Origin of the sequence: Dactylosporangium sp. NPDC049525, assembly GCF_040676755.1 — a bacterium.
Lineage (GTDB): Bacteria > Actinomycetota > Actinomycetes > Mycobacteriales > Micromonosporaceae > Dactylosporangium.
The window spans coordinates 136,629-193,182 of the sequence record NZ_JBFAPO010000017.1 but is presented as its reverse complement, the minus strand read 5'-3'; the positions used below and the strand labels follow the sequence as shown (position 1 = coordinate 193,182).

The window sequence follows — 56,554 nt, the reverse complement described above, 5'->3', positions numbered from 1 at the left end:
CGACGGCGTGGTCGACGGTTGCTGCGGGCGCTGCTGTGGCAGCGGATGCGGCGATGGGCGCGGCGGCTGCGGGTGCGGCGGTGGGCGACGCGGCGGTGGCAGGCAGTGCAGCGGTCGGGTTCGCAGTCGGCGTGGCTGTCGCGGTCGTGGCCGCGGCGGATCCGGCGGCAGCAGACCTGGCTCTAGCGGCCCTGGCTGCGAGTGGTTGCGTCGCAACGGTCTGCGGTGCGACGTCGGCGGTGGTGCCGCGACGGTAGTGGCGCCGACAGCGACGGTGGCTGCGGGCGTAGCGGTGGGAGCCGTGGCAGCGGGGTGACGCGGCGGTAGGCAGTGCAGCGGTCGGGTTCGCGGTCGGCGTGGCTGCCTCGGTCGTGGCTGCGGCGGATTCGGCGGCAGCGGACCTGGCTCTAGCACCCCTGGCTGCGCCAAGCTGCGTTGCAACGGTCTGAACTGTGCCGTCGCCGGTGGCCGTGACGGTGGTAGTGCCGACAGCGACGCCGTGGTCGACGGTTGCTGCGGGCACCGCTGTGGCAGCGGATGCGGCGATGGGCGCGGCGGCTGCGAATGCGGCGATGGGCGACGCGGCGGTGACAGGCAGTGCAGCGGTCGGGTTGTAGTAGGCGTGGCTGCCTCGGCCGTGGCCGCAGCGGACCTGGCTCTAGCGCCCCTGGCTGCGGGCGATTGCGTCGCAATGGTCTGAGTTGTGGCCGCGACGGTGGTGGCGCCGACAGCGACGGTTGCTGCGGGCGTATCGGTGGGCGCCGTGGCAGCGGAGTGACGCGGCGGTAGGCAGTGCAGCGGTCGGGTTCGCAGTCGGCGTGGCTGTCGCGGTCGTGGCTGCGGCGGATTCGGCGGCAGCGGACCTGGCTCTAGCACCCTGGCTCTAGCACCCTGGCTTCGGCAAGTTGCGTTGGAACGGTCTGAGTTGTGGCGTCGACGATGGTGACCGCGACGGTGGTGGCGCCGACAGCGACGGTGGTGGTGGCGACGGTGGCTGCGGGCGTAGCGGTAGGCGCCGTGGAAGCAGGCGTGGCGGCGGTTGGCAGTGCAGTGGTCGGGTTTGCGGTCGGCGTGGCTGCCTAAGCCTCGGCCACAGCGGACCTGGCCATAGCGCCCCTTGCAGCGGCCAGGTTGCGTCGCAACGGTCTGAGCTGCGGCGTCGCGGTGGTCGCGATGGTGGTGGTGCCGACGGCGACGGCGTGGTCGACGGTTGCTGCGGGCACCGCTGTGGCAGCGGATGCGGCGATGGGCGCGCCGTCTGCGAGTGCGGTGGTGGGCGACGCGGCGGTAGTGGGCGACGCGGCGGTGGTGGCCGTGACAGTTACGGCGGGGGCAACGGCGGCGCCGGTTGTTGCGTGCGCGGCGGCAGCGGGCGTGGCGGCGGTGGGCAGTGCAGCGGTCGGGTTTGCAGTCGACGTGGCTGCCTAGGCCTCGGCCACAGCGGACCTGGCCGTAGTGCCCCTGGCTGCGGCAGGTTGCGTCGCAACAGTCTGCATTGTGGCGTCGACAGCGGTGGCCGCGACGGTGACGGCGGGGGCAACGGCGGCGACGGTGGCTGCGGGCGTAGCGGTGGGCGCCGTGGCGGCGGGCGACGCGGCGCCGGGCAGGGCAGCGGCGGCGACGGTGGCTGCGGGCATAGCGGTGGGCGCCGTAGAAGCAGGCGACGCGGCGGTGGGCAGTGCAACGGTCGGGTTCGCGGTCGGTGTGGCTGCCTCGGTCACGGCCACAGCGGACCTCCTGGCAGCAGGGACCCCGACCGCGGCAGGCTGCATCGCAACGGTCTGAGTTGTGCCCGCGATGGTGGTGGCGGCGACAGCGGTTGTGACGGCGCCAGTTGCGGTGGCGGGGCCGGCAGCGGTGGCAGCGGCGACGGAGGTAGGCGCGACCGCGACCGCGGCTGCGGTGGCGTTGGCGGGTGTGGCTGCGGTGGCAACTGCGGTGTCGGTGGCGGCGACGGCTGCAGTGGCGGGCGTTGTGATGAGGTCGAGGGCCGTGGTGGCGGCGAGGGTGTTGGTTGGGTCGAGGGGAGTGCTGCCGCGGCGCAGGACGAGGAGGACGGCGGTGATGAGGAGGCCGACGGCGCCGACGGCGGCGAAGCCCCAGCCCGGTGAGCCGTGGTCGATCGCCCAGCCGGCGAGCGGGGAGCCGATCGCCAGGCCGACCGTCAGGGAAGAGCCGTGCCAGCCCATGGCCTCGCCGCGGGCCGGGGACGGGACCAGGCGGCTCACGAGGTCGGCGCTGGCGCTGAGGGTGGGGGCGCACAGGGCGCCGGCCGGCAGCAGGGCGATGAAGAGCAGCCACCAGCGGTCGCCCACGAGGCCGACGGGGAGGGTGAAGAGGCTGAGGCCGCCGATGAGGGCGACGAGCGGCACCGCGCGGGTCAGGGCGCCATACACGAAGCCGCCGATTAGCGAGTAGACGCCCCAGGCGGCGAGCACGCCGCCAATGAGCTGGACCTTGCCGGCCTCGCGGAGCATCGCGACGATGCCGAGGTCGGTGCCGGCGAGGACCATCGTGGTGGCGGACGCGGCGGCGCAGACGGCGAGGAAGCGCGGGGTGAGCCAGTCGCGGCGGCGGACGGGTGCGGCGGTGTCCGCGGGCTGGGTGGGGTCGGCGGGGGCGTGGACGGGCGGGTTGGTCACGAACAGCGCGATGCCGGCCAGCACGAGGCAGCCGCCGATCGACCACATGGTGACCCGGCCCGACAGGCTGCTCATGAGCAGGACGGCGAGCGGCGGCCCGGCCATGAACGACAGCTCGACCGACATCGAGTCCAGCGCGTAGGCCTGGCGGCGCTGCTCGGTGGGGACGAGCGCGGCGAGGGACTGGCGCACCACGGAGAACACCGGCAGCGAGAACACGCCGGCGACCACGGCGCCGACCAGCAGGGCCGGATAGGACAGCGACGGCGCCACGGCCCAGAAGAGCGCCTCGCAGACGGTGGTGACGATCAGCATGGGGCGCAGCCCCTTACGATCGACGAAGCGGCCGTTGAGCGGGCCGCCGATGGCGGTGCCGACGGTCAGTGCGGCGCCGACCAGACCCGCGGCGCCCCAGCCGCGGTGGAGATCCTGCGCCACGTGCAGCGTCATCGTGACCCCGATGGCGGTGATCGGGATGCGGGCCAGGAGCGCCAGCACCATGAGCGATCGCACGCCGGGGAGGGCGAGGACGTGACGGTACGGGTCGAGGCGCATGGGGCAATCATGTCGTGGGGGTACGACAAGAACCGAGCGAGTTATCGGCCCCGAAGGCACCAACGTAACGAAGAACACGTCACGGGGAACCCGACGAACGACCGAGCAGTCCAAGAGAGATGGAGACACCTTCGATGAAGTCGAGGACCCCGATCGCCGTCACCGCCCTGCTCGCGCTGGCCCTCGCCGGCTGTGCGGACGGCACGACGGACAGCACCGCGGGCGCCAGCGGGGCACCGTCGAGCAGCGCCACCGCGCAGGCCCCGGCCAGCCCGGGCGCCAGCGCCAGCACCAGCGGCGGAGCGAGCCAGAACGTCGGTGACACGCTGCTGGTCTTCACCCGGACCGGTGGCCTGGCGGGCACCAACGACCGGCTCGTGGTGCGTCCGGACGGTGCGTGGACGCTGACGACGAAGAGCGGCACGAAGGAAGGCAAGCTCACCGCCGCCGAGCTCGCCGCCCTCAAGAGCACCCTGGAGCAGGTCGGGTTCTCGAAGCTGCCCAAGGTCAACAGCAACGGCAACGTCGCGGACGGGTACAAGTACAGCGTCAGCTACGGCGGCGACGAGGTCGTGGCGGAGGACGGCGCGGTGCCGGCCGCCCTCCAGCCTGTGATCACGACCTTGAACGGCCTGTTGAGCAAGTAACGCTAAGCGGCGGTCAGCAGCGAATCGATGCGGGTCAGCTCGTCCGCGGTCAGCGGAGCGGCGGACAACGCGCCGAGGTTCTGCTCCAGCTGCGCCACCGAGCTCGCCCCGATGATCAGCGAGGTGACCCGCGGGTCGCGCAACGCCCACGCCAGGGCGAGCTGCGCGAGGCTCTGCCCCCGCCCGCGGGCCACCTCGTTCAGCGCCTCGATGGTGGCCAGGCGGGACTCGCTCAGGTCACTCTCGTTGAGGAAACGGCTGGTGCGCACCCGCGAGTCGTCCGGGATACCGGAAAGGTAGCGGTCGGTCAGCAGCCCCTGCGCCAGGGGCGAGAACGGGATGCACCCGACGCCCTCGGCCGCGAGGACGTCCAGCAGCTCGTCCTCGATCCAGCGGTCGAACATCGAGTACCGCGGCTGGTGGATGAGCAACGGCGTGCCCAGCTCCCGCAGGATGCGTGCGGCCTCGGCCGTCTGGGCAGGGGTGTAGTTGGAGATACCCGCGTAGAGCGCCTTGCCGGCCCGCACGGCCCGGTCCAGCGCGCCCATCGTCTCCTCGAGCGGGGTGTCCGGGTCGGGGCGGTGGGAGTAGAAGATGTCGACGTACTCCAGGCCCATCCGCGCCAGCGACTGGTCCAGCGACGCCGTCAGGTACTTGCGGGAGCCCCACTCGCCGTAAGGTCCGGCCCACATGTCGTAGCCGGCCTTCGTGGAGATGATCAGCTCGTCGCGGTACGGGCGCAGGTCCTCGGCGAGGATCCGGCCGAAGTTGAGCTCGGCGGAGCCCGGCGGGGGCCCGTAGTTGTTGGCCAGGTCGAAGTGCGTGACCCCGAGGTCGAAGGCACGGCGGACGATCGCCTGCTGGGTCTCATATGTCCGGGCGTGCCCGAAGTTGTGCCACAGGCCGAGCGAGATCGCCGGCAGCTTCAGCCCGCTGCGACCGCTGCGCCGGTATTGCATGTCCTGGTATCGGCTTGAAGCCGCCTCATACGCCACGACCAGGATCTTAAGCTGGCGTCATGGAGGAGGATGCGGAAGCGCCCGGCGCGACGGTACTGGTGGCCGAGGACGACCCTGACATCCGTGACCTGTTCACCATGGTGCTGGAGTCCGCGGGCGCCACGGTCGTCGCCGTGAACAGCGGCGGAGAGGCCCTGGCGGCCCTGCAGGACGGCGGATTCGACCTGGTGGTCACCGACATGTGGATGCCGAACGTGTCGGGCCTGGACCTGTGCAAGGCGCTGCGGGCCGACCCGGCGACGGCGAAGCTGCCGATCCTGATGCTCAGCGCCTACGGGCGGATGCGGGGCCGGGAGGAGGCGATGCTGGTCGGTGCCACGGAGTACCTGACGAAACCGATCCGGCCGGGCGTCCTGGTGAGCAAGGTCGACGCCCTGCTCGGCGGCGGCCGCCTGGCGCCCCGCGGCACGTAGCCGCGCCCCACGAACACGGCAGAACGCGCCGTCCGGTGGCACGCAGAGCGCGCCACCGGACGGACAACGAACTAGCGGTGGTCCCACCAAGGCTTGGCGGTCACGGCCGCGTAGGCGTCGACGATGCCGAAGCCGTAGAAGCCGTTGAACTGCTCGTCACCCTCACAGAGGGCGTTGAACTCCGCGTCGCGACCTTCCTGGAGGTAGGTCTGCAGCCGCGGCGTCGGGCAGGCGTGCTCGGCGGCCGAGCTGTACAGGATGTACTCGACCTTCCACGGCTCGAGACCGAAGTCCTTGCCGTGCTTGTCGCCGTGTGCGCTCACGATGAGCGCCGCGACGCCGGCCGCGTGCGGCGAGGCCATCGAGGTGCCCTGCAGCCAGGTGTAGTAGCCACACTTGCCTGCGGCGGTGCACTCCTTGTAGACCAGGCCTTCGGCTTCCGGCACAACATTGCCGTCCGCGTCGACCGAGCCCTCCTCCTGCAGCACCTTCTTCGGGTACGTGGAGAGGATCATGTTTTCGTTGGTGCGGTAGGTGTCCGTGCCGAAGCCGTCACGGAACCAGCCGCCGGGTGCGGCGACGCCGATGCGCTCCAGACCGTAGTCGGAGAAGTCCGACTTCTTCAGCGACGGGCCGAGGGAGGAGACACCGATGACGAACGGTCCCTCGACGGGCAGGTCCCAGCAGGAACTGTTGTCGATGGGCCGGTCGTAGGCGGTGTCCACCGGGTAGTCCGGGCTGGAGATGTCGGTGCGGGGCTTGCCCTTGTCCTCGTGGTTGTTGCCGAGCGCACCGACCAGCGTGACGCCCTTGAAGTGGGCGTACGTCAGGGCCCGGAACATGCCGCGGATGATGGTGCGCTGCTCAGCCTGCGCGGCCGCGGAGTCGGCCGGGTTGGCGGTGCAGTTGAACAGCCACGGGTCCACGTAGAACGACATGTTGACCACGTCGATGCCCGACTGGCCCGCGTGGACCAGCGCGTTGACGACGGGCTCGAGGAAGAAGTACCCCGAGTCCTGGCCGCCCTTGAGCTCGACCAGCGACACGTTCGGCGCGACACCGGAGATGCCGAAGCCGTTCGCCGCCGCACCGATCGTGCCGGCAACGTGCGTGCCGTGGCCGCCGTCGTCGGTGCCGACCGGGTCGAGACAGCTGGCGACCTCGCACGGGCCGTCGATGTCGGTCTTGTCCGGCGCGAAGTTCTTCGACAGCGCCCAGTTGAAGTTCGGGGCGATGTCGGGCTGCGACGCGTCGACGCCGGTGTCCAGGATGCCGACGGTGACACGCTTGTCACCGGCGTTGACCTTGCGGGCCTTGTCCGACTTGACCGTGGTGAGACCCCACAGCTTGTCGTCCAGCGGGTCCATGCCGGCGGTTGCGGGCTTCTTGCCGCCGGGCTTCTTCGCTGCCGCTGCCGCGGCCTGTGCTTCCTTCTCGACGTCGCCCGGCTGCACCTTCTTGGGTGCCTTGCCGATGGCGGTGCGGTGTGCGGCACCGACGAGCTTCGAGGAGGCTGCCGCCTTCTCGACGAATCCGCTCTGCGGTGCCAGGACCGTGAACATCCCGACCGTGTCGTTGGTTGCGACGACCTTGCCGCCGGCCTTGGCGATGGCTGCGGCCGCGTCACTGGTCGAGACATTGTCCGCGGCCACCACGGTGTACTCCGTGTTGGCGACGGTCTCGGCGCTTGCCGGGGCAGACAAGCCTGCCGCGGTCACGGTCAACGCCGCGGTGATGACCGCAGCGCCCGTGAACCTCTTGTTGAATCCCACATGTCCTCCCGGTTCGAGGGGATGGGAATATGAGATCGAAAAACATTCGGCTGCGGAAGGCATTCAGCCAAGATTTTCAAATACTTCGAGCGATTCGCTCCACAGTTTCCTTGGCGTCCGCCAGACCGGCACCCGTCGCCTGGCGGTAGAGCTTGATCGCGGTGATGAGATCCTGGCGCCGCAACGCGGCGGTGAACTCCGGCGGCAGGCCGTCCACGGCTCCGAAGACGTCGGCGAGCGCGGGGTCAAGTCCGAAATGACGATAGAGAAATGCGACCTGACGCTCCAGTCGGGCCAGGCGAATGCTTTCGGCGGAGTTCATGGCGCAGACCGTAACAACGTCGGGGAGCCACTACTGGCGGCTCCCCGACGCAATTCGTCCGGTTATGCGATCGGCTCCGCGAACGGGTCCGTCGAGGCGGCCACCGGGATCTCCGCGGCGGCGGCCCGGGCGGCCTGCGCACCCTTGCCCGAGCGCTCCTCGTCCGTGATCGGGAAGTGGCAGGCGACCGTCTGGCCCGGCTGCAGCTCGCGCAGCGGTGGCTCCTCCTGGGCGCAGACGTCCTGGGCCTTCCAGCACCGGGTCCGGAAGCGGCAGCCCGACGGCGGGTCGATCGGGCTGGGCACGTCACCGGTCAGCAGGACCCGCTCCCGCTGCGCCTTGTCGCGCCGGTCCGGGTCCGGCACCGGCACCGCGGACAGCAGCGCGAACGTGTACGGGTGCAGCGGCGTGGCGTACAACCCGTCGCGGTGCCCGACCTCCACGACCTTGCCCAGGTACATGACGGCGACCCGGTCGGAGATGTGCTTGACCACCGACAGGTCGTGCGCGATGAACACGTAGGTCAGGTTGAACTCGCGCTGCAGGTCGTCGAGCAGGTTGACGACCTGCGCCTGGATCGACACGTCGAGCGCGGAGACCGGCTCGTCGGCGATGATGAGCTTCGGCTGCAGGGCCAGGGCCCGGGCGATGCCGATGCGCTGACGCTGGCCGCCGGAGAACTCGTGCGGGTAGCGGTTGTAGTGCTCGGGGTTGAGCCCGACCAGCTCCAGCAGCCGCTGGACCTCACGCTTCTGCCCGTGCGCCGTCTTGATGTTCTGCACCTGCAGCGGGGCGCCGACGATCGAGCCGACGGTGTGCCGCGGGTTCAGCGACGAGTACGGGTCCTGGAAGATCATCTGGATCTCGCGCCGCAGCGGGCGCATCTGGCCGACCCCGAGGTGCGAGATGTCGCGCCCCTCCAGGATGACCTTGCCGCCGGTCGGCTCCAGCAGCCGGGTCATGAGCCGGCCGGTGGTGGACTTGCCACAGCCGGACTCGCCCACCAGGCCGAGCGTCTCGCCGGCCTTGACGGCGAGGTCGATGCCGTCGACGGCGCGCACGGCGCCGACCTTGCGCTTGAAGAACGCACCCCGAAGGATCGGGAAGTGCTTCTCCAGGCCGTGGACCTCGAGGAGGTTGTCGCCGCCCCGCTGAGGAGCCGCGGCGGGCTGGGATTGGGTGCTCGTCGACACTGTCGTGCTCCTCAGAGGGATGGGGCGATGTCCGACTTGAAGATGGCCAGCCGTTCCGCGGGCGGGATGTGGCACGCGACGCCGTGATCGTGCGTGCCCTCCGCCAACGTCGGCTCGACCGTCTTGCAAGGGATGCCGTTGCGCTCGACGTACGGGCAGCGAGGGTGGAACGAGCAGCCGCTCGGCAGGTTGATCAGCGACGGCGGGTTGCCCTTGATCGGGACCAGCCGGTCGCGCACCTCCCGGTCGACGCGTGGCATCGAGGACAGCAGGCCCCAGGCGTACGGGTGCTCCGGCCGCCGGAAGATGTTCTGTGCGGTGGCGTGCTCGACGCACTTGCCGCCGTACATGACCAGGATGTCGTCGGCGACCTCGGCGACCACACCCAGGTCGTGGGTGATGATGATGACCGCGGAGTTGAACTCGGCCTGCAGGTCGCGGATCAGGTCCAGGATCTGCGCCTGCACCGTCACGTCCAGCGCGGTGGTCGGCTCGTCGGCGATGAGCAGCTGCGGGTTGTTGACCAGCGACATCGCGATCATCGCGCGCTGCCGCATACCGCCGGAGAACTGGTGCGGGTAGTCGTCGACCCGCTTCTGCGGCTGGGGGATGCCGACCCGGTCGAGCATCTCCACGGCGCGCCGCTTGGCGTCGGCCTTGCTCACCTTGTGGTGCACCCGGTAGGCCTCGATGATCTGCTTGCCGACCGTGTAGTACGGGTGCATCGCGGTCAGCGGGTCCTGGAAGATCATCGACATCTTCGCGCCGCGCAGCTCGCGGACCCGCTCCGGCGACGCCCCGATGAGCTCCTCGCCGTCCAGCCAGACCTCGCCGCTGATCTTCGCCGAGCCCCGCCGGTGCAGGCCGAGAATGCCGAGGCTGGTGACGCTCTTGCCGGAGCCGGACTCACCCACGATGCCGAGGGTCTCGCCGCGCTCCAGCTGGAACGTCAGGCCGTCCACGGCCTTGACGATGCCGTCGTCGGTCTTGAAGTGGATCCGCAGGTCGCGCACGTCGAGGAAGGACTGTGCGGACGTGCCGGCGCCGACGGGGGTCGGGTCGCCGTCCTTGAGCAGACTGGTGGACATGCTCACTCCTTTCCAGGGGTGCCGGGTCGAGCGGAACGGGGCAGCGACAGGGTCACGAGAGCCGCACCCGTGGGTCGATCACGGCGTAGAGCAGGTCCACGAGCAGGTTGGCCATGACGATGAAGAACGCGCCGAACAGCGTCACGCCGAGGATGATCGGCAGGTCCTTGACGGTCACCGCGTCGATGCTGAGCCGGCCGATGCCGGGGAGGCTGAAGACGCTCTCGGTGAGGATCGCGCCGCCGAGGAGGCCACCCAGGTCGAGCCCGAAGATCGTCACGATCGGGGTGAGCACGGAGCGCATCGCGTGCTTGCCGACGACCACGCGCTCCTTGAGGCCCTTGGCGCGCGCGGTGCGGACGTAGTCCTCGCTCATCGTCTCGAGCATCTGGGCGCGGGTGAGCCGGGTGTACTGGGCGGCGAAGAGCAGCGCGAGGGTGACCCAGGCCAGGAACAGCTTGTTGGCCCAGCCGGCGGGGTCGTCCTTGAAGTTGACGTATTCGCCACCTTCGAAGATGTGCCAGGTGTGGACGAACAGCTGCTGGGCGACCAGGCCGGTGAAGTAGATGGGCAGTGAGACGCCGGCGAGCGCGATGATCATGGCGGTGCGGTCCGCGATCGAGCCGCGTTTCAATGCCGATATGACGCCGCCGGCGACGCCGAAGAGCAGCCAGATGACGGCGGCGCCGAGGGCGAGGGAGACGGTGACCGGGAGCCGGTCGATCAGCAGCGGCCACACCTCGCGGTCGGTGCGGAAGGAGTAGCCGAAGCACGGGGCGGAGCAGTGGGTGACGCTCGGGCCGTTGTTGTAGTCCCGGCCGGCGACGATCCCCTTCAGGAAGCGTCCGTACTGGACGTAGATCGGCTTGTCGAGGCCCAGCTTGACCCGGGTCGCCTCGACGTCGCGCGGGGTCGCCGACTTACCGACGTACATCTGGGCGGGATCAGCGCCGGCGGCCTTCGGGATCGCGAAGAAGATCAGGAAGGTGACGGCCGAAACGGCCACGAGCAGCGCGACTGCCGTGACCAGGCGGCGCAGGATGTAATTGATCACGTGTGCGGCCTGACGCCGGCCGGTTCGACGGGGTTCCCGTCTCACCGGCCGGCGCCGTGGCCTTCACCTGCCTTCGTTTCCTCGGAAGGGCGGGTTACCGGCTTACTGGCATTGCGCGGTCAGGTGCGACCAGGTCAGCTGGAGACACCCAGGCTGGCGAAGTCGTACATGCCGTAGTACTCCGTGACGAACACGTTCGTCAGTCGGGGGTTGCGGTAGTTCAGGGCCTTGTCGTACGTGAACGGCACCATGACGGCCTCGTCCATGACGATCTTGTTGATCTGGCCCCAGATGTCCGCGGCGGCCTTCGGGTCGGTCGCGGCCTTCGCCTTGTCGATGAGGCTGTTGACCTCAGCGTTGTTGAGCTCGGCGTAGTTGTTGTTACCCGACTGGGAGATCGTACGGCCGTCGACAAGGATCGACAGGAAGCCGTAACCGGTCGGGAAGTCCGCGCCCCAGCCGGCCATCATCAGGCCGTAGCCCTTGGCGGCCACGTTGGACGGCGCGCCGATGGTCGAGCGGAAGTACAGCGAGGCGTCGGTCGGGTCGAGCCGGGCGTTGATGCCGACGTTCTTCAGCGCGGCCTGCAGCGCCTCAGCGGTCTTCGGCTCCTTGCCGGCGTTACGGGTGGCGATGACCGTGTCGAAGCCGTTCGGCTGGCCACACGCGGCCAGTTCTTCCTTGGCCTTGTCGATCTGCGGCTTGCCGGACTTCGTGTTGTACGGGTCCAGCGCCGGGTCGTGACCCGCGATGTTCGGCGGCAGCATGTTGGTGGCGATGTCGCCACCGGCCTCGGCGCCACCACGTGCGGTCTGCATCGTGATCTTGTCCGTGGCGTACTGCACGGCCTTGCGGCAGTGGATGTTGTCGAACGGCTTGACCTTGGTGCTGATCGAGAAGTAGCGGATGAAGCCGGTGGTCGGCGTGTCCGCGTTGGCCTTCTTGCTCGCGTCGAGCAGGATCTTCGGCTGCGCACCCTGCTGGACACCGGTCTGCGCGGTGTCGACGTCGACGTCGCCGGCCAGCAGCTGGTTGTCGATCTCCTCGACGGCCGTGCCGATGGTCAGGTCGATCTGGTCCGGCAGCGCCTTACGGATGGTGTCCGTCTTCGGGTCCCAGTTCTCGTTGCGGACCAGGACGGCCTTCTTGCCCGGGTCGAACGACTGGAACTTGTACGGGCCGGTCGAGACGGGCTTGTCACCGTACTTGTCGCCGGTGTCCTTGGCCTTCTGGACGGGGCCGGCACCGGGCATGGCGAGCAGGTAGCTGAAGTCCGAGAGCGGTTCCTTCAGCTTGAAGACGATCGTGGTGTCGTCCGGGGTCTCGACGGACTTGAGGCCCAGACCGTTGGGGTCGGTGTCCTTGTACGGGCCGGGGTACTTCTGACCCTGGTCCAGCACGTCGACGATGTAGGTGGGGCCACCGGACAGGATGTCCTGCGCGAAGACGCGCTCGATGCCGTACTTGACGTCCTTCGAGGTGATCGGCGAGCCGTCCTCGAACTTGACGCCGGCCTTCAGCTTGAAGGTGTAGGTCTTGCCGCCGTCGGTGATCTCCGGCAGCTTCTCGGCCAGGTCGGGCTCGAGCTTCAGGCCGTCCTCGCCGGGCTTCGACGCGTTGGTGAGGAGGGTCCGGACGTAGTAACCCTTCTGGAAGTTCCACACCCACGCGTAGTAGGCACGGACCGGGTCCCACGAGTCCGCGTCAGAGTGGTTGACGAGCTTGAGCGTGCCACCCTTCTTCTCGGAAGGGTTGACGACGCCCTTGGTGGCGGCGTTGAAGCCGGACACACCTGAGGTGCTCCCGCCGGTGGTGGGCGTCTTGTCGTCGCCGCCCGACCCACAGGCGGACAACACCAGGGCGACAGCAGCCGAACCGGCCACCAATGCCCCTGTCCTCATTCTCACTAGGTTTCCCTCCTTGTTTGGCACGGTCCGCCGAGGGACGGGCCGTCCGAGCTGTGCTGCTGTGCGAGCGGAGATCGGGGTGGCACGGGACGGATCCCTGGCGTGGGATGCGGTCCGGGCCGGGGTGGCGGCGCGCCGGTGACGGGTTACCGGTTGGCCTTGGGGTCGAGCGCGTCGCGCAGCCCGTCGCCGAACAGGTTGAACGCGAGGACCATGATGAAGATCGACAGGCCCGGAACGAACATGTACACCGGGTCGTAGGTGTAGAAGTTCACCGCGTCGGACAGCAGTCGGCCCCACGAGGGAGTGGGGGGCAGCACGCCGACGCCGAGGAAGGACAGCGAGGCCTCGAAGACGATGTTGGTCGGGATGACCAGCGTCGAATAGACGAGGATCGGGGCGACCAGGTTGGGCAGCAGCTCCCGGAAGAGGATCCGCACCGGTCCGGCGCCGACACTGCGGGCGGCCTCGACGAACTCGCGTTCTCGCAGGGACAGCGTCTGTCCGCGCACGATGCGGCCGATATACGGCCAGCTGAAGAACGAGATGACGCCGACGACGACGCCGATGCGCCACGCGGTCGTGACCGGCACGACGGAGATCAGCGCGATCGAGAACAGCAGGTAGGGGAACGCGAGGATCAGATCCATCAGGCGGCTGACCAGGCTGTCGATAAAGCCGCCGAAGTAGCCGGCGGTGATGCCCAGCACGACGCCCAGGATCACCGCGACGACCGTCGCGGACAGCGCGACCAGCAGGGAGACCCGCGCGCCGTAGATGATCTGCGAGAACATGTCGCGGCCGGTGACCGGCTGCACGCCGAGCAGGAAGTCCTTGCTGATGCCGCCCCAGGTCCCGGGTTCGGGGATGCCACCGAGACTGGGGTTGATCTTGTCCTGGTGGTACTCGTTGATCGGATGGCCGAACACCTTGTTGATCAGCGGCGCGAAGATCGCGATCAGCACGAGGAACACGATGACGCTGGCCCCGGTCAGCGCGATCTTGTCGCGCTTGAGACGGGTCCAGGCGATCTGACCTAGCGACCGACCCTCGATGGCCTTGGCGGGGACACCGGGTGGCGTGCTGGTCGCCTCTTCGACACTCGGCACCTGCTCGTCGCTTCTGGACGTGACGGGTCCCATAGTCATGGGCGTGGCGCCCCTCTCCCCGGCCGCTTGCCCGCCTTGCACAGCCGCCAGCAATGGCCGTCGCAGCATGGGAACGCGCGTCGGCCAGACCGGGGCCCGTGGCAGTCAGCAGCCGATCGGCTGTGTCTTCGTGGACTCCTGGTGCCCTATCCGCAGGTTCGGTCCACGGGCAGAGCGTGCACGAAGCCGACTTGGTGTGTCGCCTCCGTTGGAGGAACCCTGTCTCCCGTTCGGCCGATCGTCAAGGGTCACCCCCCGTCCTGTAACCAAGTCCACGCCGGGCCGTGATGAGGGCGTGATCCAAGCACAACGACTTTTGGATCATACACCCCCGAAAAGGGCGAATTACCGGCTCATGGTAACGGTGTGGTTACGCTCCGTCGTGGATACAGCACGCACAACCTGACGGATGGGGCCATCCATCACTTTACTTGATCGTTTCACTTTTAACAGTACCGTCCGGTCAGGCCACGCTGATCACGGAGAGTACTCAGAGATCGATGTCCACCACGACCGGGGCGTGGTCTGACGGTCCCTTGCCCTTGCGCGCCTCGCGGTCGATGTAGGCCGTCTTGACCCCATCCGCAACGGTAGGACTCGCGTAGAAAAGGTCAATCCGCATACCTTTGTCCTGGTGGAACATCCCGGCCCGGTAGTCCCAGTAGGTGAAGGGATTCGGGCCCTTCATCGGCGCGGGGACGACGTCGCGCAGACCGGCGGCCCGCAGCGCCGCCAGGGCGTCCCGCTCCGGGGCGGTGACGTGCGTCGAACCGATGAACGCCGCCGGGTCGAACACGTCGGCGTCGGTCGGCGCGACGTTGAAGTCGCCGCACACCACGAGACGGTCGGTGGCCGCGAGCTCACCGGCGACGCGGGAGCGCAGCACCTCGAGCCACTGCAGCTTGTAGGTGTAATGCGCCGAGGTCGGCGTGCGGCCGTTCGGCACGTACACGGACCATACCCGCACCCCACCGCAGGTCGCGGAGATCGCTCTGGCCTCGATGCGTGGCGATTCGAACAGGCCCTCTTCGCCGCCCGGCTCGCCCGCCCAGCCGGGATCGCCCTCGAAGCCGCGCACCACGTCGTCGAGGCCGACCCGGGACAGCAGCGCCACCCCGTTCCAGCGGCCCTCACCGTGCGCGGCGACGGCGTAACCGTGCGCGGCGACCTCCTCGGTGGGGAAGCCGTCCGCGCCGACCTTGGTCTCCTGCAGGCAGAGCACATCGGGCCCGGCCAGCTCGAGCCACTCGAGGAGCCGGGGCAGCCGGGCCTTGACCGAGTTCACGTTCCAGGTCGCGAGTCTCACCTGTCCCACCATGCCCTATTTGAGGCCGCTACATCAGGCCGACTCGCGCTTGATGAGCTCGGTGGGCAGCAGCAGGACCGGCTCGATCTGCTCACCGGCCGCCAGGCGCAGCACCTGCCGGGCCACGGTGCGCCCGATGTCGGTGATCGGCTGGCGGACCGTGGTGAGCGGCGGCTCGGTGTCGCGGGCGAACTCCATGTCGTCGAACCCGACGACCGCCACGTCGTCGGGCACCCGGCGGCCGTTCTGGCGCAGGGCCCGCAGCGCGCCGTCGGCCATCGCGTCGGACGCGGCGAACACGGCGTCGAGCTGGGGGTCGTCGGCGAGCAGCTGACTCATCGCCAGGGCGCCGGACTGCCGGGTGAAGTCGCCGACCGCGACGATCGAGCGCCGGCTTGCGTCCTGCATCGCTGAGCGGTACCCCTTGAGCCGGTCGATGCCGGCGCTCATGTCCTGCGGGCCGGCGATGGTCGCGACCCGGCGACGGCCGGTGTCCAGCAGGTGGCGCACCGCGGTGCGGGCCGCGTCCTCGTTGTCGACGTCGACATAGGGCACCTGGGACTGGGTCAGCAGCCGGCCGTTGCAGACCACTGGCACGCCGGCCCGGCTCAGGCGCTCCGGCAGCGGGTCCGCGCCGTGCATGGAGAAGATGATCGCGCCGTCGACGTGGCCGCCGGTCGCGTAGCGCTCGACCCGGTCGTGGCTGGGCCCGGACGGCCCGACCATCATCAGCACCAGCTGCTTGTCGGCGGCCTCCAGCTCGAGGCTCACGCCGCGGATGACGGCGGCGAAGAAGGGGTCGTCGGAGAACACCCGGCTGGTCGTCTCCGACGCGACGAGGGCGATCGAGTCGGTCCGCTGGGTCACCAGGCTGCGGGCCGCCTGGTTGGGGACGTAACCGAGGGCGTCGACGGCGTTGAGCACCTTGTCGCGGATGTGCGGCGCGACGGAGGTGGAGCCGTTCACCACGCGGGAAGCGGTCGCTCGTGAGACCCCGGCGCGCTGCGCGACGTTCTCCAGAGTGGGCCTGTCCCGCCCCGACATCACCATGTGCGCTTTCCCCCATATCTGTCTGCCGGACTCATCATGACTGAAGCTGCCCGATGTTATGGCGCACAAAAAGGGACGGGCGACGAAGCATGCCGCTCCGCCGCCCGTCGCACCCTCACACCGGTTACACCCTGATCACGATTCACCTGGACGATCGGCTGGTCACCCTGGCCGCCAATCGGCCTGAGAGCGCTCTCAAGACACGATTCAGAGTGGGCCATGACTAGCGCATTGTCAATCGCGAAACCCCATGAAAGCGCTCTCTGGAATATGTTGTCGGAAACGCCAAATACCTATGCGGCCTGTCGCCGGCGACAGGCTTCGACGTGTGCCGCGACGACAGCAGTGGTGTTGGAACGCACACACGCGTCGGCGCCCGCCTCGAGTACGTCGACGACCTCCTGATGGTCGCTGTACGGGCTGAGCACCACCACGATCGCCGAGGCCGGGTGACGCAGGCAGGCGGCCGTCACCGCCCTTGGGCCGGGGTCGTCGAGCACCACGATGTCCGGGTGACGCACCACGGGCTCGTGCGTCGTGCGCCGCAGGACGGTCCAGTCCTGTGGCAGATAACGGGTCAGGTCCGTGAACCGGGACCCGTCGGCGACGACCAGCACGGTGACGTGGTCAAGGTCGGAGGCGGAACGCTGCGGGAGGGTCAAGATGTCCATGCCTCATTTATCGCGCCCTGGCCTGCCATTGGGCTCGACGCCGGCTGCGAAGATCCTGGCAGGGTGTATTAGCTGGGCCACCGCTATTAGCTGGGGCCACCGCTGGCGCGGCGTCCCGGCGGGGGGTTCCCACCCCGCACCCCCCATGCTCGCTCCGCTCCCACTCAAGCTGGACCATGCGCGGGCGGGCGGGCGGTATCCGCAGGATCCGGCACGGCGTTGTTCGGCGCTGGTGGGGGTTGGGCGTGAAAGGGTTGGGGGGTGATCGTCTGGATCAATGGGCCTTTCGGTGTCGGGAAGACGACGCTGACGAAGGAACTGTGCCGTCGTGATCCGAAGGCGCGGGCGTTTGATCCGGAGCGCATCGGCTGGGTGCTCAAGCGCACGGTCGGGCTGCTGCGGCCCGGGGACTACCAGGACCTGCCGGCCTGGCGGTCGGCCACGGTCACCGCGGCCGCGTGGCAGGCCCGGGGCGCCGACCCGCTGATCGTGCCGATGACCGTGCTGCGCGGGACGGTCCTGCGCGAGATCTTCGGTGGCCTGCGCGGCCGTGGTCACGAGGTACGCCACCTGCTGCTGGACGTGTCCGCGCCGGTGCTCATCGAGCGGGTCGAGAACGATGACGACGACGGGCCGCAGGCGTGGCGGCTGGACCAGCTCGGCGCCTACCTGACCGCCCGGCACGACCTGCGCCGCGTCGACGCGGTCCTGGACACCGACGACCTGGAGCCGGACGAGGTCGCCGACGACGCCGAGGCGATCATCGCCGGCTGGCGCGCGCCGGCCTGAGCCAGCGCCGCGGCCCTGAGCCCGCGCCGCTGAGCCGGCGCAGCGCCGCTGAGCCGGTGCTACGGCGCGGAGTCGGCGATCGCCTGGCGGAACACCTTGGAGCGGTGCGCGTAGTTGTCGAAGCGGCCGTAGCTGGGCGCCGCGGGGGACATCAGGACGACGCCGCCGGCCGGGGTCACCTTCCGCGCCAGGGCGACCGCATCGACGAGGCTGTCGCTGACATACGTGGTGACCAGCGGCAGACCGTCCAGGAGCGACACCAGCCGCGCCCCGCTGTCGGGCATGCCGATCACCGTGGTCGGCTCGGTCGCGGCGGCGAAGTGCTCGCGCAGCGGCGAATAGTCCACGCCGCGGTCCTCGCCGCCGAGCAGCACGGTCAGCGGGCGGTCGCGGAACGCCTCGATCGCGTGGATCGCCGCCTGCGGGATCGTGGAGAGCGAGTCGTCGACGAAGGTGAGACCGGACGGGTCCTCGATGCGCTCGAGGCGGTGCGGCAGCCCGGCGAACATGCCGAGCGCCGCTTCGAGGGCGGGTGCGGCGTCCAGGACGTCCACGCCCGATGCCCGCAGCACGCCCAGGGCGATGCAGAGGTTGGCCTCGTTGTGCCGGCCGGGCAGCCGCAGCGCCGCGCGGGGGAACAACGGCCGCGACCCGAGATGAAAGGCGCCGCCGTGGACGTGGAAGGAGTCCGTGCCGCCGACGACGTGCAGCGGCAGGTCGGTGAAACGGCGCGACAGCTCGGCGAGGACCGCCGTGGACTCGGCGTGCACGACCACCGCCTCGGGGCCGTTGGCGACCAGGTTCAGCTTGACGCGGTAGTACTCGTCCTCGCTGCCGGTCCAGTCCAGGTGCTCCGGGAACAGCGAGGTGACCGCCGCGACCCGGGGTGAGTCGTCGAGGTCGGCGCACTGGTACGCGGACAGCTCCAGCACATAGGTCGGCGCCTGCGGCAGGTCCAGCACCGGGATGCCGATGTTGCCGCCGAGCTCGTTCGGGAAGCCGGTCGCGGCGAGCAGGTGGCTGACCAGGCTGCTGGTGGTGCTCTTGCCCTTGCTGCCGGTCACGCCGACGGTCCGGTCGCGGTGCGCCGCCATCCACAGGGCGGTCCCGCCGGTGACCCGGGTCCCCGCCGCGCGGAGCTGGATCATCCACGGGTGGGTTTGCGCGACGCCGGGGGAGCGCACGACCACGTCGGCGACGCGCAGCGCGTCGAGCCCGGCCGGCCCGTTGTGCAGCGGCGCGAGCGCGGCGAGCTGCGGTGACCAGTCCTTGGCGAGGAAGTTCTGCCGGTCGTCGACGGCGACCAGCGACGCGGGCCCGATCGGCGCGATGGCGCGGACGGCGGCGACGCCCTCCCGGCCGGTGCCCCAGACCGCGACACGCCGGTCGCGCAGGTCAGCGAGCTGCACCGAGACCCTCCAGGGCGGCGAGGTAGACCGGCGGGACCAGGTTGGGTCCGTCGCCGCGGAACGTGGCCTCGACCTCGGCGTCGGACGGCAGCTTCGCCGCTGCGGTCAGTTCAGCCGTCAGCGCCGAGACGATGAGGGTGTCCTTCCACTCGTCCTGCTCCGCGAGGAGGCGCAGCGCGACGACGGACTCCTCGATTTCGCCCACGCACTCGAACGGCTTGTGCGCGGTGAGGCCCATCAGCTCCCGGTACCCCGGCAGCTGGGTCGCGTCGGCGAAGATGTCGGTGCCGAAGATGCCGAGCAGGCGCTCGCGGCCCGTGAACGGTGCCATGGCGAGGAAGACGAATCGGCATTTCGGGCAGTGCCCGCACCACCGGTCGGTCGCGTCGCGCTGCTTGAACGCCGCGTTGCAGCTGGTGACGACGCCGTCATAGGCGGTGAACTTCGCGAACAGCGCGGCGATGTGCAGCTCCGACAGGCCGCGCAGCAGCGAGAAATACGCCCCTTGCAGGCCGGCGTGGGCGAGCAGCGCGTCGCGGAGGTGCGCCTCGGCGGGCAGGCCCTTGGACCACTGGTGGTTGATGTCGCGGCCGAGCCAGTTGAGGTTGGGCACCGACGCGGACGCCTCGTTGGACATGACGACCGGGCCGAGGCCGTGCATGAGCGAGGCGGCGACCGCGATCAGCGAGTTGATCGCGGTGACCGGGATGTGGCCGTTGTACGCGCCGCTCGCGTTCAGCTCCCGCATCCGCGGGTCGAGGGTGCGGCGCACGAAGCGGGCCGGCTGCGGCGACACGGCGCAGACGGCGCGGATGATCGGGTTGGGGTTGACCGCGAACAGCACCGGGTCGAGCCCGGCGCGCTGCAGCGCCTCCATCGTGACGATCGAGTCCTTGCCACCGCCGACCGCGGCCAGGGGCGCGCCGGACGGCTCGTGCACCGCGGCGGGCGGCGCCGCGTCCGGGCCGGGCACGATCTCCAGGTCCAGCACGTAGGCCAGCTGGTTCTGGTACGCGAACTCGCCCAGGCCCTCGCGGTACAACGCCGTGACCCACGGCAGCGCCTGCTCCGCCAAGGGGAAGCCGAGCTCCACCTGCTTCGGCGCGGCGATCTTGTAGTAGGAGGTCGACGCCGCCACGTACAACAGGTCCAGCACCCGGTCGAGCGCCGGATGGATCACCGACGGCGGGCCGAAGTCGACGGTCTCGGTGAGCACGAGGTCACCGAGCGCATAGTGGAAGCGGGCGACGCCGGTCGACGGGTCGAACTCCCGACCGGGGAAGCGCAGCGCTTCGACGTTCACGCAGGATCTCCTAGCTTTCGCGACGCAGACCGGGCAATGGTAGCCGCCGCGCAGGTGCCGCCGGCCGCCGCACGCGGTCGGGTTCCCGCCTGCCCTGCGTCGCTTTGATCGTTACCGAAAGTGATCGGGATCGCCGTCAATGGCGAATGGCCGTACGCTCGCGCCATGCGTGTCCGGCGTCAGGTGGCGAATGCGCCGGCGTCGACGATGACGCTGCGTGAGTTCCGAGGGTGGCAAGACGAGTCGCGGCTGCCACGCCGCGCTGCGGCCGGACCCACAGACATGGGGGCGACAAGACGTGGAACAGATGCACTACGGCGAGCCGAGCAACCCCGTATCGGGCAGGGCGAGCGTGCCTGGATCCCCGGGTGGCGCGGGCGCCACGGGACGCGCCAGCATCGGCAGGGCGGACGAGCCGGCGACCGGCCGGGCATCGGTGCGCGGTGCGGCGCCGGCACCGGTGCGCGCGTCGGCGCGGGTCGGCGGGCCGCCGGTGGACACCCCGCCCGAGTCCGGCGGGGGCAGACCGGCGCCTGGCACCCGGGCGAAGCGACGACGACGGCGGAACATCGTCATCGCCTCACTGGCCGCGTTCATCATGCTCGCCGGCCTCGGCCTGGTGGCCGGCACGTACTACTTCGACCAGGTGGGGCTGCCCGAGGACCTCACCCTCGAGCAGTCCACGTCGATCTACTACGCCGACGGCCCGCTGATGGCGCGGATCGGCAGCAAGAACCGCACCCTCGTCACGTTCGAGGAAATCCCGCTGCACGTCCAGCACGCGGTCGTCGCGGCGGAGGACAACACGTTCTACACCAATGACGGCGTCGACTACTGGGGCGTCGCCCGGGCCGCGTGGAACAACGTCACCGGCGGCGACCGGCAGGGCGCCTCGACGATCAGCCAGCAGTACGCCCGGAAATGGGCCGAGCTGGAGGGCGTGACCTACGCCCGGAAAGTGCGCGAGGCGGTCATCGCGCTGAAGCTCAACCAGTCGTACAGCAAAGACCAGATCATGACGATGTACCTGAACATCATCTACTTCGGCCGCGGCGCGCACGGCATCCAGGCGGCGTCGTTCGCCTACTTCAACAAGCCCGTCAAGGACCTGTCGATCGCCGAGGGCATGGTGCTCGCCGGGATCATCAAGAACCCCTCGGGCGACAACGAGAAGGGCAGCCCGTCCGACCCGACGGTCGACCCGGTCAAGGCGGAGGCCCGCTTCGACTACATCCGCAAGCAGATGGTGGCGCTGAAGTTCGTCTCCGAGGCGGAGGCGAAGGAGAAGCTCACGATGCCGACCACGGTCATCACCCAGGCGCAGAACCGGGCCAACAACCTCACCGCCAACACCGCCCTGGACAAGCCCGAAGGCCATGCGGTGCACCACGTGCTGCAGGAGGTCGCGGCGCTGACCGACCCGAAGACCGGGCTGCCGCTGTATGAGAGCGTCGACCCCCAGGGCAAGAAGAACTTCGACAAGGTCCGCGACGGCGGCCTGAAGATCGTCAGCACCCTCGACTCCAGGATCCAGCAGGTGGCCGTGCAGGAGGCGAGCGCCAGCAGCAAGGACTCCAACATGTACGGCCAAAAGCCGAACCTGCAGGCCGCGCTGGTGGCGGTCGAGCCGGGCACCGGCGGGGTCAAGGCCTACTACGGCGGCGACAACGGCTCCGGCAGCGACTACGCCGGCTACTCCACGGATCCGGTGCTCAGCGACGGCAACCCGAGCTGCTGCGGCGGCCATCCGCCGGGCTCGACGTTCAAGGTCTACACCCTCGCGACGGCACTGATGGCCGGGTACTCCATCAACTCCCACTGGAACGGCATGCCGCAGGACTTCCCGGGTCGCACGGCGGCGCTGAAGAACCAGATCAAGAACGCGACCGAGGGCACCGACCCGAACTGCAAGTCGGGTTCCGGCACCTGGTGCACGCTCGAGGAGATCACGGTCAAGTCGTTGAACATCCCGTTCTACGCGATCGCGCTCGACCAGACCCCGGCGAAGGTGATCGACACGGCCCGGGCCGCGGGCATCACCAGCATGTGGGCGACCATCGAAGGAGAGCCGCTGCCGCAGCGGCAGGACCTGATCAAGTACTCCGGCAAGGACGTCGCGAAGTACTTCGGTGCCGAGGTCGGGTTCGGCCAGTACCCGATCACGGTCCTGGACCACGCCGGCGGCCTGGCGACCTTCGCGGCCCGCGGCATGGCCACCAAGACCCACTTCCTGAAAGAGGTGTGGGAGGGGGAGAAGCGGGTCTTCGGCGAGGTCATCAAGCCGCAACGGATCCCCGGCTTCTCCGAGCAGATGGCCGACGACCTCACCGCCGTCCTGCGCGGGGTGCCGGACCACTACCAGCTGAAGGCCGCGCACGGCTACCAGCTCGCCGGCAAGACCGGCACCTGGCAGCTCGGCAACACCACGTCGCAGGGCAACGCCCACGCCTGGATGGGTGGCTACGTCCCCTCCGACAAGGCGAAGAACTCGCCCGGCCTGGCGGCCGCGGTCTGGGTCGGCAACAAGGACAAGGAAGTCGCCATCAAGTTCAACAATGGCAAGAACATCATCGGCGGCGAGCTGCCGGGCCCGATCTGGCGCGACTTCATGGACGGCGCGCTGACGAAGGTGAAGATGCCGAAGGTGTCGTTCCTGCCCTCGAAGGGCGTCGGCGACAGGGACGTCGGCACCGGCGTCTCGCCCGGACCGAGCACGCCGGCGGAGAACCCGACCCCCGGCCCCAACCCGACCCCCGGCCCGAGCCAGCAGAGCCCCAGCCCGAAGCCGAGCGTCAGCCCGAAACCCAGCGTCAGCCCCAGTAAGCGCGACTGAACCGGGCGGCGGCCACGGCACCCCGCCGTGGCCGCCCCTACGGCAGCTTCTTGGTGCCGAGGTTGCGGATCGAGGCGTGCAGCGGCGTCTTCGACGACACGTTGAGGAAGCAGTGCGCGGTGCGCTCGCCGAGGGCCCACTGGCTGGCGGTGAGTCCGGTCCAGAACGTGTAGATGTCGGCGCGCTGATACAGCTGGGTCTGCGAGATCCCGAGGAACTCCGCGATCTTCAGGTAGCACGCGTCGCTGGCGAGCTCCTTGAGGCGTTGCTGGGGCGGGTACTCGCCGGCGGGGGCGGTCCACGCGCCGACGAACTCGGTGTCGTGGGGGACGTCGCAGGTGACGGGCTTGACGGCGTCGACGGAGCCGTAGAAGCCCTTGGCGTCCAGGTCGCCGCCGACGAGCTGCACGCAGGTCAGCGCGAGGGGGCGGTCCTGGGCGAGGCCGCCCTTGACGCTGCCGGTGCGGTCCAGCGGCGCGAACAGGTCGTCGGACGCCTCGGCGATCCCGCACAGGTACTGCCGGCCGCCTGCCTGCCAGACCGCGGGCAGCGGCATGCGGAAGACGGGGAAGAGCCGGCCGGTGCGCCAGTCGCCGCCGAGGTACGCGGCGGCGGCCTTGTCGCACTCCGCGAACGCGGCGCGGCTCGGGTCACTGTCCCAGGCCGGCGGGGCCGCCGCGTCGGGGACGGTGCCGGCGCCGACGACCTCGACGGCGTGCGGCTCGGCGCAGTCGACGGCCAGCAGCGGCGCCACCGACGGCTCGAACGCGCTGACCCCGCCCTTCAGGCAGGTGCCGGCCGGTGATGGGGCATAGGTGGCGGCGGGAACCGCCGGCCAGCCGTTGATCAGGTCACCGTCGGTGCCGGCCGGGTCGCCGCAGCCGGCGAGCGCCCCCGCCAGGCCGAGGGACAGGCCCAGCAGCGCCGCCGTCACGCCCCGGCGCACCGTCAGCCGCCTGCGGGACGGTGGTCGACGACCTCGGAGCTCTTGTCGTCGCCGGGCTCCTCCCGCAGGAAATACACCGAACCGGCGGCCATGGCCAGGCACAGCACGACCACCGTGGCGATGATCGCGATGAGGACGACGACCATCCTGTCCTGCGGCGGCCGGCCCGGGCGCGGCGCGTGCGGGGGCGCGAACTGCGGCGGGAGCTGGGGCTGGGACTGGGACTGGGACGCGAACTGCGGCGGTGTGCCGGGAGGCGGCCCGTAGTGCGCCGGATCCGGCTGCTGCGGCGGGTACGGACCGGTCATGTCGCGACCCTACCGGTACCAGCCTCGCAGCGCCGTCAGCAGGTCCCGGCCGCCCAGGGACGGCGGCGGGGTGGGCAGCTGGCGCAGCAGGAGGTCCCGGCCGGTGACCGCGGCGGGTTCGGGATCGGCGAGCGGCACCGGCGGATACCAGAAGCGCTCCAGCTCGACGTCCGGCTCGTCCATGTCGGTCAGTATCCTGGCCGCACCCGTCGGCACGGGGACCTCGGTGAGCGCCGCCGGGGTGGTGGCCGTGCCGGTGCGCAGGGTCCGCAGCGTGGCCAGGAGCGCGTCGCGGGTCCGGCCGCGCCACAGCAGGATCTGGAACGGGTCGGCGTCGAACCGCTCCGCGAGCAGGTAGAACGTGGCCGCGAGGTGCTTGCACGGCACGGCGGCGTCCGGGCAGGAGCAGCGCATCGCGAGGTCGTGCACGCGGGCGGGGAACAGCGGCGCGTCGGCGGCGGCGAACACGTCCTCCACGTGCGGGGGCAGTTCGCCGGCGAGGAGCTTCGCGGCGCCGAGGGCCTCCGCTGCGAGGGCCGTCTCGACCCGCCGCCACACGTCGTCGTCGAAGACGTGCAGGGCGATGCTCACCCGGTACGGCGTGGGCCGCGACCCCTGCACGACGGCGGTGACGACGCCGGGCTCGACGTCCAGCGACAGGACCTGCCCGGCGCGGGCGTAGTTGCGGCCGCGGGTCAGGCGGGTGCCGAGGGCGAAGGACTCGAGCACGCCGAGGAAGCGTTTGCTCCACCAGCTCTCGCCGATGGCGCCGCGCGCGCTGCGGGCCCGGATCCCGCCCTCGACCTTGACCGTCCGGGAACCCCAGAACTCCGGAGCGGCCCCGCCGCCGCGCTGCGGACCGGTCATGCCTGGAGGGCCTCCAGGCCAGGGGCGACCACGCGCGGGACGAACTCGACGACCTCATAGGAGGCAAGGTTCTTCTGCTTGAACGGGTCGAGGGACAGCCGCGCCTCCAGCTCCAGCCGGGGCAGGCCCGCGGCGAGGATGACGCCGCCCTTGCGGGGCACCTGCGCGCCGGAGGCGAGGAAGATCCCGTCCTCGTATTGCGCGTCGAGCCACTCCTTGTGCGCGGGCATCGCCTCGTCGATCTGCTCGACGGGGGCCAGGTAGCTCAGCGTGATCACGAACATCGCCGCAGTCTAGTCCTGTTCGAAGAGGGCTACTCGACGACGGCGCCGGACTCGAGCGCCAGCAGCGAGCGCAGCTCCGTGGTGGACAGTTCGGTCAGCCACTGCTCGCCGGTACCGACGATCTTCGCGGCCAGGCCGCGCTTCTCGTTGATCATCGCGGCGATCTTCTCCTCGACGGTGCCGGCGGTGACGAACTTGCGGACCTGCACGGCGCGGCGCTGGCCGATCCGGAACGCGCGGTCGGTGGCCTGGTCCTCGACGGCCGGGTTCCACCACCGGTCGACGTGCACGACGTGGTTGGCGGCGGTGAGGGTCAGGCCGGTCCCGCCGGCCTTGAGCGACAGCACGAACACCGGCGGCGAGGACGGCGCCGCGGCCTGGAAGCGGGCCACGAGCGCGTCCCGGGCGGCCTTGTCGAGGCCGCCGTGCAGGTAGGCGACCTCGCGGCCGAGGCGGGCGGAGAGATGGCCGCGCAGCATGCCGCCGAATTCCGCGTACTGGGTGAAGACCAGCGCGCGCTCGCCGGCGGCGAGGACCTCGTCGAGGATCTCCTCCAGGCGCAGCAGCTTTCCGCTGCGCCCGGACAGGCGGCTGCCGTCGCGCATCGCGTGCGCCGGGTGGTTGCAGATCTGCTTCAGGCGGGTCATGGTCGCCAGGACGAGACCGCGGCGGGCGACGCCCTCGCTGCGTTCGATCTTGCCGAGCATCTCGTCGACGACGGCCTGGTAGAGCGACGCCTGCTCGCGGGTGAGGTTGCACAGCACCTCCATCTCCAGCTTCTCCGGCAGGTCGGAGATGATGCTGCGGTCCGTCTTGAGGCGGCGCAGCACGAAGGGCTGGGTGATGCGGCGCAGTCGCGCGGCCGCGTCGGCGTCGCCGTGCCGCTCGACCGGCTCGGCGAAGCGTTCCTTGAACTTCCGGGCGGTGCCGAGCAGGCCGGGGTTGGCGAAGTCCATGATCGACCACAGGTCGGCGAGCCGGTTCTCCACCGGGGTGCCGGTGACCGCGATGCGGTGCCGGGCCGGCAGCCCGCGCACCGCGACCGCCTGTTTGGTGGCGGCGTTCTTGACCGCCTGCGCCTCGTCGAGGACGAGCCGGTGCCACGACAGCGACTTCAACGCGGTCGCGTCGCGGGCCGCGATCGCGTAGGTGGTGATGATCAGGTCCGACGCGGCGACCGCGGCCCGGAAGTCGGCGCCGCGGGCGCGTTCGGCGCCGTGGTGGACGTGCACGCGCAGCGCCGGCGCGAACTTGGCCGCCTCCCGCTGCCAGTTGCCGACCAGCGACATCGGGCAGATCAGCAGCGTCGGGCCGGGCGCGTCGCCGGCGAGCAGTGCCAGCAGCTGCACGGTCTTGCCCAGGCCCATGTCGTCGGCGAGGATGCCGCCGAGCCCCGCCGCTTCGAGGAAGACCAGCCAGCTCAGGCCGCGCAGCTGGTACGGGCGGAGGCTGCCGTGGAACCGCTCCGGTGGCTCGGCGGCCGGGACGCGCACCTCGGTGTCGCCGGACAGCAGGTCCCCGAGCCACCCGTCGGCGGCGACCTCGACCACCGGCAGCCCGCCCGGGCCTTCGGTGTCGCCTCCGGCGAGGTGCAGCAGGTCCGCGACGGTCATGGTGGCCTCGTCGGCCTGCCGGCGCATGATCTCCAGGCCGGCGGCGAGGCGGCGCGGGTCGAGCTCGACCCATTGCCCGCGCAGCTGGACGAGGGGCGCCTTGAGGTCGCTGAGGCGGCGCAGCTCCTCCTCGGTGAGCGGCTCGTCGCCGATGGCGAGCTCCCACCGGTAGTCGATGACGGAGCCGAGGCCGACGGCGCTGGTGGTGGCGACGGTGCCGGGCTGGGTCGCGGACGGGCTGCGGGCGGTGAGCCGGGCACCGAGCCGGGCCTGGGGCTTGCGCCACCAGCCGGGCAGCAGCATCCCGAACCCGGCGCCCGCCAGCAGCGGCGCGTGCTCGCTGAGCAGCTGGTGCGCGCCGGCGGTGTCGAGGGTGAGCCCGGCCGGCCGGGCCGAGCGCAGCGAGTCCTCGAGGGCCGGGTACAGGCGGCTGGCCCGGCCGAGCTCCGCGAGAAGGGTTTCCTGCGGCGCCGGGACCTGCCACTGGGACAGTTCGAGGGGGCCGGGCGCCTGCCAGACGGTGCCGGCGTCGACGACGAGGCTCGGCTCGTCGGCGGCCTGCAGCGCGAACTCCAGACGCCACACCGGCTCGTCGTCGCCGGCCAGGGCTTCCTCGAGGGTGCCGGGCTCGGGCGGCTCGGTCAGCCGGAAGCAGGCGCGGACGGTGCCGCCGACCGCGTCGGCCTGCCAGGTGAGGAGGTCGGCGCGCAGCTGATCGAGCTCGGCGGCCGGCCCGTGGATCGCGCGGTCGGTGCCGGTCAGCGCGGTGAGCCAGGCGCCGGCGAGCCCGGGCACGCGGTGGGTGGCGGCGGGCAGCACGGCGCGGGCGGCGGCGTCGACGAGGGTGTCGAGGACCTCGGTGAGCAGCGCCGCCCGGGACGGCGCGCCGCCGAGCGCGGCCTGTGGCAGCGACAGCGCCAGGGACCGGGTGTACGCGGCGTCCTTGCCCGTCAGCACCGGCACCCACCGGGCCTCACCGGCCCCGCCGGTGCCGTTGGCGCCGCCGGCGCCGGCCTCGCTGGGGAGTTCGGCCAGGCCGGGGAGCATCCGGCCGCGGCGGACGAGTGAGGCGGCGAACGCCGCGACGGTCGCCAGGGCCCGCACGGTGTCGCCGAACACGAAGTCGTCGGCGTCGTCTGCTCTGTCGGCCGCGGTGATCGCGACCAGGGTCGAGCGCAGCAGCGCGTAGGCGTCGTCCGGCCCGTACTCGACCGTGTCGACCGCCCACTCGCTGAGTTGGAGCGGGGTGTCGGTGGGCTCCAGCCGTCCCAGCGCGGCGGGCGACGGCTCCGGCCGGTCGCCGCGGGTCGGCAGGGTGAGCGTCCGGGTCGCCGGCAGGCCGGTGTCCTCGTCCAGGCGCAGCCCGCGGACGGCGAACGGGTGCGGGGGGACCTTGGGGCGGCGGCCGCGGCGCTGGGCCGGCGGCAGGTCGGGATCCTCGGCCCAGAGGCAGAGGCGACCGTCGAGCCAGACAGCGTGCACGACGATCACCCGCGCGAGCCTAGCCGAGGACCGCCGACACGAGCGGCTGAACCTCTGTTCAGCGATGAGTGTCGTTGTTACCATCCGGTAATCCGAGTCATTTTCATATTGGCTCGCAGCCCCCGGAAGGGATCCGCCATGTCCCTGTCCCTGCTGAAACGCGCCTCCGCGGCGCTCCTCCTCCTGGCTGGCGTGCTCGTCGCAACGCCCGTGCAGGCCCCCGCCGCGGTGCTCATCCCCACGGACTACTGCCTCGACGAGTGCGACGACATCGTGCCGCCGGGCCAGAACGGCAACGCCACGCTCGCCGACATCCTCGCCCACCAGGCACTCGGCTACCGGCCGCCGCACTCGGCGGACCAGCTGGGCAAGTACGCGAACCTCGTCTCGGCGTACACCGGGCTCACCGGCGAGCAGATCGACCGCTTCTACAACAGCGCCTCCTTCGGTGTCCCCGCGGGGCAGGCCGAGCGCACCTACAGCCCGCGCGGCGACGTGACGATCGTGCGGGACAAGACCGCGGGGGTGCCGCACGTGACCGGCACGACCCGCGCCGGCACCATGTTCGGCGCCGGCTACGCGGGTGCCGAGGACCGGCTGTTCGTCATGGACCTGCTGCGCCGGGTCGGGCGCGGGCAGCTGACCCCGTTCGCCGGCGGCTCGCCCGGCAACCGCGAGCTGGAGCAGAGCATCTGGCGCAACGCGCCCTACACCGAGGCCGACCTGCAGGCCCAGGTGGACCAGCTGCGGACGAAGGGCCCGCGCGGCGCGCAGCTCTACACCGACGTGCAGGACTACATCGCCGGGGTCAACGCCTACATCGCGGCGTGCATGTCCGGGCGCAACTGCCCCGGCGAGTACGTGCTGACCGGGCACCTCGACGCGATCACCAACGCCGGCGGCCCCGAACAGTTCAAGATGACCGACCTCATCGCGATCGCCGGGGTCGTCGGCGGCCTGTTCGGCGGCGGTGGCGGCGGCGAGGTCGAGTCCGCGCTGGTCCGGGTGACCGCCCGGGCCCGCTACGGCACCGCCGAGGGCGACCGGCTCTGGGCGGCGTTCCGCTCCCAGAACGACCCCGAGGCCGTCCTCACCCTCCACAACGGACAGTCGTTCCCCTACGGCGCCGCCGACCCGGACGCCCCCGGCGTCGCGCTGCCGGACGCGGGCAGCGTCACCGCACAGCCGGTCGTGTTCGACCCGACCGGCTCCGGCACCACCGGCGTCCAGGTCGGCCCGGCCTCGGCGAAACGGCAGGGCATGTCCAACGCGGTCGTCGTGGACGCCGCGCACTCCGCCACCGGCAACCCGATCGCCGTGTTCGGCCCGCAGACCGGCTACTTCTCCCCGCAGCTGCTGATGCTGCAGGAGCTGCAGGGTCCCGGGATCAGCGCGCACGGCGTCGCGTTCGCCGGGCTCAACCTGTACGTGCTGCTCGGCCGCGGCCAGGACTACGCGTGGAGCGCCACCTCCGCCGAGCAGGACATCACCGACACCTACTCGGTGCCGCTGTGCAACACCGACGGCTCCGCGCCGACCGTGCAGTCCTCCGGGTATCGCTTCCACGGCGTCTGCACGCCGATGGAGGCGCTGACTCGCACCAACGCGTGGACGCCGACCCTGGCCGACACCACACCCGCGGGCTCCTACCGGCTGACCACCTACCGCACGAAGTACGGCCTGGTGGCGTGGCGGGGCAAGGTCGCCGGCGTGCCGGTCGCGTTCACCCGGCTGCGCTCCACCTACCGGCACGAGGCGGACTCCGCGATCGGGTTCCAGGCGTTCAACGACCCGGCCGCGATGGGCTCGCCGGCCGCGTTCATCGCCTCCGCGTCCGACGTCGGCTACGCGTTCAACTGGTTCTACGTGAACGCGACCGACACTGCGTACTACAACTCGGGCGCGAACCCGGTGCGCAAGGCCGGCGCGAACCCGAACCTGCCGACCCGCGCCGAGGCCGCCTACGAGTGGCAGAACTGGAACGCCGACACCAACACCGCCGACTACGCGACCACCGCGCAGCACCCGCAGTCGGCCGGCCAGGACTACTTCGTCAGCTGGAACAACAAGCAGGCCGCCGACTTCAGCGCCGCGGACGGCAACTTCAGCTTCGGCGCCGTGCACCGGGCCGACCTGCTCGACCGGCGGGTCAAGGCAGCACTCGCCGGCGGCGCCAAGCTCGACCGGGCCGCCGTGGTGCGCCTGGTGCAGGACGCCGCCGTCACCGACCTGCGCGCCGAGAACCTCCTGCCGGAGCTGCTGCGCATCCTCGGCACCGACCCGAACGCCGCGAAGCTGGCGGCGTGGCAGGCGGCCGGCGCGAAGCGGGTCGAGACCAGCCCCGGCTCGCACGTCTACCAGCACGCCGACGCGATCCGCCTGTTCGACGCCTGGTGGCCGAAGCTGGTCGCCGGCGCGTTCCAGCCTGGGCTCGGCGACGACGTGTACGCCGCGCTCACCGGCGCCCTGCAGATCGACGAGTCACCGTCCGGGTTCACCGGCTCCGGCGGCGGCGGGTCGCTGAACCAGTCGCAGAGCCACAAGGGCTCGGCGTTCCAGTACGGCTGGTGGGGCTACCTCGACAAGGACCTCCGCAGCGTCCTCGGCGACCCGGTCCGCGGCGGCCTCGGCCGGACCTACTGCGGCGGCGGCGCCCTGGCCACCTGCCGCCAGGTCCTCGCCTCGACCCTGGCCACGGCCGCGGCGGAACCGGCCACGACCACGTACCCCGGCGACGCGTCCTGCGGCGCCGGCGACCAGTGGTGCGCGGACAGCATCATCCAGTCGCCGCTCGGCGGCATCACCCACGACAAGATCTCCTGGCAGAACCGGCCCACCTACCAGCAGGTGGTGTCGTTCCCGGCGAAACGCGGCGACGACATCACGAACCTCGCCCTCGGCCGCAAGGCGACCGGCAACGGCACCTTCATCGGCTTCAGCGCCGGCGCCGCCGTCGACGGCGACCCGACGACCCGCTGGTCGAGCTGGTGGAGCGACAACCAGTCGCTGACCGTCGACCTCGGCTCGGCCCGTACCCTGCGGCGGGTGATCCTGCGGTGGGAGGCGGCGTACGGCGCCCGCTACCGGATCGAGGTGTCGGCCAACGGCAGCTCGTGGACCGCGGTCAGCACGGTCGACGCGGGCAACGGCGGCACCGACAGCGTCGTGTTCGCCCCGGTCACCGCCCGGTACGTGCGGATGGCCGGGGTCGACCGGGCCACGGACTACGGCTATTCGCTGTGGGAGCTCGAGGCGTACTCGCGTTAACGCATCGCCCGGTGGCGGCCGATCTCGTAGAAATGCGGGTCGGCCGCCGCCCAGGTGATGTGCTCGCCGGCCCGGCTCAGCACGCAGGTCTCGACGTGCAGCTCGACGAGCACGTTCTGGCCGAAGCCGGGCGGCGGGCTCGACAGCGACCGCTCGGCCAGGAACGCCGCGGCGACGCTGCGCCGCAGCGCCTGGTCGCGCGGGAACCTGGCCCGGCCGGTCAGGTAGAACGCGTCCTCGCCGTCGTACATCGGGAACGTGTGCAGCGCGAACCGGTCGTCGCGCAGTAGGTCCTCGAGCTTCGGGGAGACCATCAGCAGGGCGAACAGCCCGTCCTCGACGAGCAGCGGGCTGACCGGGTGGACCCGCGGGCCGCCGTCGGCGCGCACGGTGCCCAGATAGGCCAGGCCGACGCCGTCGCGGTAGAGCAGCGCGCGACCCGACGAGGCCAGGTCCGGCGCCGAGCGCCGGAATCGCCCCCACGAAAGCATGGCTGCCAGACTGGCGTACCCCCGCCCCCAGGTCAACGTCCGACCGGTCGACACCTTTTCGCGTTTCCGGCCGCCCTGACCAGCGACGATCACGGCCAGACACCAAGAGGTGCGGCAGAACTGCTGCGTGCGGCAGTCCGGCTCAGCGGAAGGCGGCCATCACCTCCGCCATCGGCTCCACGCACGAAGGGTCGGGCAGGCGGACCATCGCCTCGCGTACCCCCGCGTCCGCCAGCTGCCGGAAGCGCCCGATGTGGTCGGCGACCGTGCCGGCGTTGACCTCCTTCGCGTAGGCCTCCCGGGACCGCCGGCCGCGGCCGGCCTCGACCAGCGAAGCGAGGTGCCGGTCGTCGGCGGCCACCAGCGCGGTCCCCAGGTGCGTGAGCCGGGTCGCCGGGTTGTAGCCGCGCAGGACCTCGGCCTTGCGCCGCACCGTGGCGAGGTCGCCCATGACGTTGGCGGCGTCGGCGTAGGTCGCGGCGAGCTTCAAGGTCCGCCGCTCGCCGTTGCCGCCGACGATGATCGGCACCCGTTCCTGCACCGGCCTCGGGTAGCACAGCGCCTCCGGCACCGTCAGGGCGCGACCCTCGAACCGCGGGCTGCCCTTGCCCCACAGCAGCGGCAGCACCTGCAGTGCGTCCTCCAGCAGCGCGTAACGGTCGCTGACGCCGGGGAACGGCCAGCCGTAGGCGACGTGCTCCTCCTTGAACCAGGCCAGGCCGAGCCCGCAGACCGCTCGGCCGCCGCTGAGCACGTCGAGCGTCGCCACGATCTTCCCGAGGTGCGCGACGTTGCGGTAGGTCACCCCGGTGACCAGCGCGCCGAGCCGCACCTTCGTCGTGCACGCCGCGAGATACGCCAGGGTCGTGTAGCTCTCCAGGAAGTCCTCCCAGGCCCGCCCGAGCTGCGGGATCTGCCGGAAGTGGTCCATCACGTAGATGGCGTCGAACCCGGCCTCCTCGGCCTGCACCGCGCTCGCCCGCACGTCGACGCCCTGGAACCGGCCGATGTGCAGCCCGAACCGCAGCCGCGCCGGGTCGTCCTGCTGGCGGAGCCGGGCCTCGGCGGCCTCGACGAACGCCTCGGGCACCGTGCGCGCCGGGGTTTCCAGGTGTACCGCGTCGAACCCCTCCGATGCGAGGAGCTCACGCGTCTTCGCCCAGGCCCGCAACTGTTGCGTGAGCGCGTCGGCGGGGATCCGTTTCGTGGTCCTGGCCCGGTTCCGCGCCCGGCACTGCTCCGCCGGGGTGTCGAACGCGATCGCGACGCACGGCAGCCCGTGTGCCTTCGCGGCCGCGACCCACGCCGCCCGGCGCTGGGCGTCCAGGCCGAGGGTGTCGATGACGGTCGTCAGCCGCCGCCGCATCCGCTGCGCCACGACCGTGTCCAGCAGTGCGAACGCGTCGGCGCTCGCGGTGATGTCGTCCTCGCCGGCGCCGACGAGGGCGCGCAGCCGGTCGCTGCTGACGATCCGGTCGGCCGCGAAATGCGTCTCAGCCCAGGTGGACTTGCCGGCCGCGCCGGGCCCGACCAGCACGACCACACAGGGCTCAGGAAGGGTGAGCACCTGGACAGCTTCCCACCGTCGCGCTCAGCGCGGCGCGGGCCGGCGCGGGGGCGTCACGCTTTCGCGGTGGCGGTCAGGAGGCGGCGCAGGGCCTGGGCGATGAGGGGGACGGCGCGCGCCTCGAGTTCGGCGCCGGCGTCGCGGACCAGGGTCGCGCCGAGCTCGGTGACGCGGCAGCGGGCGACGGCCTGCCGGAACGACGCGACCGGGTAGCCGCCGCGGGGCTCGGCGAGCAGGGCGGTGTTCCACTCGCGGGTCTCGGCGACGCCGTCGACGGGCTGCGTCCACTCGAACCGGCCGGCGACCCACAGGGTGCCGACCTCGATCTCGTCGATCTCGACCCGTTCGCCGCCGAAGCGCAGCTTCACTGTGCGGCGCCGCTGCTCGATCACCGGGCGGCCCGGGACGCCCCGCGCGACCAGGTCGCGGACGGCCTGGCCGGACATGATCCAGCGCTGCTCGTCGCCGAGGCGCTGCACGGGGGCGACGTTGCGGGTCTCGCCGGCGGCGGTCGCGGCGGCGTGCCGGCGGGCGGCGCACGGCTCGCACAGCGCCGCGTAGCCGTCGCCGGTCGCCGGGTTGCGGCCCTGGTGCGACATGCAGAACGCGGTCCCGCAGTCCCGGCACCGGCCGATCGCCAGCACACCACAGTCGTCGATTCCGCACTCGGCAGCCATTCGAGCGACGATACCGCCAGCTCGCCGCTGACGCCGATTGATGGGTGCGGCCATGCGGGGCGGGTGGTGCCGGCATCACCGCGGAGTCTCGTGGCCACGCCATCGATCCGCGGCCCGCGCCGGCCGAACCTTGACGGCATGACACTCGACACCACGTATCAACCAGATATCGCGACCGATCGGCCCGGTCCGGCCGGCCGCACCGGTGCGGTCCTCGCCCGGGTCGCGGTCACCGGCGTCGCCGGGTTCTTCGCCGCCCTCATCGTCTCGACCTTGCTGCAGCCGCCGGCGTACGACAGCGTCCGCGACTACGTCAGCGGCCTGGCCGGAGTGGGGGCGAGGTTCCCGTACCTCATGGTGACCGGCTTCGAGTTCGCCGCCGTCGGCCTGCTCGCCACGGCGATCGGGCTCGTCGTGCGGTTCCGGTCGGTCTCCTCGGGGATCGCCGGGTTCCTGTTGGCCGTGTCGGCGGGGGCGACCGCGGTCGCGGGCCTGGCCCGCTTCGACTGCACGTTCAACGACGCGGCCTGCGCCGCCAAGCTCGAGGTCGCCATCAGCCAGCACGCCGTGATCCACGGGCGGGCCGCGCTGCTGGTCTTCGTGCCCGCGATCCTGTGCACGGTGTTCATGGCCGTCGCGGCGCGGGGCTGGAAGGCGACGACCGTGCTCGCGGTCATCGCGCCGGTCGAGCTGGCGCTGATGGTCATGACGGAGGAGGCCGGGACCTCCTACACCGGGCTCTTCCAGCGCGTCGTGCTGCTGTTCCTGCTGTGGACGCCGCCGCTCGTGGCGTTCCACCCGAGGTTCGCCCCGCGGCGTTGACCCGTCGCACCGGATCGCGCCGAGGACCCCGTTCTGACGAGCGGGGTCCTCGTGGTTGTGCGGACAGCAGCGGATGGGGTCGTCGTGGCTATGCGGGCAGCAGCGAACGGTCGGACTCGGTCAGGGCCAGGATGTCGCTGGTGAGCGGGGCGTACACGCGGCGCAGCAGGGCCGGGTCGCCGACGCTGGCGACCGCCGCGAAGACGGCCCTGGCGAGGCGCTCGGCCAGCTCCGGCGGCACCGCGGCCCGGGCCGCGACGTCAGCGAGGAAGTCCAGATGCACCTCCTGGTCGTACAGATGTTGATAGGACCACAGCGGTTCCGCGAGCGTCGGTGGCAGCTCCGCGGCCAGGTGATGCACCCAGCCGTCCGGCAGGCGGGTGGCCAGGGCGTGCAGCACACCTCGGACGGCGCGCCGGGTCTCCTCCGCGGTGGCGATGCCGGTCTTCTCGCGGACCTCCGCGATGAACACGTCTTCATACATGCGGTGAACGCTCCCCATCGCGCAGGTGAAGCACCATCACCAGCGGGGAGCGAACGACGCGCCGGCAGGCACTCATCCGCCGTGGGTGGGACGGGGTCACCCGAGGGGCGCCCAGCATGGCCGCGTACATCCCCTCATCGTTGGGAGACACCCTGATGGCATTCCTGGTGACCCGACCCGGCCGAGCGTTCACGTTCCCGGCGGCGGCGATGCCGCGCATCGGCGGCGTGCCGGTCGACATCGAGGAGACCACCGACGCCTACCAGGTCGACCTGGACCTGCCCGACGTCGACGCCGCCGACGTGCGGATCGACCTGCGGGACAACGAGATCCGGGTGGCGGGCAACTACCGTGCCCGGGTCCGGGCCGGCACGATGCACCACCACGCGCGGCAGGAAGGCGAGTTCGAGTACCTCATCGCGCTGCCGGGCGACATCGACGACGACCGGGTCGAGGCGAACCTCGACAGCGGCGTCCTGACCATCATCGCGCCGAAGGCGCGCGGGGAGCAGACCCGGCGCATCACCGTCCAGGCGACGCAGGGCCAGCTGGGCCAGCAGGCCGCACAGGGCCAGCCGGGCGAGAAGGGCCAGCTGGGCTCGAAGGGCCAGCCGGGCGGGCAGGCGCAGCAGGGCAAGCCGGGCCAGCCGGGTCAGTCGGGTGGCCGGGGCGAGCAGCAGCAGTCGCAGGGGCGGCCGCAGCCGGAGGTCCGGCCCGACGACACCCCGGCCGCGCAGGCGAAGCAGATGCGTGAGGGCCAGTCCCGGCCGGGACCGGCGAGTCAGCAGGCCGGCGGCACCGGCACCGGCAGCACGGGCCAGGTCGGTCGCAGCGGCATGAGCTGAGACCGGGGCGGCCCAGCACCGTGGAGGCGCGCGACGAGGCGGTGCCGGCCCCCCTGGGGCCGCCCGCCCGTCGACGCGGTCGGCGCACCAGTTGGGGGGACCGATGCCGGTTGACACCCGCGACTACTACGCAGACCTCGGCGTGCCGAGGACCGCCCGCCGGGAGGAGATCCGGCGCGCCTACCGGACTCTCGCCCGCCGGCACCACCCGGACGTGAACCGCGAACCCGGCGCGGAGGAACGCTTCAAGGCGATCGCCGAGGCGTACCAGGTGCTGTCCGACCCGCGGCGGCGCCGCGACTACGACGCGAGCCAGGCGACCGCGGACGACTGGCTCGGCAGCCTGTTCCAGGGCGGCGCCGGCGCGCCGGCGGCACCGGGCCGCCAGGCCGGCCCGCAACGCCGCCGGCCCCCGTACAACCAGCCCGGACCGCGCGATCAGGCACCGCCGCGTGACCAGGCACCACCGCGTGACCAGGCACCGCCGCGTGACCAGGCACCGCCGCAGGGGCGGGCCGGCGCGGACAGCCAGGCCGGGTTCGCCGTCGCCGTCGAGGACGCGTACCACGGCGGCCGGCGCACCGTGACGCTGCCCGGTCCGGCCGGGCGGCCCCGCCAGTACACCGTCGACGTCCCGGCGGGCGTCGCCGAAGGGCAGCGCATCCGGCTCGCCGGCCAGGGCGCGCCAGGCACCGACGGCGGGCCGTCCGGGGACCTCTACCTCATCGTCCACCTGTCACCGCACCCCCGGTACAGGGTCCACGGCCGCGACATCATGGTCGATCTGCCGGTGACCCCGTGGGAGGCGGCACTCGGCGCGCCCGTGCAGGTGCAGACCCCGGCCGGGCCGGTGCGCCTCGACCTGCCGGCGGGCTCGTCGTCGGGGCGCCGGCTGCGGCTGCCCGAGCGGGGCCTGCCCAACCCTCGTGGCGTCGCCGGCGACCTGCACGCCAAGGTGCGCATCGTCGTGCCGCCGAACCTGTCCAGGCGCGAACGGCGGCTCTACGCGGAGCTCGCCGCGGCGTCCACGACCGACCCCCGGAGCCCGGCATGACGTTTCCCCTCGTACTGGCCGCGCGGCTGCCCCGTGACCTGCCCCGTGACCTGCCGCTCAACGCCTTCGCCGACGCGGCCGGGCTGCACCCGGACCTGGTGGCGCGTCTCGTCGCGCTGGGCCTGGTGGAGGTCACCGTCGGACCGACCGGCGCGCCCGGGTTCCCGGTCCGGGAACTGGCCACCGTCGCCCGGATCCGCAGGCTGCACGACGACCTGACGCTCAACTACGCCGCCGTCGGGGTGGTCCTGGACCTCCTCGACCGGATCGACGAACTCGAAGACCGACTCGCTAGGAGGGCATGATGCTCAGAAGAGAAGCGTGGCTGCTCGGGGTGCGCGGGGTCATCGCCATCGTGTTCGGTGTCCTCGCGGTCATCTGGCCCGGGGTGACGGTGATCGCGATGGCGCTGCTGTTCGGGATCTTCGCGATCGCGACCGGTTTCGAGCAGATCGTGCACGCGGTGCGCCCGTCCGCGGGCGCGACGAACCCGGTCACGGGTTTCGCCGACGGCACCGGGCCGCGGGTGGCCCGGGTGGTCGCCGGGCTGTTCGGGCTCGCCGCCGGCCTCCTGGCCCTCGTGTGGCCGGGGATCACCGCGGTGGTCCTCGCGGTCCTGGTCGGCGCGTGGGCGATCGTGACCGGCGTCGCCGACCTGTGGCTCGCCACCCGCCAGCACGGCGGCTGGACCCTGGCGCTGGTCGGCGCGATCTCCGTGGTCGCCGGGCTGTTCATCGTGGTCCGCCCGGCCGCGGGCGCCGTCGCGATCGCGTGGGCGATCGGCCTGTACGCGATCGTCAGCGGGGCGCTGCTGCTGTTCGCCGCCTACCAGCTGACGCACCAGGGGCGGGGGCGGCTCTCAGCCGCCCACTGACTCCTGCGACACGTGGGCGTGCACGATGCGCCAGCCCTCCGGGAGGCGGACCCAGGTCTGGGACTGCCTTCCGGGGCGGTCCTCGCCGCCGGGGTAGTCGAACATCGTGGTCACCGTCGCCAGTTCGGACCCGAACGTGCTGATCCGGGTGTCGTACAGGCGCCGGCCGGGCGGCAGCTGCGCCTGGGCGGCCCGCCACGCCCGCAGTTCCTCGGCGCCGGCCTGCCGGTCCGCGATGCCGAAACGCACCACGGCCGGGGAGTCCCAGAACGCCTCGGCGAGCGCGGCCGTGTCGTTGGCGACGAGCGCCTTCTCGTACGCCACGAAGGCCGCCGTCACCTCGGCGACGACGTCGTCCCGGTCGATCCGCACGGTTGAGCCCTCCATTGCAAGCGGCTTGCACGACGATCCACGCGTGGTGGTCCCGACGGTCCACGGGCGGTGGTCCCCAGGGAGGAGGGGGACCACCGCGTCGTGGGGTGAACCTATGCCGCCGGCGCCGGGGCGGTGACCGCCGGCTCGGCCGTGGCCGGGGTCGGTTCAGCGGTGGCGGGTGCCGGTCCCTCGCCGTGCAGGCGGTCCAGCTCGATCTCGTCGGGCTCCTTGGCCCGCGGTTCGGGCCGGCCCAGCGCGAACAGCCCGCAGACGACCGCGATGAACAGATAGCCGAGCGCGACCTGACCGTTGGCGTTCCACGCGACCTTCTCGCCGTGGATCAGCCCGATGAAGGCCAGCACCGACCCGGACAGCGCGAAGATCCCGGCGTGGATGAAGCGTTTGTCGATGATGAACGCGACGATCGAGCCGAACACCAGGCCGGCGAGGATCGCGCCCTGGCCGAGGGTCAGCAGGCCGCTGTAGATGACGCCGTTGCCCTCCAAGGCCGCGTCGCCGACCTTCGCGGCATTGGTGCCGGCCGCCGCCAGGGAGTTGTCGATCTGGCTGGTGGCCCATTGTGCGATGTTGGGTATCAGCGCCGCGATCACCGCCGCGGCGTGCGCCTTGGGGGAGAACTGGAACGCCTGCGCCCCGATCAGCAGCCCGATGTAGAGCAGGATCGGCACGATCGCCGGTAGCGGGAAGATCGCCCCGAGGAAGCCGAACAGGCCGAGGAAACACAGGATCGCGATGACGATGCCGGTCGCCATCGAGTAGCCGCTGCCGCCGCCGGCCTTCTTCCAGCCGGGGTGCCCCACGTACACGGCCGGGGGGAACGGCGAGCCGAGCGCCGCGCCGATGATCGCGCCGGCGCCGTCGGCCAGCAGCACGCTGCGCAGGTTGTAGTTGTCGCCGGCGGCCGCGGCGCTCTCCACGTTGGACATGCCCTCGGTGAAGTTGTAGACCCCGAGCGGGATCGCGGTGGCCAGCAGCGGCGCCACGTCGGACAGGCCCGAGGTGAGCAGGTTCAGGTGCAGGCCGGGCAGCGCGAAGCCGATGTCCTTGACGGCGGCGCTGACCGCGTTGCCGTCCATGGCGCCGCCGGCCCAGCCGATCGCGGTGCCGACCAGCAGCGCCGCGAGGCCGATCGGGAAGTTGCCGGGCAGCTTCGTGTCGGTGAGCAGGCCGATCAGCAGCAGCGCGAACACCGGCAGCGCGACCCAGGCGAGGTCCCACATCCGGGCCGCGGGCAGCATCGAGATGAAGGTGATGGAGATGCCGGCCAGGGTGCCCAGCAGTGCCGCCCGCGGGGCGTACTTGCGGATGTACGGGCCGACGAACGCGCCGATGAGCACGATGATGCCGATGATGAACGCCCACGCCACGCCGGCCTTCCAGGCCGTGGTCGGGTTGTTCGTCTTCAGGTACACCGGCAGCATGATGACGAAGATGACGATGAACATGTGCGGCACGCTCGGCCCGTAGGGCAGCGCCGTGACGTCGGTGCGGTTCTCCTTGCGGGCCAGGCGCCGGGCCAGGAACGTGTAGTAGACGTTGCCGGCGACCAGCGCGATGCCGAGCGCCGGCAGGATCGCCTGGAAGACGTCACCCTTGCTGAGCTTCACCACGAACAGGCACAGCGAGGTCAGGGTCAGTACGTTGACGAGCACGTTGACGCCGAAGCCGAAGAAGGCGTTGGTGTCACCGCGGACCCACCACGGGATCTTCAGCGATGGGGTGTCAGTGGTGGTCGTGGCCATGGAGTCACGTCCTCTGCAGAGACGGTTGAAGAGCGGCGATGAACGCGGTGGAAGGCGCGACCCAGCCGAAGATGCCGCCCTGCGCGGCGATCATCTTCAGGCCGGCCTCCTGGAACTCCGGGAAGTAGGAGCCGACGCAGTCCGACAGCACGAGACACTCGTAGCCGCGGTCGTTGGCCTCCCGGACGGTGGTGTGCACGCAGACCTCGGTCGTCACGCCGGTGACGATCAGGCTGCGGATCCCGGCTGCGGCGAGGACGTCGCCGAGCGCGGTGTTGTAGAAGGCGCCCTTGCCGGGCTTGTCGATGACGAGTTCGCCGTCTGCCGGTGCGAGCTCGTCGATGATGTCGTGGCCGTGCTCGCCGCGGATCAGGATGCGTCCCATCGGGCCCGGCGCGCCGATGCGCTGGCTGGGCTCGCCGCGGTTGAGCTTCGCGGGCGGGCAGTCCGACAGGTCGGGCAGGTGCCCCTCGCGGGTGTGGATGATGGTGAGCCCGAACGCGCGGCAGGCGCGCAGCAGCGCCTCGGTCGGTTCGATGACGCGGCGCAGCTGGGAGACGTCGTTGCCGAGCGTCTCGCCGAAGCCGCCGGGCTCCATGAAGTCGCGCTGCATGTCGATGACGACCAGCGCGGTCGTCGCCGGGTCGAAGGTGAAGGGTCCGGGTGTGGCGTCGAGGGTGGCCATGGTGGACGCTCCCAAGTGGACTAGTGGACGGTCGCCGCGATGACGTCGGAGGACGTGGCGACGCAGCCGAAGACCCCGCCCTGCATGGTGACCATGTGCAGGGCGGCGGCGTGGTTGGACGGGTCGGTGGCGCCGGTGCAGTCCGACAGGATCAGGCACTCGTAGCCGCGGTCGTTCGCCTCACGCATCGTCGTGTGCACGCACACGTCGGTGGTGATGCCGGTCAGGATGATGTGCGTGATGCCGTGCGTGCGCAGGACCAGGTCGAGGTTGGTGGCGTAGAACGCGCCCTTGCCGGGCTTGTCGACCACGACCTCGCCGGGCGCCGGCGCCACCTCCGGCACGATCTGCCAGCCGGGCTCGCCCTTGATGAGGATCCGCCCGCACGGCCCGGCCGAGCCGATCTCGGCCCCGATCTGCGCGGACCGCCAGCGCTTGTTGGGCGGCAGGTCCGACAGGTCCGCGTCGTGGCCCTCCCTGGTGTGCACGACCAGCATGCCGAGTCCCCGCACGTGGTCGAGCAGCTTCGCGGTCGCGGGCAGCCCCGCCCGGGTCAGGCCGATGTCGTAGCCCATGCTGTCGACGTAGCCGCCCGGGCCGCAGAAGTCCGTCTGCCAGTCGATGCACAGCAGCGCCGTGCGCTCGACCGGGACCGACCCGTCATACGGCCAGGCATAGGGCCTGGCGCCCACAACCGGACCGATTGTTGCGCTCATGCCGCCACCTCCGGCGTCGGCCTGAGCCAAACCTGCGACGCTGATTCGCTCCGTTTCACTCCGCTCATTGCCCCTCCTCTTGCCGGTGGGCCCGGAAGCCCCCACTGGCGGTGATGTCCTGTGCCTCGGCGGCCGCGTACGCCTCGCAGAGGAACCCCTGCACCGTCTGGCCGTCCACTGTGGACAGATAGCCGATCGACAGTGGCGCCTTGACGCTGCTGAGCAGCGCACCCACCGCGCTGCTCGGCAGCCGCCAGATCTCCACCTCGATCTGCGCGCCCTGCCCGGCGCCGACCCGGACCAGGCCCGGCACCCCCGTCGGCAGCCGGTACAGCCGGTAGCACGCCTCGGTCCGCGTCGTGCGCGCGAACCGCCCTCCCAGCGCGACCAGCTCGGCGTTGCGCGACTCGCCCCGCAGGTGGTGCCCGACCACCGCCAGTTCCACAGCCGGCGCCTGCGGAGGTGATACGGGTACCGCCTCGCCCTTGAACGCCGCGGCGAGCCCGAGCAGGGTGCTTTCGGTGAACGCCGGCCCGATCAGCGACAGGCTCGCGGGTCGCCCCTCCGGCGTCATCCCGTTGGGCACCGTGACCACGGCGAGGTCGAGCAGGTTCGCGAACTGGGTGTAGCGGCCCAGGATCAGGTTGCGCCGCAGCGGCTCCTCGGCGATCTCGTCGAGGGTGAACGTGGTCGGCACCGTCGGCAGCGCGAGCACGTCGACCTCGGTGAACAGCCGCGCCGCGGCCGCCTTGAGCTCCTGCAGCCGGTGCTGGGCACGGAACGCGTCGGCGGCGCTGAAGCGGTGGCCGCCCTGCAGGATGCCCAGCGTCAGCGGCAGCACCGCGTCGGCGTGCCCGGCCAGGAAGTCCTCGAGGTCGGCGAGGCGTTCGGCGACCCATGGCCCCTGGTAGAGCAGGTCACCCGCCTCCAGCAGCGGCGCCGGGTCGACCTGGGTGACGGCCGCAGTCAGCCGCGCCGCGGTGAGGCAGCCGGCGACGTACCGCTCGGCCTGCCCGTGGTCGCCGTCGAACTCGAGCACGTCGGGCCTTGCCACGCCGAGGCGGACGGCCGCGGGTGGGAGGCTTTCACCGGCGGCCGCCCGCGACCAGGGGTCCTCCGCGGTCGTTCCCCGGGCCACGTCCAGGACCGTGCCGGCGTCGGCGACGTCGAGCGCGAAGATCGAGACGCAGTCCAGGGACCGGCAGGCGGGGACCACGCCGGCGGTGCTGAGCAGGCCGCGGGTCGGTTTGAGCCCGACGATGCCGTTGAGCGCCGCCGGCACCCGCCCGGATCCCGCGGTGTCGGTGCCGAGGGAGAACGCGACGACGCCCGCCGCGACGGCGACCGCCGAGCCGGAGCTCGACCCGCCGGCGATGAGCCCGCCGCCGAAGACGCTCTCGACGGCGCCGTACGGCGAGCGCGACCCGGTGAGCCCGGTCGCGAACTGGTCGAGGTTGGTCTTGCCGACGAGCATCGCGCCCGCCGCGAGGAGCTTCTCGACGACGGGCGCGCTGCGGGCCGGGGTGTACGCGAAGGCCGGGCAGCCCGCGGTCGTCGGCATCCCGGCCACGTCGATGTTGTCCTTGACGGCGAACGGGATCCCGTACAGGGGAAGCGTCGGGTCCTGGAGTTCGCTTGCGCGGGCCCGGAGCGCCTCGGGCGACACTCTGCTGATCCAGACGCCAGGTGCGGACGGTGCGGCGATGACCTGCTCGGCGACATCGCCCGGCGTGAGCGTGCCCCGCAGGTACGCGTCGCGGAGGGCGGCGATCCCTGTGAGGGTGGCGAGTGCGGTCATGCTGTCGATTGTCGACAGTTCTGTTTCGAGCAACCGCGGCTCATGTAACGCGTCGATGTCCTGTTCCTGGCTCCGAGGCTGTCGCCTGCGGTTCCGTGGGGGGTTCCCACCCCACACCCCCCATGCGACGCTCTGCGCCGCACTCAGGCCCTAGGACAGTATCCGACAGTTACGGGATTGTGATCACGGTCACTGCGACCCTGCCGCGATGAGACGACTGTCCCGGCTCGGACTCGCGGTCATGCTCGGCGGTGCGTTCACCGTCTTCGCCGTGAGTCCCGCACACGCTGAACCACTGGTCGCCACCCTCACCATGAGCGGTGAGATGCACTACGACGCGGCGCTCAACCAGGCCAACCGGCTCACCATCAGCAACCCGTCCCCAGGCGTGGTCGCCTTCACCGACGTCTACCCGATCACCTACAGCACGCCGGACGGGAGCACCTGCTCCTACCCGTACGCCACCATGACCACCGTGCACTGCGTGCATGGCTCGACGTTCCTGGACGTCAAGGTCTCCGACCTCGACGACGTCATCGACAACCGGTCCAGCTCGAACATGCACGCGTCCGGCGGCGACGGCAACGACATCATCAAGATGGGCGGCCACGCCGCAGCGGCAGCCGCGGGGGACGCCGCCGGCGGCGAGGGCGACGACATCTTCTACTCAGGTCCCGGCGACGACTGGCTCTCCGGTGGCAACGGCATCGACACCGTCACCTACCAGGGCCGCACCGCGAAGATCACGGCCACCCTCGTCGTGCCCCAGAACGGCGGCGACCCGCTGACCGACGAGGAGGACGTGTACTTCAACGTCGAGAACCTCACCGGCGGCGGCGCGGCCGACACCCTGACGGGGAACTCGTCGGCCAACGTCATCGACGGCGGCACGTACACCACGCCGTGCAACCCGTTCCCGACGGCCGCCGTGGTGCTCACCCCCACCGCGATCCAGGCTCCGCCGCCGTGCACGACCTACTCCGGTGACGACGTCATCAACGGCGGCGGGGGCCCCGACACCCTCCGAGGCCGCCAGGGCGCCGACACCATCAACGGCGGCTCCGGCAACGACGTCCTGTACGGCGACGCCGGCTACGACAACCTCAACGGCGGCCTCGACTCCGACCTCTGCTACCCGGGTGCCGACAGCGCCGTCATCACCAGCTGCTCCGTGCTCGTCCCACTGCCCTGACGGCCGGTGGCATGGCACAATCCCGCCAGTCCTCTGAGCTGGAGCCTGCCATGCCACCTGTCCGGATCCCTGTCGCGGCAGGTGCCGTCCCGCCGCGCGTCTGCCTGCGCCACGGCCGTCCCGCCCGGACGATGACCCCGATGGTCTTCCTGTCGCGGCCACCGTTCTGGCTGCTGGTGGTGCTGATCCTCGTCGGCTGGCTGGTCTACAGCCTCATCGCCGCGAGGGCACGCCGGTCGGTCGCCGTGCCCGCCTGGCCGTGGTGCGGCCGGTGCGACCTGACCCGCCTGGGACGGGCCGCCCTCGGCGTGCTCGTGCTCCTCGCCGGTCTGCTCACGGCGGTGCGCCTGGGCGACTCCTTCCAGGGCCGGACCGCACTGCTGGTCCTCGCCGGCACCCTGCTCACCATGATCGCCGGGCTGGTCCTCCTCGTCCGCAGCACCAGGGGAGCGACCTGCGGCGTGCGCGTCAGCCGCGACGGCGAGTGGCTGGAGCTGCGCCGCCCGCACGAGCGGTTCCTCGCCGCGCTTCGGGAGCAGCCCGCACCGCGGTACCCCATGCCCGCCGGATGGACGGTCCCGGCCACGGCGGCACCGTCCGCGGTCTGGGCGCCCGCACCGGCGGCCGCCGTCGCCGACCGCACCCCGCCGGTGGCGTCCCCGATGCCGACCGCGCCGGGCGGCTGGACCCCGCCCAGCGCGTGACGGCTGGTCAGGGGAGGTAGGAGCGGGCGCCGTGGTCGTCCAGGGCGGCGAGCACGGCGGCGGTGTCGCGGGCCGAGACCGCCTCGAAGAGGCGCTCGTGGCGGTGGACGCCGTCGTGCGGGCGGGCGACCTCGGCCTCGCGCCGCAGGTTGAGCGCCATGTACAGCTGGATCTTCACCAGGACCGACTCGTAGACCTGGGTGAGCTGGCGGTTGCCGGCGAGGGCGACCACGGCGACGTGGAACTCGCGGTGGGCGGTCGCCACGTCGAACTGGTCGCCGCGGGCGTCGGCCTCCTGCATGGCCTTCACCGCGGTGGCGACGCCGGCGAGGTCGGCGTCCGCGGGGGTGGCGGTGACGGCGTGCCGCTCCAGGACGTCGCGGACCGCGTAGAGCTCCTGGATGTCGTCGGCGGACAGGGTGGCGACGCGGACGCCGCGGCGCGGCACGTGCTCGACCAGGCCCTGCTGGGCGAGGAGCCGCAGGGCCTCGCGCAGCGGGGCGCGGCTGATGCCGAACCGGCGGGTCAGCTGCTCCTCGACGAGGCGCTCGCCGGGGTCGGTGGCGCCGCTGAGGATCTCCCGGCTCAGCCGTGACACGGCGAGCTCGACCAGGCTCGCACTGGCCAGCTCGTCGGACGCACCGGGCGGCTTCACCCGCCCAGTGTGGCAGACCCGCACAGGTCAGACTTTCTGGAGCCGGTGCAGTCTGGCAAACAGCCCGCCGGCGGCGAGGAGCTCGTCGTGGGTGCCGAGCTCGGCGAGCCGGCCCGCGGACAGGACGGCGACCCGGTCGGCGCCGCGGACGGTGGCGAGGCGGTGCGCGACGACGAACGTCGTGCGGCCCCGCATCAGCCGGGTGAGGGCCTCCTGCACGAGGGCCTCGGACTCGCTGTCCAGCGCCGAGGTGGCCTCGTCGAGCAGCAGGACCCGCGGGTCGCGGACCAGGGCGCGGGCGATCGCGAGCCGCTGCCGCTGGCCGCCGGAGAGCAGGGCGCCGCGCTCGCCGACGACGGTGTCCCAGCCGTGGGGGAGCCGCTCGACGAACTCCAGGGCGTTGGCGTCGCGCAGGGCCCGGGTCACGGTGTCCTCGGTCATGCCGCGCAGCCCGTAGGTGACGTTGTCGAGGATCGTGCCGTCGAACAGGACGGACTCCTGCGGCACGACCGAGACGCTCCTGCGGTAGCTGCGCAGGTCGATGCGCTCCATGTCGATGCCGTCGAGGAGGATCCGGCCCTCGGTCGGGCGGATGAACCCGATGAGCAGGTTGAGCATCGTGGACTTGCCGGAGCCGGAAGGCCCGACGAAGGCGATGGTCTCGCCGGGCCGCACGTCGAGGTCGACACCGCGCACCGCGGGTGCCGCGCCGTCGGTGTACCGGTAACCGACGCCCTGCAGGGTGACCGCGCCCGCGACGGCGGTGACGGTCTGCTTGCCCTCGTTGCGCTCCAGGTCGGGGGCGGCGAGGACCTCACCGATGGAGCGGACCGACTCGAGGCCCCTGGTGATGATCGGGGCCAGGCCGAACAGGCCGATGACGGAGGACGTGAGCACGGCGAAGTAGGTGCTGAGCAGCACGACGTCGCCGGCGCTCACCGGCGCGAACCCGCTCCAGGCGGCCCAGCCGGCGGCGATCAGGCAGGCGGCGCCGAGCAGCTGGTAGGTCACCCAGGAGAACGCGCCGAACCTGCCGTTGACCAGGTCGAGGCGGCGGCCGGCGGCGCGGACCTCGTCGACGGTGCCGCGGACCCGGTGCAGCGCCTCGGTCTCCAGGGCGTGGGCGCGGGTGATCGGCATGAGGTGCGCCATCTCGTCGACGCGGGCGGAGAGGTCCTCGACCCGGCGACGGAACTCCTCGTTGCGGGCGCCGGAGCGGCGGCGCACCATCGCGACGAGCCCGGCGGTCGCCGGGACCACCAGCAGGAACAGCGGCACGAACTGCGGCACCCGCACCGCGGTCAGGCTCAGCGCGCCGACCAGGGTCAGGACCGCCGACGTGCCCGACGCCGCGACCTGCTGCAGCATCATCTCGACGTTCTCGACGTCGCGGACGACCTTCGTCTGCAGCAGGCTGGCGCCGGCCTTGGTGTGGAAGCTGATCGACAGCTGCTGCAGCCGGCCGGCGAGCGCGGAGCGCAGGTCGGTGCCGAGATCGCGCACGATGAGACTCATCTGCCGGACCCAGAACATGTGCACGGGGATGTTCTGCAGCAGGATGACGGCGAGGACGGCCGCGTTGAGCCACAGCTGCGGCAGCGGCCGGTGCTCCACGACGACGTCGATGATGTTGGCGGTGAGCAGCGGCAACAGCCAGATGGGGCTGTCCTTCACGGCGAACGCGACGGTGGCCAGGGCGAGGCGCCATTTACGCGGTGCGAGGAGCCGGACGATGGTGCGCAGCGGCCTGCGGCCGTCGAAGTCCATCCGTCCATCCGATCGCATGGCGCGAAAACGCTCAACGTCACCATGGTCACAGGGGCCTGCCAGGTGGATGGGTGACGGTAGCCTGCTCCCATGACGCAGCCACCCTACGGGCAACAGGACCCATATCAGCCGAACCCGTATGGCCAGAGCCCGTATGGGCAGCAGCCCTCCGACCCCTATGCGCTGCCGGCCGGGCCGCAGCAGCCGATGTCGGGTCCGCCGTCCTCGTCGCCGCCCGGATCGAGCCCGCCGTATTCGCCGACCTATCAGCTGCCGGTCTCCGGCGCGCCGACGTCCGGCGGCTACGACCCGTATGGGCAGCAGGCCGGCTATGCCCAGCAGCCCGGCTACGGCCAGCAGCCCGGCTATGGCGTGCCGGTGCTCGGCGTGGCCAACGCGGGCTACGACCCGGTGACGGGTCAGCCGTATTCGGACAAGTCGAAGCTCGCCGCGGGTCTGCTGCAGCTGCTGCCGGGCCTGTTCCTCGCGCTCGGCGGCATCGGCCGGCTCTACGCCGGCAACACCGCGATGGGCATCACGCAGCTCATCCTCAGCGTGGTCGTCGGCTGGACGTCGTTCTGGTGCGGGTGGTTCGTTCTCGGCCTGACCTGGTTCGTCCTGTTCGGACTGTGGGTGTGGTTCGTCGTCGACGGCATCGTCATGCTGGCCGGGCGCCCGGTCGACGGCCAGGGCCGCCCGCTGCGCCCGAACTGATCGCTCAGCCGGCCCGGAGCGGGCGGAGCAGCGTCTCGGCCGGCCCGAAGAAGCGATGGCCGAGCACGCAGTGCAGCCGGATGTGCTCGACCGGGCCGCCGGTGCTCCACAGCCGGCCTTCGCCGCGGGCGGTCGCCGGCAGCCCGCACTCGGGGCAGTCCACAAGGTTCGTCGTCGTCATGTCAGGGGACACGCGGGGCCGGGCCGTCAGGCTCGGCCCCGTCGCCTACCCGACGGCAAGCGCTCAGCGTCCCCGGGACAGGCGGACGCCGCGGATCGAGGCGTCCAGGACCTCTGCGGTGTGTGCGGTGCGGATGGTACCGCCGGCCGCGCGCACCCCCGCACCGATCTGCATGAGGCAGCCCGGGTTGGCGGTCACGAGCCAGTCGGCGCCCGTGGCGAGGACGTCGCGGGCCTTGCGGGCGCCGAGCTCCGCGGCCGGCCCCGGGTTCAGGACGTTCCACACGCCCGCCGAGCCGCAGCAGATCTCCGGGTCGGCGATCTCCCGCAGTGCCAGGCCCGGGATCCCGCGGAGCAGGTCGCGTGGCTGCGACCGGATGCCCTGGGCGTGGGCGAGGTGGCACGCGTCGTGGTAGGCCACGGTGACGGGCAGCGGATGCCGCGGCGCGACCGGGCCGAGCCGCCCGAGCAGCTCGGAGAAGTCGGTGATGCGTTCGGCGAGCCAGGCGGCGCGGGCGGCGTACACCGGATCGTCGGCGAGCAGGGCGCCGATCTCCTTCAACGACGACCCGCAACCGGCGGCGTTGACCACGAGCGCGTCGATGCCCGCGTCGGTGAACGTGTCCACGATCCCGCGGGCGAACCGGGCCGCCTCGTCCTGCCGTCCACTGTGGACGCTGAGCGCGCCGCAGCAGCCCTGCCCGGGCGGGATCACCACGTCGCAGCCCTCTGCGGCCAGGACGCGCGCCGTGGCCGCGTTCACGTCGGGGAAGAACGCCCGCTGCACGCAGCCGGTCAGCATCCCGACCACGGCCCGGCGCGGCCCCAGTGCCGTCAGCCGGGCCGGCAGGGGCACCGCCCGGCGCACCGGCGGGGCGAGGGCGGCGAGCGTCGACAGCCGGCCCGGCAGCCGGTCCAGCAGCGGCGAGCCGAGCCGCTGGTACAGCCGCAGCGGCTGCTTCAGCGCGGCGAGCCGGCGCGGGTGCGGGAAGAGCCCGAAGACGAGCCCGCGCAGCGCCCGCTCGGGCAACGGCCGCGGGTGCTCCTCCTCGACCACCACGCGGGTCTGCTCGATGAGCGTGTCGTAGCGGACCCCGGACGGGCACGCGGTCACGCAGGCCATGCAGCCCAGGCACGCGTCGAAGTGGCCCGCCGCGGTCGGGGTCAGCGGCTCGCCCTCGAGGTGCTGCAGCATCAGCTGGATCCGGCCGCGTGGGGAGTCCATCTCCTCGCCCCACAGGACATACGTCGGGCAGGTCGGCAGGCAGAATCCACAGTGGACGCAGTCGGAGACGAGATCGGGGTCCATCAGATCCCTCCCACGAAGCGGCCCGGCGCGAGGATGCCGAGCGGGTCGAACTGTTCCTTGACCCGGCGCATGAGGTCCAGGCCGTCGACGTGCCCCCACACGTCGACGCGGGACCGGATCAACGGCGGCGCGGTCAGCACCACGCAGTGCCCGGCGCCGGCCCGGGTCGCCGCCCGCAGGTCGCTGACGACGCCGACGACGGAGCCGGGGTCGGTGTCGCCGGGCAGCCCCGCGTAGAGCACGCCGGTGCCGGCCGAGCCCCGCAGGTGCAGCGCCACGTCGTGCAGCTGGGCGGTCACGCCGGCGGCGGTCAGCAGGTAGGGCACCCGCGACAACGCCGACGTGAGCTTGATGCCGACGTCGCCGGGCCGCCACGGGTAGCTGCCCCAGCCGGGCGGCGGGGTCTCCGAGGAGGTGGTGCCGTCGCCGAGCAGCTTCTCCAGGTCGGCGGCCCGTTGGGCGACGCCGGCCGGCACGCCCTCCACGAGCGCGGTCACGGTGAGCGGATCGGTGTCGATCTCCAGGGCGCTCGGCACGACCTGCGCGCCGAGGACCGCCGACAGCGCCCGCGCGGCGTCGTCGGGGCCTTCGAGGCGCACCGAGACGAACCGGCGCGCGGCGGGCAGCGGGTGCAGCCGGAACGCGCACTCGGTGATGACGCCGAGCGTGCCGTACGACCCGGCGACCAGCTTGCCCAGGTCGTAGCCGGCGACGTTCTTCACGACCTTGCCGCCGGCCTTCGCCACGACGCCGTCCGCGCGCACCACGGTGACGCCGATGAGCAGGTCGCGGACCGTGCCGTACAGCATCCGCCGGGGGCCGGAGGCGTTGACCGCGACGGTCCCGCCGATGGTCGTGCCCGGCAGCGGCTCGTCGATGGCCAGCTGCTGCCCGGCGGGGCGCAGCGCCTCCTGGAGCTGTCGCAGCGGGGTGCCGGCCCGCACCACCGCGACGAGGTCGCCGGCGGCGTGCTCGACCAGCCCGCACAGCCGCGACGTCTCCAGGATCACGTCGAGCCGCTGCGGTGGCAGCGCCCAGTCCTGCCGGGTGCCGCCCCCGCGCACGACCAGCGCGCGGCCCTCACCGGCGGCGCCGCGGACCACGTCGGCGACCTCCGCGGTCGACGCGGGCGTGGCGACGGCGGCGGCCGGCGTTCCCGCGATCTCGGCTGTCATGTTCTAGAAGACCTCCGCGATGCCTGGCTGATGCAGCGGATGGGTGCCCTTGTGCCGTCCCGGCACCTCGCCGCACAGGCGGGGCGTCGGGAACACCTTGCCGGGGTTGGACAGTCCCCGCGGGTCGAACGCGCACCGCACCAGTTGCATCGTGTCGAGGTCGGCGGCGTTGTACATGCTGGGCAGGTGCTTGGCCTTGTCGATGCCGACGCCGTGCTCCCCGGTGATCGACCCGCCGTGCTCGACGCAGATGTCCAGGATCGCGCCGGACACCGTCTCGGCCCGTTCGGCCTGCCCGGGGACGGTCTCGTCGAACAGGACGAGGGGGTGCAGGTTGCCGTCGCCGGCGTGGAAGACGTTGGCGACCCTGACCCCGTGCTCGCTGGCGAGCTCGGCGATGCGGGTCAGGACCCGCGGCAGCGCGGTGCGCGGGATGACGCCGTCCTGGACGATGTAGTCGGGGCTGATCCGGCCGACGGCGGCGAACGCGGACTTGCGCCCCTTCCAGAACAGGGCCCGCTCCGCGTCGTCGGCGGCGATGCGGATCTCGAACGCGCCGTGCTCCTGGCAGAACGCCTCGACCGCGGTGAACTGCGCCTCCACCTCGGCCTGCGGCCCGTCCAGCTCGACGATGAGCACCGCGCCGGCGCCGGCCGGGTAGCCGCAGTGCACCGCCGCCTCGGCGGCCTCGATCGCCAGGGCGTCCATCATCTCCACCGCCGCCGGCACCACCCCGGCCGCGATGATCGCGGAGGTGGCGGCGCCGGCCTGGTCGGTGCCGGGGAACGCGGCGAGCAGCGTCCGCACCGTCTCCGGCAGCCGGACCAGGCGCACCGTCACCTCCGTGGCGATGCCGAGGGTGCCTTCGGAGCCGACGAACGCGCCGAGCAGGTCGTAGCCGGGCGTGTCCGGTGCCCGCCCGCCGAGGCGGACCAGGTCGCCGTCGGGCGTGACGATCTCGACGCCGGTGACGTGGTTGGTGGTGAACCCGTACTTGAGGCAGTGCGCGCCGCCGGAGTTCTCCGCGACGTTGCCGCCGATCGAGCAGATCTGCTGGCTGGACGGGTCCGGCGCGTAGTAGTAGCCGTGCGGGGACGCGGCCCGGGTCACCTGCAAGTTGATCACGCCGGGCTCGACCACGGCCCGCTCGTCCTGCGGGGCGACCTCGCGGATCGCGCGCAGCTGCGAGGTGACGATGAGCGCGCCGTCGGCGTGCGGAAGCGCCCCGCCGGACAGGCCGGTGCCGGAGCCGCGCGCGACGAACGGCACCCCGGCGTCCGCGCAGGCCCGCACCGTGTCGGCGCACTCCTGCGCGGTGCGCGGCAGCACCACGATCGCCGGCACGACCCGGTAGTGGGTCAGGCCGTCGCACTCGTAGGTGCGCAGCTGCTGACGATCCGTGAGCACCTGATCGGGTTTCAGGAACCCCCGGAGGTTCGCCGCCAGCGCCTCAATGCTCATGACGTCACCTCCGCTGCGCTCCGGCGCGGCCCTGAGCCAAGACCGCGCCCCTGGTGAGCGGCCCCTCCGCTGCGCTCCGGCCCGCTCACGGCATCCGGTCGTACGCCGGCAAGGTCAGGAAGTCCACGAACTCGTCGGCCACCGCCACCTCCATGAACAATGCCCGCGCCTCGCCCAGGTCCCGGCCCAGCAGGGCCAGCTCCTCGTCGGCGATCCGCTCGACCAGTGCGACCGTGACCAGCTCACCCGTGTCGGCCAGCGTGACACCGTTGTGCAGCCACTGCCAGACCTGCGACCGGGAGATCTCCGCGGTCGCCGCGTCCTCCATCATGTTGTTGATCGCGACGGCGCCGTTGCCCTTGAGCCACGCGTCCAGATACTGCACGCCGACGCTCACCGCGTTGCGCAGCCCGGCCTCCGTCTGCTGGCCGGGGGTGTCGCCGACGGCCAGGAGGTCGGCCGCGGACACCGACACCTCGTCGCGGGTGCGGTCCAGCTGGTTGGGCCGGTCGCCGAGCACGCCGTCGAACACCTCCCGGCAGACGCCGACGAGGTCGGGGTGCGCCACCCAGGAGCCGTCGAAGCCGTCGCCGGCCTCCCGCGTCTTGTCGGCGGTCACCTTCTCCAGCGCGACCCGGTTGACCTCCGGGTCCCGCCGGCTCGGGATGAACGCCGCCATGCCGCCGATCGCGTGCGCCCCCCGCTTGTGGCACGTCTGGACCAGCAGCTCGGTGTAGGCCCGCATGAACGGCACCGTCATCGTCACCGTGTTGCGGTCCGGCAGCAGGAAGTCCTTGCCGCGGGTGCGGAACTTCTTGATCACGCTGAACATGAAGTCCCACCGCCCGGCGTTCAGCCCGGCGGAGTGCTCGCGCAGCTCATAGAGGATCTCGTCCATCTCGAACGCGGCCGGGAACGTCTCGATGAGCACCGTCGCCCGGATCGTGCCCGCCGGCCGGCCGAAGCGCTCCTCCGCGAATGCGAACACCTCGTTCCACAGCCGCGCCTCCAGGTGCGACTCCATCTTCGGCAGGTAGAAATATGGCCGCGTGACGAGATGGTTGTGGAAGAAGTAGAGCCCGAAGTCGGTCAGCGAGCCGGACGTCGGCGCACCGTCGACCAGGATGTGCTTCTCCGGCAGGTGCCAGCCTCGCGGGCGCACGACGACGGTCGGACGCGCACCGTCGGTCAGCTCGTAGTGCTTTTCGCCGGAGGTGTACGACAGTGTGCCGGCATTCGCGTCGCGCAGGTTGAGCTGCCCACCGATCACGTTGTCCCACAGTGGCGTGTTGGCGTCCTCGTGGTCGGCGAGCCACACCTTCGCGCCCGAGTTGAGCGCGTTGATGGTCATCTTCGCGTCGGTCGGCCCGGTGATCTCGACCCGCCGATCGATCAGTCCGGGTGCCGGCTCGGCCACCCGCCAGTCGCCCTCGCGGATGTTTCGCGTCTCGGGGAGGAACCCGAGGGTCCCGCCGGCGGCGAGCTCCGCCTCGCGTTCCTTGCGGGCCGCGAGCAGCTCGAGCCGGCGGGCGTCGAACGCCCGGTGCAGGTCTGCCAGGAAACTCTGAGCTTCATCTGTGAGGATCTCGGCGAATCGGTCGTCAACCGGTCCGGTAATCTCGACGCCCTGAACAGTGCCCATGTCATGACCCTATCGGCTGCGGTGCCACCCGGGGCGTGTCGCGGCGTGTGTGATATGGGAAGCTCTGGCGAACAAAACTCAGGTCCGCCAGTATCGGGTCCGTCCAGCAGGGGAGTCTTCCAACTGTGAGCGATCGGGGCAGAAGCCGCCGCACTGCGAGGTCGACCAAGGCCACCGCGCCGAAGGCGACCCCGGACACCGAGGTCGAACCCGGCGACGAGCCGGCCGCCACCGCGGGTGCGGAAAGCGACAAAACGCCGTCGGGAGCGGCCGCTGCGGCCGAGACCCCGGCGGAGGACACCACCGGCGCGGACGAGACCGTCTCGCTGGACAAGCCGGGCGACGCCGAGGACACGGCAGCGGACACAGCCGAGGACACGGCGCAGGACGCGGCCGACGCATCGGCCGATGCCGACGCTGAGGACGCGGCCGACGCCTCGGACGCCGACGCCGATCCCGACGCGACCGCCGACGACGACGCGGAGGACGACGCCGAGGACGGGAAGGCGGCGTCCGGCAAGACGGCGTCGAGGTCCAAGGCGCCGACCCCGATGACGAAGGCGGAGAAGCGCGCCGCCGCCCGCATCGCCGCCGCGAAGGCGGCCCGCCGTCGCCGCACCGGCCAGGCGATCGTCGGCACGATCATCGTCCTGCTGGTCGTCGGCGGCGCGTTCGCCGGCGTCTGGTATTTCGGCGACCGGGCCGAGAAGAACCGGGTCAAGTGCAAGCCGGCCGCCGAGGCCGCGTTCCCGCCGTTGCTCGGCGGCATGAACAAGGGCCTGGCCACGGAGCCCACGATCACCGCCAGCTCCGATGAGATCAAGACCGTCAGGTCGACCATCCTCATCAAGGGCGAGTGCAAGGCCGTCAAGGCCGGCCAGACCGTCTCGGTGAACTACGTCGGCGCCACGATGAAGGACGGCAAGGTCTTCGACGCGTCCTGGCCGCGGAAGAAGACCATCGAGATCCCGGTCGGGCAGAAGCAGCTCGGCAAGCAGCCGCAGGTCATCGAGGGCTGGGACGAGGGCCTCGTCGGCCTGAAGATCGGCACCCGGGTCCAGCTCGACATCCCCGGCAACAAGGCATATGGCGACGACGCTCCCGAGGGCTACCCGAAGGGCACGCTGCGCTTCATCGTCGACATCCTCGACGCGAAGGACGCCGACAGCAGCGGCCTGCCCGCCGGCCTCGGCGGCTGACCGCAGCACATCCGAGCTCCACCACGACGGCCCCACCGGTGCACACCGGCGGGGCCGTCGCCGTTGCATGGAGGACGTTACGGAGTGGCGGCGGCCGCGCGCAGGCGGGCGACCACGCCCGGGTGGGGCCAGGTGCGCAGGCGGAACCGTTCCGGGGCCAGGCCCGGCTCCGGGTCCAGGTCGACCTCGCGGGTCAGGCTGTCCCAGGTGACCAGGAACGACCCGAACGACACGTAGTCGGCCTGCGGCAGCAGCGTGTCGACGCCCTCGACCCAGGTGGCGACGGAGAAGACTGAGCGGTCCGGGCGTTCGGCGACGGTGAGCGTCGCGGCGAACGCGTCCGTGTCCAGGTGCGAGGCCTGGGTGCCGTATTCGGCGGCGGCCATGAGGATCTCCGAGCGGTGCACCACGGCGTGCAGCGGATGTCCCTCCGGCGCGGGGTACGGCACGACCGCGCCGGCCGCGTCGACCGTGTACGCCATCGTCGAGATCGGCCGGGCCGCGTCGCGGTACTCCT

Annotated in this window: 51 protein-coding genes (1 of these 51 running past the window's edge); 15 read left to right on the top strand and 36 right to left on the bottom strand. The window is 71.6% G+C overall.

Annotation, left to right across the window (positions count from 1 at the left end; translation table 11 throughout):
* Positions 1-1,173: 1,173 nt before the first annotated feature.
* Entirely contained in the window at positions 1,174-1,428 is a 255-nt protein-coding gene (locus tag AB0K00_RS24980) for a hypothetical protein (RefSeq protein WP_363524029.1), read from the top strand.
* Here AB0K00_RS24980 and AB0K00_RS24975 read toward each other — a convergent pair.
* Positions 1,425-3,197, bottom strand: coding sequence for an MFS transporter (locus tag AB0K00_RS24975; protein WP_363524026.1), 1,773 nt, complete (start codon positions 3,195-3,197; stop codon positions 1,425-1,427). The genes AB0K00_RS24980 and AB0K00_RS24975 overlap by 4 nt on opposite strands.
* 134 nt (positions 3,198-3,331) lie before the next feature.
* Here AB0K00_RS24975 and AB0K00_RS24970 point away from each other — a divergent pair, with 134 nt between their 5' ends.
* Positions 3,332-3,844 carry a hypothetical protein gene (locus AB0K00_RS24970; RefSeq protein ID WP_363524023.1) on the top strand — a complete coding sequence of 171 codons (513 nt, stop codon included), beginning with the start codon at positions 3,332-3,334 and terminating at the stop codon, positions 3,842-3,844.
* A 2-nt stretch (positions 3,845-3,846) separates the two neighbouring features.
* Here AB0K00_RS24970 and mgrA read toward each other — a convergent pair whose 3' ends face one another.
* A complete protein-coding gene (gene mgrA, locus AB0K00_RS24965) occupies positions 3,847-4,845 on the bottom strand; it encodes an L-glyceraldehyde 3-phosphate reductase (protein WP_363524057.1) in 999 nt (332 codons plus the stop codon).
* A gap of 17 nt (positions 4,846-4,862) precedes the next feature.
* Here mgrA and AB0K00_RS24960 point away from each other — a divergent pair, with 17 nt between their 5' ends.
* Positions 4,863-5,276 (top strand): response regulator, encoded by a 414-nt coding sequence (locus tag AB0K00_RS24960; protein ID WP_363524020.1) that lies wholly within the window; start codon positions 4,863-4,865, stop codon positions 5,274-5,276.
* A gap of 71 nt (positions 5,277-5,347) precedes the next feature.
* Here the strand turns inward: AB0K00_RS24960 and AB0K00_RS24955 are convergent, their stop codons facing one another.
* From AB0K00_RS24955 to AB0K00_RS24910, 10 genes are all read right to left on the bottom strand, one after another.
* Positions 5,348-7,048: a S8 family serine peptidase gene (locus AB0K00_RS24955; protein ID WP_363524017.1), complete on the bottom strand. Its 1,701-nt coding sequence runs from the start codon at positions 7,046-7,048 to the stop codon at positions 5,348-5,350.
* Positions 7,049-7,124: 76 nt separating this feature from the next.
* On the bottom strand, positions 7,125-7,370 hold the full coding sequence (locus AB0K00_RS24950) for a hypothetical protein (RefSeq protein ID WP_363524014.1): 246 nt from the start codon (positions 7,368-7,370) through the stop codon (positions 7,125-7,127).
* A 62-nt stretch (positions 7,371-7,432) separates the two neighbouring features.
* Complete coding sequence (locus AB0K00_RS24945) at positions 7,433-8,563, bottom strand: dipeptide ABC transporter ATP-binding protein (RefSeq protein ID WP_363524011.1); 1,131 nt, start codon at positions 8,561-8,563, stop codon at positions 7,433-7,435.
* Between the two features lie 11 nt (positions 8,564-8,574).
* Complete coding sequence (locus AB0K00_RS24940) at positions 8,575-9,651, bottom strand: ABC transporter ATP-binding protein (RefSeq protein WP_363524008.1); 1,077 nt, start codon at positions 9,649-9,651, stop codon at positions 8,575-8,577.
* Between the two features lie 52 nt (positions 9,652-9,703).
* The gene (locus tag AB0K00_RS24935; RefSeq protein ID WP_363524005.1) at positions 9,704-10,705 is read right to left on the bottom strand and encodes an ABC transporter permease; all 1,002 of its coding nucleotides are present in this window, start codon (positions 10,703-10,705) and stop codon (positions 9,704-9,706) included.
* 134 nt (positions 10,706-10,839) lie between these two features.
* Positions 10,840-12,606, bottom strand: a complete 1,767-nt coding sequence (locus AB0K00_RS24930) for an ABC transporter substrate-binding protein (RefSeq protein WP_363524054.1) — start codon at positions 12,604-12,606, stop codon at positions 10,840-10,842.
* 152 nt (positions 12,607-12,758) lie between these two features.
* Positions 12,759-13,760 carry an ABC transporter permease gene (locus AB0K00_RS24925; protein ID WP_363524002.1) on the bottom strand — a complete coding sequence of 334 codons (1,002 nt, stop codon included), beginning with the start codon at positions 13,758-13,760 and terminating at the stop codon, positions 12,759-12,761.
* Between the two features lie 490 nt (positions 13,761-14,250).
* Entirely contained in the window at positions 14,251-15,066 is an 816-nt protein-coding gene (locus AB0K00_RS24920; RefSeq protein WP_363523999.1) for an exodeoxyribonuclease III, read from the bottom strand.
* Positions 15,067-15,099: 33 nt separating this feature from the next.
* Positions 15,100-16,110, bottom strand: coding sequence for a LacI family DNA-binding transcriptional regulator (locus AB0K00_RS24915; RefSeq protein WP_363524051.1), 1,011 nt, complete (start codon positions 16,108-16,110; stop codon positions 15,100-15,102).
* A 299-nt stretch (positions 16,111-16,409) separates the two neighbouring features.
* A complete protein-coding gene (locus AB0K00_RS24910) occupies positions 16,410-16,787 on the bottom strand; it encodes a hypothetical protein (RefSeq protein WP_363523996.1) in 378 nt (125 codons plus the stop codon).
* A gap of 261 nt (positions 16,788-17,048) precedes the next feature.
* On the opposite strand from AB0K00_RS24910, the gene AB0K00_RS24905 reads away from it, so the two are divergent.
* Positions 17,049-17,576 carry an AAA family ATPase gene (locus tag AB0K00_RS24905; RefSeq protein WP_363523993.1) on the top strand — a complete coding sequence of 176 codons (528 nt, stop codon included), beginning with the start codon at positions 17,049-17,051 and terminating at the stop codon, positions 17,574-17,576.
* Positions 17,577-17,635: 59 nt separating this feature from the next.
* Here AB0K00_RS24905 and murD read toward each other — a convergent pair whose 3' ends face one another.
* Together murD and AB0K00_RS24895 are read right to left on the bottom strand one after the other, a co-directional pair.
* Complete coding sequence (gene murD / locus AB0K00_RS24900) at positions 17,636-18,985, bottom strand: UDP-N-acetylmuramoyl-L-alanine--D-glutamate ligase (protein ID WP_363523990.1); 1,350 nt, start codon at positions 18,983-18,985, stop codon at positions 17,636-17,638.
* Positions 18,972-20,288 carry a hypothetical protein gene (locus tag AB0K00_RS24895; RefSeq protein WP_363523987.1) on the bottom strand — a complete coding sequence of 439 codons (1,317 nt, stop codon included), beginning with the start codon at positions 20,286-20,288 and terminating at the stop codon, positions 18,972-18,974. Before AB0K00_RS24895 ends, murD begins: the two co-directional genes overlap by 14 nt.
* Positions 20,289-20,640: 352 nt before the next feature.
* On the opposite strand from AB0K00_RS24895, the gene AB0K00_RS24890 reads away from it, so the two are divergent.
* Positions 20,641-23,121 carry a transglycosylase domain-containing protein gene (locus AB0K00_RS24890; protein ID WP_363523984.1) on the top strand — a complete coding sequence of 827 codons (2,481 nt, stop codon included), beginning with the start codon at positions 20,641-20,643 and terminating at the stop codon, positions 23,119-23,121.
* Between the two features lie 37 nt (positions 23,122-23,158).
* On the opposite strand, the gene AB0K00_RS24885 is transcribed toward AB0K00_RS24890, so the two are convergent.
* Genes AB0K00_RS24885 through AB0K00_RS24865 form a run of 5 tightly spaced genes read right to left on the bottom strand, consistent with a single transcriptional unit; the run spans position 23,159 to position 28,630 of the window.
* Complete coding sequence (locus AB0K00_RS24885; protein ID WP_363523981.1) at positions 23,159-24,055, bottom strand: septum formation family protein; 897 nt, start codon at positions 24,053-24,055, stop codon at positions 23,159-23,161.
* A gap of 14 nt (positions 24,056-24,069) precedes the next feature.
* Entirely contained in the window at positions 24,070-24,375 is a 306-nt protein-coding gene (locus tag AB0K00_RS24880) for a hypothetical protein (protein WP_363523978.1), read from the bottom strand.
* Positions 24,376-24,384: 9 nt separating this feature from the next.
* Positions 24,385-25,242 carry a hypothetical protein gene (locus AB0K00_RS24875; protein WP_363523975.1) on the bottom strand — a complete coding sequence of 286 codons (858 nt, stop codon included), beginning with the start codon at positions 25,240-25,242 and terminating at the stop codon, positions 24,385-24,387.
* Positions 25,239-25,526: a YciI family protein gene (locus AB0K00_RS24870; protein ID WP_363523972.1), complete on the bottom strand. Its 288-nt coding sequence runs from the start codon at positions 25,524-25,526 to the stop codon at positions 25,239-25,241. The genes AB0K00_RS24875 and AB0K00_RS24870 overlap by 4 nt, the downstream gene beginning before the upstream one ends.
* A 29-nt stretch (positions 25,527-25,555) precedes the next feature.
* On the bottom strand, positions 25,556-28,630 hold the full coding sequence (locus tag AB0K00_RS24865) for a DEAD/DEAH box helicase (protein ID WP_363523969.1): 3,075 nt from the start codon (positions 28,628-28,630) through the stop codon (positions 25,556-25,558).
* 129 nt (positions 28,631-28,759) lie between these two features.
* Here AB0K00_RS24865 and AB0K00_RS24860 point away from each other — a divergent pair, with 129 nt between their 5' ends.
* A complete protein-coding gene (locus tag AB0K00_RS24860; protein WP_363523966.1) occupies positions 28,760-31,888 on the top strand; it encodes a penicillin acylase family protein in 3,129 nt (1,042 codons plus the stop codon).
* Here the strand turns inward: AB0K00_RS24860 and AB0K00_RS24855 are convergent.
* From AB0K00_RS24855 to AB0K00_RS24845, 3 genes are all read right to left on the bottom strand, one after another.
* On the bottom strand, positions 31,885-32,379 hold the full coding sequence (locus AB0K00_RS24855; RefSeq protein WP_363523963.1) for a pyridoxamine 5'-phosphate oxidase: 495 nt from the start codon (positions 32,377-32,379) through the stop codon (positions 31,885-31,887). The two genes, AB0K00_RS24860 and AB0K00_RS24855, sit on opposite strands and share 4 nt — an antisense overlap.
* Positions 32,380-32,521: 142 nt before the next feature.
* Complete coding sequence (locus AB0K00_RS24850) at positions 32,522-33,946, bottom strand: LLM class flavin-dependent oxidoreductase (RefSeq protein WP_363523960.1); 1,425 nt, start codon at positions 33,944-33,946, stop codon at positions 32,522-32,524.
* Positions 33,947-33,999: 53 nt separating this feature from the next.
* Entirely contained in the window at positions 34,000-34,623 is a 624-nt protein-coding gene (locus tag AB0K00_RS24845; RefSeq protein ID WP_363523957.1) for a hypothetical protein, read from the bottom strand.
* 138 nt (positions 34,624-34,761) lie between these two features.
* Here AB0K00_RS24845 and AB0K00_RS24840 point away from each other — a divergent pair, with 138 nt between their 5' ends.
* Positions 34,762-35,445, top strand: a complete 684-nt coding sequence (locus AB0K00_RS24840) for a DUF998 domain-containing protein (protein ID WP_363523954.1) — start codon at positions 34,762-34,764, stop codon at positions 35,443-35,445.
* Positions 35,446-35,533: 88 nt separating this feature from the next.
* Here the strand turns inward: AB0K00_RS24840 and AB0K00_RS24835 are convergent, their stop codons facing one another.
* Positions 35,534-35,929 carry a DUF2267 domain-containing protein gene (locus AB0K00_RS24835; RefSeq protein WP_363523951.1) on the bottom strand — a complete coding sequence of 132 codons (396 nt, stop codon included), beginning with the start codon at positions 35,927-35,929 and terminating at the stop codon, positions 35,534-35,536.
* Positions 35,930-36,084: 155 nt separating this feature from the next.
* Between AB0K00_RS24835 and AB0K00_RS24830 the strand changes: the two genes are divergently transcribed.
* The 4 genes from AB0K00_RS24830 (at position 36,085) to AB0K00_RS24815 (ending at position 38,702) form a co-directional block, all read left to right on the top strand.
* Complete coding sequence (locus AB0K00_RS24830; RefSeq protein WP_363523948.1) at positions 36,085-36,774, top strand: Hsp20/alpha crystallin family protein; 690 nt, start codon at positions 36,085-36,087, stop codon at positions 36,772-36,774.
* Between the two features lie 103 nt (positions 36,775-36,877).
* Positions 36,878-37,828, top strand: coding sequence for a DnaJ C-terminal domain-containing protein (locus AB0K00_RS24825; protein WP_363523945.1), 951 nt, complete (start codon positions 36,878-36,880; stop codon positions 37,826-37,828).
* Entirely contained in the window at positions 37,825-38,133 is a 309-nt protein-coding gene (locus tag AB0K00_RS24820; protein ID WP_363523942.1) for a chaperone modulator CbpM, read from the top strand. The genes AB0K00_RS24825 and AB0K00_RS24820 overlap by 4 nt, the downstream gene beginning before the upstream one ends.
* A complete protein-coding gene (locus tag AB0K00_RS24815; RefSeq protein ID WP_363523939.1) occupies positions 38,133-38,702 on the top strand; it encodes a DUF308 domain-containing protein in 570 nt (189 codons plus the stop codon). The genes AB0K00_RS24820 and AB0K00_RS24815 overlap by 1 nt, the downstream gene beginning before the upstream one ends.
* Here AB0K00_RS24815 and hpxZ read toward each other — a convergent pair.
* The 5 genes from hpxZ to atzF all read right to left on the bottom strand — a co-directional run bounded on the left by hpxZ (position 38,688) and on the right by atzF (position 44,039).
* Positions 38,688-39,074, bottom strand: coding sequence for an oxalurate catabolism protein HpxZ (gene hpxZ / locus AB0K00_RS24810; protein WP_363523936.1), 387 nt, complete (start codon positions 39,072-39,074; stop codon positions 38,688-38,690). The genes AB0K00_RS24815 and hpxZ overlap by 15 nt on opposite strands.
* 113 nt (positions 39,075-39,187) lie before the next feature.
* Positions 39,188-40,840 carry a regulator gene (locus AB0K00_RS24805; protein ID WP_363523933.1) on the bottom strand — a complete coding sequence of 551 codons (1,653 nt, stop codon included), beginning with the start codon at positions 40,838-40,840 and terminating at the stop codon, positions 39,188-39,190.
* 4 nt (positions 40,841-40,844) lie between these two features.
* A complete protein-coding gene (locus AB0K00_RS24800) occupies positions 40,845-41,525 on the bottom strand; it encodes an isochorismatase family cysteine hydrolase (RefSeq protein ID WP_363523930.1) in 681 nt (226 codons plus the stop codon).
* A 20-nt stretch (positions 41,526-41,545) separates the two neighbouring features.
* A complete protein-coding gene (locus AB0K00_RS24795; protein ID WP_363523927.1) occupies positions 41,546-42,241 on the bottom strand; it encodes an isochorismatase family cysteine hydrolase in 696 nt (231 codons plus the stop codon).
* A 64-nt stretch (positions 42,242-42,305) separates the two neighbouring features.
* Entirely contained in the window at positions 42,306-44,039 is a 1,734-nt protein-coding gene (atzF, locus tag AB0K00_RS24790) for an allophanate hydrolase (protein ID WP_363523924.1), read from the bottom strand.
* Positions 44,040-44,247: 208 nt separating this feature from the next.
* Between atzF and AB0K00_RS24785 the strand changes: the two genes are divergently transcribed.
* The gene (locus AB0K00_RS24785; RefSeq protein WP_363523922.1) at positions 44,248-45,231 is read left to right on the top strand and encodes a hypothetical protein; all 984 of its coding nucleotides are present in this window, start codon (positions 44,248-44,250) and stop codon (positions 45,229-45,231) included.
* Positions 45,232-45,281: 50 nt separating this feature from the next.
* Positions 45,282-45,935 carry a hypothetical protein gene (locus AB0K00_RS24780; protein WP_363523919.1) on the top strand — a complete coding sequence of 218 codons (654 nt, stop codon included), beginning with the start codon at positions 45,282-45,284 and terminating at the stop codon, positions 45,933-45,935.
* 7 nt (positions 45,936-45,942) lie between these two features.
* On the opposite strand, the gene AB0K00_RS24775 is transcribed toward AB0K00_RS24780, so the two are convergent.
* Both AB0K00_RS24775 and AB0K00_RS24770 read right to left on the bottom strand, forming a co-directional pair.
* On the bottom strand, positions 45,943-46,590 hold the full coding sequence (locus AB0K00_RS24775) for a GntR family transcriptional regulator (protein ID WP_363523916.1): 648 nt from the start codon (positions 46,588-46,590) through the stop codon (positions 45,943-45,945).
* A gap of 27 nt (positions 46,591-46,617) precedes the next feature.
* A complete protein-coding gene (locus tag AB0K00_RS24770; RefSeq protein WP_363523914.1) occupies positions 46,618-48,357 on the bottom strand; it encodes an ABC transporter ATP-binding protein in 1,740 nt (579 codons plus the stop codon).
* 90 nt (positions 48,358-48,447) lie between these two features.
* Here AB0K00_RS24770 and AB0K00_RS24765 point away from each other — a divergent pair, with 90 nt between their 5' ends.
* Positions 48,448-49,071 carry a hypothetical protein gene (locus AB0K00_RS24765; protein WP_363523911.1) on the top strand — a complete coding sequence of 208 codons (624 nt, stop codon included), beginning with the start codon at positions 48,448-48,450 and terminating at the stop codon, positions 49,069-49,071.
* A gap of 4 nt (positions 49,072-49,075) precedes the next feature.
* Here the strand turns inward: AB0K00_RS24765 and AB0K00_RS24760 are convergent, their stop codons facing one another.
* The 5 genes from AB0K00_RS24760 to aceB form a co-directional block, all read right to left on the bottom strand.
* The gene (locus AB0K00_RS24760; RefSeq protein WP_363523908.1) at positions 49,076-49,252 is read right to left on the bottom strand and encodes a hypothetical protein; all 177 of its coding nucleotides are present in this window, start codon (positions 49,250-49,252) and stop codon (positions 49,076-49,078) included.
* Between the two features lie 63 nt (positions 49,253-49,315).
* Entirely contained in the window at positions 49,316-50,560 is a 1,245-nt protein-coding gene (locus tag AB0K00_RS24755; RefSeq protein WP_363523905.1) for a heterodisulfide reductase-related iron-sulfur binding cluster, read from the bottom strand.
* Positions 50,560-51,735, bottom strand: a complete 1,176-nt coding sequence (locus AB0K00_RS24750; RefSeq protein WP_363523902.1) for an FAD-binding oxidoreductase — start codon at positions 51,733-51,735, stop codon at positions 50,560-50,562. The genes AB0K00_RS24755 and AB0K00_RS24750 overlap by 1 nt, the downstream gene beginning before the upstream one ends.
* A gap of 3 nt (positions 51,736-51,738) precedes the next feature.
* Positions 51,739-53,196 (bottom strand): FAD-linked oxidase C-terminal domain-containing protein, encoded by a 1,458-nt coding sequence (locus AB0K00_RS24745; protein ID WP_363523899.1) that lies wholly within the window; start codon positions 53,194-53,196, stop codon positions 51,739-51,741.
* A gap of 85 nt (positions 53,197-53,281) precedes the next feature.
* Positions 53,282-54,838, bottom strand: a complete 1,557-nt coding sequence (gene aceB / locus AB0K00_RS24740) for a malate synthase A (protein WP_363523897.1) — start codon at positions 54,836-54,838, stop codon at positions 53,282-53,284.
* A 125-nt stretch (positions 54,839-54,963) separates the two neighbouring features.
* Between aceB and AB0K00_RS24735 the strand changes: the two genes are divergently transcribed.
* A complete protein-coding gene (locus tag AB0K00_RS24735) occupies positions 54,964-56,037 on the top strand; it encodes an FKBP-type peptidyl-prolyl cis-trans isomerase (RefSeq protein ID WP_363523895.1) in 1,074 nt (357 codons plus the stop codon).
* A 77-nt stretch (positions 56,038-56,114) separates the two neighbouring features.
* Here AB0K00_RS24735 and AB0K00_RS24730 read toward each other — a convergent pair whose 3' ends face one another.
* Positions 56,115-56,554: the final stretch of a hypothetical protein gene (locus tag AB0K00_RS24730; protein WP_363523893.1), read on the bottom strand. It continues 727 nt past the right edge of the window; only the last 440 of its 1,167 coding nucleotides appear in the window; the start codon falls outside the window, past its right edge; its stop codon occupies positions 56,115-56,117.

Bases quoted from the DNA above. Each gene is read 5' to 3' on its own strand.
- AB0K00_RS24980 (WP_363524029.1), top strand. From the start codon at position 1,174: ATGGTGGTGGTGCCGACGGCGACGGCGTGGTCGACGGTTGCTGCGGGC.
- AB0K00_RS24975 (WP_363524026.1), bottom strand. From the start codon at position 3,197: ATGCGCCTCGACCCGTACCGTCACGTCCTCGCCCTCCCCGGCGTGCGA.
- AB0K00_RS24970 (WP_363524023.1), top strand. From the start codon at position 3,332: ATGAAGTCGAGGACCCCGATCGCCGTCACCGCCCTGCTCGCGCTGGCC.
- AB0K00_RS24960 (WP_363524020.1), top strand. From the start codon at position 4,863: ATGGAGGAGGATGCGGAAGCGCCCGGCGCGACGGTACTGGTGGCCGAG.
- AB0K00_RS24950 (WP_363524014.1), bottom strand. From the start codon at position 7,370: ATGAACTCCGCCGAAAGCATTCGCCTGGCCCGACTGGAGCGTCAGGTC.
- AB0K00_RS24940 (WP_363524008.1), bottom strand. From the start codon at position 9,651: ATGTCCACCAGTCTGCTCAAGGACGGCGACCCGACCCCCGTCGGCGCC.
- AB0K00_RS24930 (WP_363524054.1), bottom strand. From the start codon at position 12,606: ATGAGGACAGGGGCATTGGTGGCCGGTTCGGCTGCTGTCGCCCTGGTG.
- AB0K00_RS24925 (WP_363524002.1), bottom strand. From the start codon at position 13,760: ATGACTATGGGACCCGTCACGTCCAGAAGCGACGAGCAGGTGCCGAGT.
- AB0K00_RS24915 (WP_363524051.1), bottom strand. From the start codon at position 16,110: ATGTCGGGGCGGGACAGGCCCACTCTGGAGAACGTCGCGCAGCGCGCC.
- AB0K00_RS24910 (WP_363523996.1), bottom strand. From the start codon at position 16,787: ATGGACATCTTGACCCTCCCGCAGCGTTCCGCCTCCGACCTTGACCAC.
- AB0K00_RS24880 (WP_363523978.1), bottom strand. From the start codon at position 24,375: ATGACCGGTCCGTACCCGCCGCAGCAGCCGGATCCGGCGCACTACGGG.
- AB0K00_RS24875 (WP_363523975.1), bottom strand. From the start codon at position 25,242: ATGACCGGTCCGCAGCGCGGCGGCGGGGCCGCTCCGGAGTTCTGGGGT.
- AB0K00_RS24870 (WP_363523972.1), bottom strand. From the start codon at position 25,526: ATGTTCGTGATCACGCTGAGCTACCTGGCCCCCGTCGAGCAGATCGAC.
- AB0K00_RS24860 (WP_363523966.1), top strand. From the start codon at position 28,760: ATGTCCCTGTCCCTGCTGAAACGCGCCTCCGCGGCGCTCCTCCTCCTG.
- AB0K00_RS24855 (WP_363523963.1), bottom strand. From the start codon at position 32,379: ATGCTTTCGTGGGGGCGATTCCGGCGCTCGGCGCCGGACCTGGCCTCG.
- AB0K00_RS24845 (WP_363523957.1), bottom strand. From the start codon at position 34,623: ATGGCTGCCGAGTGCGGAATCGACGACTGTGGTGTGCTGGCGATCGGC.
- AB0K00_RS24840 (WP_363523954.1), top strand. From the start codon at position 34,762: ATGACACTCGACACCACGTATCAACCAGATATCGCGACCGATCGGCCC.
- AB0K00_RS24835 (WP_363523951.1), bottom strand. From the start codon at position 35,929: ATGTATGAAGACGTGTTCATCGCGGAGGTCCGCGAGAAGACCGGCATC.
- AB0K00_RS24830 (WP_363523948.1), top strand. From the start codon at position 36,085: ATGGCATTCCTGGTGACCCGACCCGGCCGAGCGTTCACGTTCCCGGCG.
- AB0K00_RS24825 (WP_363523945.1), top strand. From the start codon at position 36,878: ATGCCGGTTGACACCCGCGACTACTACGCAGACCTCGGCGTGCCGAGG.
- AB0K00_RS24820 (WP_363523942.1), top strand. From the start codon at position 37,825: ATGACGTTTCCCCTCGTACTGGCCGCGCGGCTGCCCCGTGACCTGCCC.
- AB0K00_RS24815 (WP_363523939.1), top strand. From the start codon at position 38,133: ATGCTCAGAAGAGAAGCGTGGCTGCTCGGGGTGCGCGGGGTCATCGCC.
- AB0K00_RS24805 (WP_363523933.1), bottom strand. From the start codon at position 40,840: ATGGCCACGACCACCACTGACACCCCATCGCTGAAGATCCCGTGGTGG.
- AB0K00_RS24800 (WP_363523930.1), bottom strand. From the start codon at position 41,525: ATGGCCACCCTCGACGCCACACCCGGACCCTTCACCTTCGACCCGGCG.
- AB0K00_RS24795 (WP_363523927.1), bottom strand. From the start codon at position 42,241: ATGAGCGCAACAATCGGTCCGGTTGTGGGCGCCAGGCCCTATGCCTGG.
- atzF (WP_363523924.1), bottom strand. From the start codon at position 44,039: ATGACCGCACTCGCCACCCTCACAGGGATCGCCGCCCTCCGCGACGCG.
- AB0K00_RS24785 (WP_363523922.1), top strand. From the start codon at position 44,248: ATGAGACGACTGTCCCGGCTCGGACTCGCGGTCATGCTCGGCGGTGCG.
- AB0K00_RS24780 (WP_363523919.1), top strand. From the start codon at position 45,282: ATGCCACCTGTCCGGATCCCTGTCGCGGCAGGTGCCGTCCCGCCGCGC.
- AB0K00_RS24770 (WP_363523914.1), bottom strand. From the start codon at position 48,357: ATGGACTTCGACGGCCGCAGGCCGCTGCGCACCATCGTCCGGCTCCTC.
- AB0K00_RS24765 (WP_363523911.1), top strand. From the start codon at position 48,448: ATGACGCAGCCACCCTACGGGCAACAGGACCCATATCAGCCGAACCCG.
- AB0K00_RS24760 (WP_363523908.1), bottom strand. From the start codon at position 49,252: ATGACGACGACGAACCTTGTGGACTGCCCCGAGTGCGGGCTGCCGGCG.
- AB0K00_RS24755 (WP_363523905.1), bottom strand. From the start codon at position 50,560: ATGGACCCCGATCTCGTCTCCGACTGCGTCCACTGTGGATTCTGCCTG.
- AB0K00_RS24750 (WP_363523902.1), bottom strand. From the start codon at position 51,735: ATGACAGCCGAGATCGCGGGAACGCCGGCCGCCGCCGTCGCCACGCCC.
- AB0K00_RS24745 (WP_363523899.1), bottom strand. From the start codon at position 53,196: ATGAGCATTGAGGCGCTGGCGGCGAACCTCCGGGGGTTCCTGAAACCC.
- aceB (WP_363523897.1), bottom strand. From the start codon at position 54,838: ATGGGCACTGTTCAGGGCGTCGAGATTACCGGACCGGTTGACGACCGA.